The organism is Richelia sinica FACHB-800 (assembly GCF_014698825.1).
Taxonomy (GTDB): Bacteria; Cyanobacteriota; Cyanobacteriia; order Cyanobacteriales; family Nostocaceae; genus FACHB-800.
Genome location: NZ_JACJTT010000002.1, coordinates 230,685 through 288,355, shown reverse-complemented (window position 1 = coordinate 288,355; position 57,671 = coordinate 230,685). Strand labels below are relative to the sequence as shown.

The 57,671-nt window shown below is 38.7% G+C and carries 49 protein-coding genes and 1 tRNA gene (1 of these 50 only partly in view); 20 read left to right on the top strand and 30 right to left on the bottom strand.

Translation table 11 applies throughout. From position 1 onward, the window contains the following. Positions 1-68: 68 nt before the first annotated feature. Positions 69-452 carry a DUF4346 domain-containing protein gene (locus H6G73_RS03075; RefSeq protein WP_190601471.1) on the top strand — a complete coding sequence of 128 codons (384 nt, stop codon included), beginning with the start codon at positions 69-71 and terminating at the stop codon, positions 450-452. Between the two features lie 74 nt (positions 453-526). Here the strand turns inward: H6G73_RS03075 and psb32 are convergent, their stop codons facing one another. After that, positions 527-1,255, bottom strand: coding sequence for a photosystem II repair protein Psb32 (gene psb32, locus H6G73_RS03070; protein WP_190601470.1), 729 nt, complete (start codon positions 1,253-1,255; stop codon positions 527-529). Positions 1,256-1,532: 277 nt separating this feature from the next. Here psb32 and surE point away from each other — a divergent pair, with 277 nt between their 5' ends. Beyond that, on the top strand, positions 1,533-2,213 hold the full coding sequence (gene surE, locus H6G73_RS03065; RefSeq protein ID WP_190601469.1) for a 5'/3'-nucleotidase SurE: 681 nt from the start codon (positions 1,533-1,535) through the stop codon (positions 2,211-2,213). 43 nt (positions 2,214-2,256) lie between these two features. Here the strand turns inward: surE and H6G73_RS03060 are convergent, their stop codons facing one another. Further along, positions 2,257-2,595 (bottom strand): hypothetical protein, encoded by a 339-nt coding sequence (locus tag H6G73_RS03060; RefSeq protein WP_242034101.1) that lies wholly within the window; start codon positions 2,593-2,595, stop codon positions 2,257-2,259. A 568-nt stretch (positions 2,596-3,163) separates the two neighbouring features. On the opposite strand from H6G73_RS03060, the gene H6G73_RS03055 reads away from it, so the two are divergent. After that, positions 3,164-3,841: a sugar transferase gene (locus tag H6G73_RS03055; RefSeq protein WP_190601468.1), complete on the top strand. Its 678-nt coding sequence runs from the start codon at positions 3,164-3,166 to the stop codon at positions 3,839-3,841. 66 nt (positions 3,842-3,907) lie between these two features. Here H6G73_RS03055 and H6G73_RS03050 read toward each other — a convergent pair whose 3' ends face one another. The 3 genes from H6G73_RS03050 to psb34 form a co-directional block, all read right to left on the bottom strand. Continuing rightward, complete coding sequence (locus H6G73_RS03050; protein WP_242034100.1) at positions 3,908-4,579, bottom strand: HupE/UreJ family protein; 672 nt, start codon at positions 4,577-4,579, stop codon at positions 3,908-3,910. 252 nt (positions 4,580-4,831) lie between these two features. Further along, positions 4,832-5,647 (bottom strand): SDR family NAD(P)-dependent oxidoreductase, encoded by an 816-nt coding sequence (locus tag H6G73_RS03045; RefSeq protein ID WP_190601467.1) that lies wholly within the window; start codon positions 5,645-5,647, stop codon positions 4,832-4,834. Positions 5,648-6,147: 500 nt separating this feature from the next. Beyond that, positions 6,148-6,318: a photosystem II assembly protein Psb34 gene (gene psb34 / locus H6G73_RS03040; protein WP_190601466.1), complete on the bottom strand. Its 171-nt coding sequence runs from the start codon at positions 6,316-6,318 to the stop codon at positions 6,148-6,150. A 353-nt stretch (positions 6,319-6,671) separates the two neighbouring features. Here psb34 and H6G73_RS03035 point away from each other — a divergent pair, with 353 nt between their 5' ends. Beyond that, a complete protein-coding gene (locus tag H6G73_RS03035) occupies positions 6,672-8,018 on the top strand; it encodes a peptidoglycan-binding protein (RefSeq protein ID WP_190601465.1) in 1,347 nt (448 codons plus the stop codon). Between the two features lie 63 nt (positions 8,019-8,081). Here the strand turns inward: H6G73_RS03035 and H6G73_RS03030 are convergent, their stop codons facing one another. From H6G73_RS03030 to H6G73_RS02990, 9 genes are all read right to left on the bottom strand, one after another. Then, the gene (locus H6G73_RS03030) at positions 8,082-9,419 is read right to left on the bottom strand and encodes a glycosyl hydrolase family 28-related protein (RefSeq protein WP_190601464.1); all 1,338 of its coding nucleotides are present in this window, start codon (positions 9,417-9,419) and stop codon (positions 8,082-8,084) included. A gap of 12 nt (positions 9,420-9,431) precedes the next feature. After that, positions 9,432-10,280, bottom strand: coding sequence for a hypothetical protein (locus H6G73_RS03025; RefSeq protein ID WP_199317585.1), 849 nt, complete (start codon positions 10,278-10,280; stop codon positions 9,432-9,434). 528 nt (positions 10,281-10,808) lie between these two features. Then, positions 10,809-11,948, bottom strand: a complete 1,140-nt coding sequence (locus tag H6G73_RS03020; RefSeq protein ID WP_190601462.1) for a nucleotidyltransferase domain-containing protein — start codon at positions 11,946-11,948, stop codon at positions 10,809-10,811. A 3-nt stretch (positions 11,949-11,951) separates the two neighbouring features. Beyond that, on the bottom strand, positions 11,952-13,802 hold the full coding sequence (locus H6G73_RS03015; RefSeq protein WP_190601461.1) for an ABC transporter ATP-binding protein: 1,851 nt from the start codon (positions 13,800-13,802) through the stop codon (positions 11,952-11,954). Between the two features lie 4 nt (positions 13,803-13,806). Further along, on the bottom strand, positions 13,807-14,706 hold the full coding sequence (locus tag H6G73_RS03010; protein ID WP_190601460.1) for a hypothetical protein: 900 nt from the start codon (positions 14,704-14,706) through the stop codon (positions 13,807-13,809). A 213-nt stretch (positions 14,707-14,919) separates the two neighbouring features. Further along, complete coding sequence (locus tag H6G73_RS03005) at positions 14,920-15,111, bottom strand: hypothetical protein (RefSeq protein WP_190601459.1); 192 nt, start codon at positions 15,109-15,111, stop codon at positions 14,920-14,922. Positions 15,112-15,230: 119 nt separating this feature from the next. Beyond that, positions 15,231-17,132 carry a lasso peptide isopeptide bond-forming cyclase gene (locus H6G73_RS03000; RefSeq protein WP_190601458.1) on the bottom strand — a complete coding sequence of 634 codons (1,902 nt, stop codon included), beginning with the start codon at positions 17,130-17,132 and terminating at the stop codon, positions 15,231-15,233. Positions 17,133-17,385: 253 nt separating this feature from the next. Continuing rightward, positions 17,386-17,832: a lasso peptide biosynthesis B2 protein gene (locus H6G73_RS02995; protein ID WP_190601457.1), complete on the bottom strand. Its 447-nt coding sequence runs from the start codon at positions 17,830-17,832 to the stop codon at positions 17,386-17,388. Beyond that, positions 17,816-18,130 carry a PqqD family peptide modification chaperone gene (locus H6G73_RS02990; RefSeq protein WP_190601456.1) on the bottom strand — a complete coding sequence of 105 codons (315 nt, stop codon included), beginning with the start codon at positions 18,128-18,130 and terminating at the stop codon, positions 17,816-17,818. The genes H6G73_RS02995 and H6G73_RS02990 overlap by 17 nt, the downstream gene beginning before the upstream one ends. Positions 18,131-18,868: 738 nt before the next feature. Here H6G73_RS02990 and H6G73_RS02985 point away from each other — a divergent pair. Both H6G73_RS02985 and H6G73_RS02980 read left to right on the top strand, forming a co-directional pair. Further along, positions 18,869-18,940: transfer RNA gene (locus H6G73_RS02985), tRNA-Gln, on the top strand. 916 nt (positions 18,941-19,856) lie between these two features. Then, positions 19,857-22,061: a GumC family protein gene (locus tag H6G73_RS02980; RefSeq protein WP_190601455.1), complete on the top strand. Its 2,205-nt coding sequence runs from the start codon at positions 19,857-19,859 to the stop codon at positions 22,059-22,061. Between the two features lie 156 nt (positions 22,062-22,217). Here the strand turns inward: H6G73_RS02980 and H6G73_RS02975 are convergent, their stop codons facing one another. Next, positions 22,218-22,697, bottom strand: a complete 480-nt coding sequence (locus H6G73_RS02975) for a hypothetical protein (RefSeq protein WP_190601454.1) — start codon at positions 22,695-22,697, stop codon at positions 22,218-22,220. Positions 22,698-22,957: 260 nt separating this feature from the next. Between H6G73_RS02975 and H6G73_RS02970 the strand changes: the two genes are divergently transcribed. Further along, positions 22,958-24,229 (top strand): hypothetical protein, encoded by a 1,272-nt coding sequence (locus H6G73_RS02970; protein WP_190601453.1) that lies wholly within the window; start codon positions 22,958-22,960, stop codon positions 24,227-24,229. Positions 24,230-24,269: 40 nt separating this feature from the next. Here the strand turns inward: H6G73_RS02970 and H6G73_RS02965 are convergent, their stop codons facing one another. Continuing rightward, a complete protein-coding gene (locus H6G73_RS02965; RefSeq protein WP_190601452.1) occupies positions 24,270-25,415 on the bottom strand; it encodes a SpoIID/LytB domain-containing protein in 1,146 nt (381 codons plus the stop codon). A 131-nt stretch (positions 25,416-25,546) separates the two neighbouring features. Further along, a complete protein-coding gene (locus H6G73_RS02960; protein ID WP_313946854.1) occupies positions 25,547-27,784 on the bottom strand; it encodes a GumC family protein in 2,238 nt (745 codons plus the stop codon). A 756-nt stretch (positions 27,785-28,540) separates the two neighbouring features. Here H6G73_RS02960 and H6G73_RS02955 point away from each other — a divergent pair. Further along, on the top strand, positions 28,541-29,371 hold the full coding sequence (locus H6G73_RS02955; RefSeq protein WP_190601451.1) for a metallophosphoesterase: 831 nt from the start codon (positions 28,541-28,543) through the stop codon (positions 29,369-29,371). A gap of 90 nt (positions 29,372-29,461) precedes the next feature. Then, complete coding sequence (locus H6G73_RS02950; protein ID WP_190601450.1) at positions 29,462-30,295, top strand: metallophosphoesterase; 834 nt, start codon at positions 29,462-29,464, stop codon at positions 30,293-30,295. A 493-nt stretch (positions 30,296-30,788) separates the two neighbouring features. On the opposite strand, the gene H6G73_RS02945 is transcribed toward H6G73_RS02950, so the two are convergent. Together H6G73_RS02945 and H6G73_RS02940 are read right to left on the bottom strand one after the other, a co-directional pair. Then, positions 30,789-33,191 (bottom strand): 7TM diverse intracellular signaling domain-containing protein, encoded by a 2,403-nt coding sequence (locus tag H6G73_RS02945; protein WP_190601449.1) that lies wholly within the window; start codon positions 33,189-33,191, stop codon positions 30,789-30,791. A 6-nt stretch (positions 33,192-33,197) separates the two neighbouring features. Continuing rightward, positions 33,198-34,409 carry a hybrid sensor histidine kinase/response regulator gene (locus tag H6G73_RS02940; RefSeq protein ID WP_190601448.1) on the bottom strand — a complete coding sequence of 404 codons (1,212 nt, stop codon included), beginning with the start codon at positions 34,407-34,409 and terminating at the stop codon, positions 33,198-33,200. An 846-nt stretch (positions 34,410-35,255) separates the two neighbouring features. Between H6G73_RS02940 and pirA the strand changes: the two genes are divergently transcribed. Continuing rightward, positions 35,256-35,510: an arginine synthesis PII-interacting regulator PirA gene (gene pirA, locus H6G73_RS02935; RefSeq protein ID WP_190601574.1), complete on the top strand. Its 255-nt coding sequence runs from the start codon at positions 35,256-35,258 to the stop codon at positions 35,508-35,510. A 16-nt stretch (positions 35,511-35,526) separates the two neighbouring features. Here the strand turns inward: pirA and H6G73_RS02930 are convergent, their stop codons facing one another. Further along, positions 35,527-37,839, bottom strand: a complete 2,313-nt coding sequence (locus H6G73_RS02930) for an ATP-binding protein (protein WP_190601447.1) — start codon at positions 37,837-37,839, stop codon at positions 35,527-35,529. A 548-nt stretch (positions 37,840-38,387) separates the two neighbouring features. Here H6G73_RS02930 and H6G73_RS02925 point away from each other — a divergent pair. Beyond that, on the top strand, positions 38,388-39,449 hold the full coding sequence (locus H6G73_RS02925; RefSeq protein WP_190601446.1) for an anthranilate phosphoribosyltransferase family protein: 1,062 nt from the start codon (positions 38,388-38,390) through the stop codon (positions 39,447-39,449). A 240-nt stretch (positions 39,450-39,689) separates the two neighbouring features. On the opposite strand, the gene H6G73_RS02920 is transcribed toward H6G73_RS02925, so the two are convergent. Continuing rightward, positions 39,690-42,071: a phosphoketolase family protein gene (locus tag H6G73_RS02920; protein WP_190601445.1), complete on the bottom strand. Its 2,382-nt coding sequence runs from the start codon at positions 42,069-42,071 to the stop codon at positions 39,690-39,692. A gap of 484 nt (positions 42,072-42,555) precedes the next feature. Here H6G73_RS02920 and H6G73_RS24705 point away from each other — a divergent pair, with 484 nt between their 5' ends. Together H6G73_RS24705 and H6G73_RS24700 are read left to right on the top strand one after the other, a co-directional pair. Then, positions 42,556-42,684 carry a hypothetical protein gene (locus H6G73_RS24705; RefSeq protein WP_256443761.1) on the top strand — a complete coding sequence of 43 codons (129 nt, stop codon included), beginning with the start codon at positions 42,556-42,558 and terminating at the stop codon, positions 42,682-42,684. An 84-nt stretch (positions 42,685-42,768) separates the two neighbouring features. Then, positions 42,769-42,894: a hypothetical protein gene (locus tag H6G73_RS24700; protein WP_277925167.1), complete on the top strand. Its 126-nt coding sequence runs from the start codon at positions 42,769-42,771 to the stop codon at positions 42,892-42,894. Positions 42,895-43,031: 137 nt separating this feature from the next. On the opposite strand, the gene H6G73_RS02915 is transcribed toward H6G73_RS24700, so the two are convergent. Together H6G73_RS02915 and H6G73_RS02910 are read right to left on the bottom strand one after the other, a co-directional pair. Further along, a complete protein-coding gene (locus tag H6G73_RS02915) occupies positions 43,032-43,709 on the bottom strand; it encodes a lipoate--protein ligase family protein (RefSeq protein ID WP_190601566.1) in 678 nt (225 codons plus the stop codon). Between the two features lie 75 nt (positions 43,710-43,784). Further along, positions 43,785-44,264, bottom strand: a complete 480-nt coding sequence (locus H6G73_RS02910; protein ID WP_190601444.1) for a YbjN domain-containing protein — start codon at positions 44,262-44,264, stop codon at positions 43,785-43,787. 127 nt (positions 44,265-44,391) lie between these two features. On the opposite strand from H6G73_RS02910, the gene H6G73_RS02905 reads away from it, so the two are divergent. The 7 genes from H6G73_RS02905 to H6G73_RS02875 all read left to right on the top strand — a co-directional run bounded on the left by H6G73_RS02905 (position 44,392) and on the right by H6G73_RS02875 (position 50,347). After that, positions 44,392-45,456, top strand: a complete 1,065-nt coding sequence (locus H6G73_RS02905; RefSeq protein WP_190601443.1) for an aromatic ring-hydroxylating dioxygenase subunit alpha — start codon at positions 44,392-44,394, stop codon at positions 45,454-45,456. Between the two features lie 181 nt (positions 45,457-45,637). Next, entirely contained in the window at positions 45,638-46,018 is a 381-nt protein-coding gene (locus tag H6G73_RS02900) for a hypothetical protein (RefSeq protein ID WP_190601442.1), read from the top strand. A gap of 684 nt (positions 46,019-46,702) precedes the next feature. Further along, a complete protein-coding gene (locus H6G73_RS02895; protein ID WP_190601441.1) occupies positions 46,703-46,948 on the top strand; it encodes a hypothetical protein in 246 nt (81 codons plus the stop codon). An 81-nt stretch (positions 46,949-47,029) separates the two neighbouring features. Next, positions 47,030-47,233 carry a hypothetical protein gene (locus H6G73_RS02890; RefSeq protein ID WP_190601440.1) on the top strand — a complete coding sequence of 68 codons (204 nt, stop codon included), beginning with the start codon at positions 47,030-47,032 and terminating at the stop codon, positions 47,231-47,233. Positions 47,234-47,848: 615 nt separating this feature from the next. Continuing rightward, the gene (locus H6G73_RS02885; protein ID WP_190601439.1) at positions 47,849-48,928 is read left to right on the top strand and encodes a class I fructose-bisphosphate aldolase; all 1,080 of its coding nucleotides are present in this window, start codon (positions 47,849-47,851) and stop codon (positions 48,926-48,928) included. A gap of 429 nt (positions 48,929-49,357) precedes the next feature. Further along, complete coding sequence (locus H6G73_RS02880; protein WP_190601438.1) at positions 49,358-49,840, top strand: hypothetical protein; 483 nt, start codon at positions 49,358-49,360, stop codon at positions 49,838-49,840. Positions 49,841-50,050: 210 nt separating this feature from the next. Continuing rightward, positions 50,051-50,347: a hypothetical protein gene (locus H6G73_RS02875; RefSeq protein ID WP_190601437.1), complete on the top strand. Its 297-nt coding sequence runs from the start codon at positions 50,051-50,053 to the stop codon at positions 50,345-50,347. Here the strand turns inward: H6G73_RS02875 and H6G73_RS02870 are convergent, their stop codons facing one another. The 7 genes from H6G73_RS02870 to H6G73_RS02840 form a co-directional block, all read right to left on the bottom strand. After that, entirely contained in the window at positions 50,348-51,196 is an 849-nt protein-coding gene (locus tag H6G73_RS02870) for a DUF928 domain-containing protein (protein WP_190601436.1), read from the bottom strand. 58 nt (positions 51,197-51,254) lie between these two features. Further along, positions 51,255-52,886: a sensor histidine kinase gene (locus tag H6G73_RS02865; protein ID WP_190601435.1), complete on the bottom strand. Its 1,632-nt coding sequence runs from the start codon at positions 52,884-52,886 to the stop codon at positions 51,255-51,257. Positions 52,887-53,080: 194 nt separating this feature from the next. Further along, positions 53,081-53,983: an MBL fold metallo-hydrolase gene (locus tag H6G73_RS02860; RefSeq protein ID WP_190601434.1), complete on the bottom strand. Its 903-nt coding sequence runs from the start codon at positions 53,981-53,983 to the stop codon at positions 53,081-53,083. A gap of 11 nt (positions 53,984-53,994) precedes the next feature. Beyond that, entirely contained in the window at positions 53,995-54,378 is a 384-nt protein-coding gene (gene panD, locus H6G73_RS02855; protein WP_190601433.1) for an aspartate 1-decarboxylase, read from the bottom strand. Between the two features lie 173 nt (positions 54,379-54,551). After that, positions 54,552-55,064, bottom strand: a complete 513-nt coding sequence (locus H6G73_RS02850; RefSeq protein WP_190601432.1) for an inorganic diphosphatase — start codon at positions 55,062-55,064, stop codon at positions 54,552-54,554. Positions 55,065-55,615: 551 nt separating this feature from the next. Next, positions 55,616-55,804 (bottom strand): hypothetical protein, encoded by a 189-nt coding sequence (locus tag H6G73_RS02845; protein WP_190601431.1) that lies wholly within the window; start codon positions 55,802-55,804, stop codon positions 55,616-55,618. 1,062 nt (positions 55,805-56,866) lie between these two features. Continuing rightward, a protein-coding gene (locus H6G73_RS02840) for a DUF362 domain-containing protein (protein WP_190601430.1) crosses the window boundary here: on the bottom strand, positions 56,867-57,671 show its 3' portion. 167 nt of this gene lie beyond the right edge of the window; 805 of the gene's 972 nt are visible here — the last part of the coding sequence; its start codon lies off the right edge, out of view — the gene reads right to left on this strand; the stop codon is at positions 56,867-56,869.

The window sequence follows — 57,671 nt, the reverse complement described above, 5'->3', positions numbered from 1 at the left end:
GTGATGCAAGCACTACACTGGAGATGTAATCTAAAAACACTATCTAGATAAATTTTTTTAGAATGCCGATGGATTTGCTCATTGATGATTTGACAGCAATTGATAACAAACTTTCTCAGCGTCATATAGACCTTGACCCTTCTGGATATTTCATCATTTATCTTGACCGGAATGAACGGTTAATTTATGCCAAGCATTTCACCAATGTGATTAATGACCAAGGTTTAGCTGTAGACCCAGAAACAGGTAAGGTGATTCCAGCACGGGAAAAGGTGGAACGAACCCACACAACGGTATTTAGTGGACGCACTGCCAAGGAACTGTGTGTGAATATTTTTGAGGAAACTCAACCTTGTCCAGTAAGTTTGTTAGACCATGCTGCTTACTTAGGTCGGGAATTTGTCCGTGCAGAAGTGGCTTTAGTCACAGGTCAAGAATACGTTCAAGATTAAGGTGATAGGTAAGTGAATTTTGGATTGTGGATGTTAATCTCAAATCTAAAATTCAATCACCCATCACCAATTAATTACTGACCATTGGGCTGAATTACTTGATAAACATAGTAAGTGGCCATGGGAATAACGGTAGCAGCAATTAAGAGTCCCACTACCCAAGCTGTAGCGTTACCTTGGTCGGTTTCTTCAGCTTTTTTGAATGTGCCTTCTACTTGAACTGCTTCTGTTACTTGCGGTGGGCCGGGGTCTGGTTGACCAGAGAGCACAGCCACTAAGCGATCGCTCACATCCAAAAATGCCTGATTATATTTATTACCATTGCGTAAAGGAATACCCAAGGTTTCCTCAACTACACTTTGGGCGATAGAATCAGTTAACAATGACTTGGCTTGATTTCCAGCAACAATGGCTGCACCATTGGTCACGTTATCAACTACCAACAGAGTTTCATTAGCTTGTGCCTCTGGGGTAGGAAACCATTGTGCAAACAAGGCTTGAGCGAAACTGTCTGGTGTTTCACCGTAATCTAGACGGTGAATGGTGACGATTCTCACCGCTTGACCCGTTTTCTGGGCTAAATCCTTGAGGATGCCAGTAATCTTACCTTCATTAATGCGGCTGAGAACTTCACCTTGGTCTAAAATCCAGGTATCTGGAGTGAGATTAGGAATTTGATATACACCTGTGGCTAAAGCTGGTGTAGCAAATACAGAGGCAGACATTACCAACGCTAGTAATGGTAATATCAGGCGAATAATGTATGTTTTATGACTGAATAATTGCTGTAATAGCTGTTTCATGGGATGAATCCAAACACAGACTTGCACTCAAAATACTACACATCCCATGTCAAAATCACCTGATTTAGGGATAATTAATGAGAACAGTATCTTGAGACTGAGTATAATTTAAACAAGTATTTATGACTAATCATTGATTAATATAGCCCTAGACAAGGCAGTTAGGACATTAACTATAGCTATAAGATACCCAAAAGCTTTTAGCACTGTCACCTATCACCTGTCACCTGTCACCTGCTATAGTTCCAGCACTCAAATTGAGAGAATTCCACATCGGATGACAATTATCTTAACCAACGACGACGGTATTGACGCACCTGGTATCCAAGCATTACTCAAAGCAGTCAATGGTCAACAGGTGATTATCGCTGCACCCCAAGACCATCAATCTGGCTGTGGTCATCAAGTTACTACTCATCGTCCGATTAATCTCCAACGTCGTTCGGATTTTGAGTATGCGATCGCTGGTACTCCCGCAGATTGTGTGAGAATTGCTCTATCACAAATCTGTAAAGATGTGAAATTTGTCCTGTCAGGTATTAACGCTGGGGGAAATTTGGGAGTAGATGCTTACATCTCTGGGACGGTGGCAGCAGTCAGAGAAGCTGCTATGCATGGCATTCCCGGTGTTGCTATTTCCCACTACCGAAAAGCCAAACTCAATTACAACTGGGATTTAGCAGCGCAATGGACAGGGGATGTGTTAAAGGACTTACTAGAGCGACCTTTAGAACCAGGATGCTTCTGGAATGTCAATTTACCTCATCTTCTGCCAGGAAAACCAGACCCTGAAGTGGTATTTTGCCAACCTTGTACCAAACCTTTACCTGTGAACTATCGCATTGAAGGTGATGATTATTATTATGTGGGTGAATACGGCAAACGCGATCGCACCCCTGGTAGTGATGTAGATATCTGCTTTTCTGGAAAAATCGCCATCACCAAGTTAAAAATTTGATTAAATCAATCTCAAAAATCACAGCGTGTAAAAATATCAAAATTTATCCTTCTTCATCTAATCCCTGTAGCAACAGCACCAGCTGATCTACAGTTTTCGACAAATGATGCAGTTGCTGCAACGAGTCCTTCTGGGAGTCAGCTAGACTTTGTACGGCATCACACAAAGCAAAAATTTGATACCCTTGTTGCTGGACTTGTCTGCCTTGTGCTTCTACTTGATTTGTCAAAGCTTCTACTCTCTCCGCCAGTCGTTCAATTGTATCTGTTGTAGACAATACTGCTTCTCCTATTTGTTCCACAATAGACTCTAATCTGTTGATTTTAACATCTGCTCCTGTGGCAATCATGTCTTGACCGCTCCAATCTTGAGAAATCATCATAGTAATATTCCTAATATTCAACCCATACTTTCATCATCAGTATTACTAGCAAATATTTGCTGCTCTAGCACAAAATCAGGATTTGCGTCTTGGGTATTTTCATATAAATATATAAATCTTGTGTTTAGTTCATTTGTGCCAAAATATCTTGATATAAACTGTATTGATCACTATGGTACTATTTTGGTATTCAATTCTACTCTCTTAATTAGTTGTTAATTCTGTAAAACAAACAGCATGATTCAGATTAAGAGACATAAAACATCTTCCTCACGATATATTTACTTTTGTCAGTTTGAGATTTAGACATTTATACGCAAATATCAAATATTGAAGACTTATGGAAGTTTTACCAAAGTACCAGAAATTTCTATCTTCTTGGGCAATTTATCGGAATTTCTTGATATTTCCAGCCTATTTTTATCAATTAAAGTTGACTGATAGAACTGGACGAAGATGCTATTTGCGGGAATTGCGTATATTCATCATTTAGTGTTAAAACTTTGTGTGGCTATAATCAATAAAAATTACATAAACTTTACGTTTATCACTTTTACGGGCCTTGACAATGTACACAACTTCATTCAAAAACCTTGATCAAGGTAGGACTCCAGCGCATTGGGAATTCAAATTTATACCCCATCCTTCCGTACAGTCTAAATTCAAACGCATTTGCGACATTGCAGGAAGTTTGGTAGGGTTAACGATTTTAGGAATTCTCTTTGTACCGATTGCTATTGCAATTAAACTTGATGATCCGGGTCCAATTTTCTTTACTCAGGAACGCTATGGATTGTTGGGTCGTCCCTTCCAAATTCGGAAATTTCGCACTATGGTGACAAATGCAGAAAAGTTAAAGCACTTAGTTGCCAATGAAGCCGATGGATTCATTTTCAAAAATAAGAATGATTTTCGAGTTACCAGAATAGGCCGCTTTTTAAGAAGTACGAGTTTGGACGAACTACCTCAATTTTGGAATGTGTTATTAGGAGAAATGAGTTTAGTTGGTACTCGTCCACCAACTGCGGATGAAGTAATTAAATACAATCAGTTCCATTGGCAGAGATTGAGAGTAAAACCAGGTTTGACTGGAGAATGGCAAGCTAATGGACGTTCACACATTCAAGAATTTGAACAAGTTGTGAATTTAGATTTGCAATATCAACATAAATGGCATCCTCTCTATGATTTGTGGTTGATTGTCAAAACCATTTACGTGATTTTGGCAAAAGTTGGCGCTTTTTAAGCACAATCAACCAACTATCTTAATCCTCAAGATATAGTGAATAGAAAGGGGCTATAGCCCCTTTTTTCATAGGGAGTTACCCAAACAAACAAAACCAATAGCGGCAAAAACTAACCCAGCTAACCGCAGTTTTCGGGATAAAAGCTGGTTAATTTCTGCACTGATGATGACTCTACCAATTTCCCGTGCAGACAGAAAAATTACGGTTTGAGTGAAGATGACACCGATAAAATAGGTAACTACAGCGATTGGGTCTAGATGATGAATAAACTCAGCACTAGCATAGCCGTGAAATAATCCAGCTGCTACACTCACAAAAGCGATCGCTAAACCGTGAATAGGTTTGGCAGCTAATAGCATCATACCTAAGATAGCTGTAGAAATAGCGATCGCTATTTCCCCACTTGGTAAATGAAACTGCATCAGGTTCATCACTTCCCCACCCAATACAGCCACAGCAAATCCTAATGCTATCCACACACCATGTATCAACCTAGCTGATAGTAAACCCAAACCCACTATCCCAGCTAAACGAGCTAAATCAATTACTGGGTCTGCTATTCCCCAAATCAACCCTTCCCAACTATTAGTAATGGTATGCTCAACAGGTGAGCCACCCGCAGAACTCATCACACTAATTAAAACTAATCCACCAATGGCTATTAAATAACGAAACTGTTTAGAAACGGCAATTTCTGTGGTTTTGGCAGATGATGATAATGAAAATTTGAACATCATTAAATTATGTCAAATTAAGCTTTCCGGTAATTTATAATACTTTACTTAATTGAGGAACAGTGTCAGATTTTATATCTTTTTGTAAATTTACACCGGACTATACGGATATATTGGATGAACAAAAATTGATGTAATTTTATTACACCGTAATTAGTTAATGTAGGGGCGGGTTTATTTGGATGTTGGTTAATGAACGAGGATATATGTGAACCCGCCCTTGAGGTTTATGTGGATGTTGGTAGGGTCTTTGTCCTAATTGGTCATGAATTTAAATCGTTGGTAACGTTTGCGTTGATTTTGGGACATAGGGGCAGACAGGAGTAAAATCTTCTCCAGCACTCTGGGAAGAATGCGACTGCACCACACTGCTAAATGACTTTGCCATCCCACTAAAATTTCTGGTGTTTCTTTGTGTAGTCCAGCTACAAGTGCTTGAGCAACTTTTTTAGGGGTCATAGGCATTACCCAGCGAAACCATTGCAGTTCTCGCACCATATCTGTATCAGTCAAAGAAGGTAGCAAAGCCATAACTCGAATATTATGTGCTGCTAGTTCACCCCGTAAGGCTTGGGTGAAACCTAAAATGGCAAATTTCGTAGCTGAATAGGTAGCCATTGTTGGTGCTGCGACCTTACCCATTAAGCTAGACACATTAACAATAGTTCCTTCTTGTCTAGCAGCCATCCGCCGGGCAACTAAGCGGGTGATGGTATACATACCAACCAGATTAACGTTAATTTCATCCCGCACTTGGGACAATTGGGACTGTAAAAAAGGAACTTGATGAGCGACTCCGGCACAATTAACGAGGAGATGAATAGGCCCATAGTCTCGCCAAGCTTGGGCTAGGGAAATATTTACTTCCACGGGTGAATTCAGATCCAATGCTAAGGTGACAACTTCCACACCTAGCTTTTCAATTTCCAGGGCAACTTGAGCTAGTTTTTCTTGGTTCCGTGCCAGTAATAGCAAGCGTTTCATACCTTGTTGTGCCAATTCTAGCGCGATCGCTCGCCCAATTCCCCGACTGGCACCGGTGACTAAAGCTGTCTTTCCTTGAATGTTCATAACTAAAACCTCTAGAGTTGCAAATCTCAATGGGCTTTGATGTTGTTTAATCAAGAGTTGACAAATGTATCTTGCTCCATTGCTCACTGAGATAAAAAGTGATTTGTGGTTTCACCTGGGTGTAAGTTGAACTTCATCATTGGCAGCAAAACAATTCTCACAAATCTGGACTGAAAACTTGAAGATGCTCAACAACGTCGGAACTTATCGCTGCATGAGATGAAGAATAACTATGTTGTTGATGTAGAGCATGAGCGATAAGTCTCCTCTATACAAGCTGTACACAGAACCTACTACGATTCACACTTTAGCAAGGGGATCAAGTATCTGCAATTTTTCTTAATAAAAACCGAGATTTGTAATATTAATACATGCGTTGTTCATATATAAATAATTAAATACGCTTAGACTCATGAACAATAAAAAACCTCGGCGAAACTAACCGAGGAGAGGAGAAAAATCCGAATGACAATTTAAGACGATTTCAATGTGAAGGAAATTTAGCTGACACCCAAAGCTACCAAAATCAGGGCAGTCACAAACAAAGTAGCGATCGCACCTTGAATCTTGTAGGTGTTTTGTTGCTCTTGGTTAGGATACTCAGCGTAATAAATTTGGGGTTCAGATGCGTAGTTATTTAAAATGCCTTCTTCGTTAATGGTGGTATACATAATTTTTTTCTGTGTTTGTTTAACTTATGTAAACAAATTTAACAATATTGTTACAAAACGTCAAGACCACTTGACATCTTTTCTGAGATAGTATCCATTAGCATTGCTTATATAAAGTAACAGGGATTAAAATTTATGTATAGAAATATACCAAATATCGTGTTTCACCCAGAGAAGAAATCTCAAACCCATATTTTTCGTGGCTTATGGGTAAGTTCTGTATTAGACATCTGGTGAAAATGAATGTAGAGACGTTCCGACGGAACGTCTCTACAAGGGTTTCAAACCAGGCATATTTAATTAACACCAGATGTCCATTATTTATATTGAATTATTGAATACATCTTTGAATCATGGGTTCACTCAATCAAACTAGCAGAAGAAAAATTCTCTATTTCTTAATTACAACTATTAAATTTATTTTTTCTAAAAACGGTATTCGTCCAGCTAGAGGACAATCTTTTAGCATACCGACAGGTAAGGAACCATCAAACTTAAATGCTGCTAACCAAGACCAAATATATCAAGAGTTTTTGCGTCTAGCGGTAGGTGGAAAGGAAAACAAACCAGTGCTTTTATATCAAGGGGTGAAGAATTCACCCTACAAAGACCAAATTAAGCACTACCCCCGGTTGTTAAGACAAAGACCAAACGGCAAAAATTTAGTCAATGGTATTCAAACTGATAGAAATTTCAAATCCTATCCTATCCTTGGAAAAATTCCAGAAATTGATGAGCAAGGTCTTAGTTTTTTGCATAATGATATTAAAGAGGCTTGTATTTGTATTGGCAATTTCTGGGAAAATCAATTCCAGGTTAAATGGTTGGGTAGAAATGCACTCAATAATGTCGAACTTTGGAGTGGCAGTAAAATCATTCCTCTGATCTATACAGCCACACTTATTAATCAAAAATCTCCTTTTGCTAATATTAGTGAATATAATCTTCAAGGGTTAGATCAGGATAACAAAGCTAGAGAAATTCCTTTAATTGAATTAGCCAGTGATTTAATTACTTATGAAAAAATTCTTACTACATCTAATGCTTCAGGAGGAATGTTTAAAAAGTTTGCCTCACAAATAGAAATAGAAAATTGGCTCAAGAATATTACTGGTAATACATCTCTGGTTTTCCGCGGTCGATACGGAGATAAGCCTTTTATGGAATTACCAAATTTAGTAGAACGAAGAACAGGGAAAGTAATCATTAGTGCCAATACAGCTGACCCAAGTTGGGCGTGTAATTCTCTATCGGTTTATGATTTAACTCGGATAATTTCTACTCTTGGCTGGCATAATTATCTTAGTCAGAATTCGCGCTTTCCTTTCGCACATAAACAAAATTTGGATACCATAATCAAAATTTTGGGAACAGACCCAGCCCGCTTAACTGATTTAGCAATTAAAGTTTTAGGCTTAGAAAACAGTATTGATTCTGTAGTAATTATCTCTAAGCTGGGTAATGGAACAAGTATTCCTAGAGAAAGAACAGAGGCTGTTTATGTTGCTTTAGTGCAATTTATTGACCGTCGTCCACAAGCTTTAGGTCAACCAGCTAAATGGATAACATTCAGTCTGGCTTTACGAGGTGCAAGGAGTCTGACTCCTCGTAATATAGACCGTGAGGTGGTAGAACTTGACGCTAGAATGGCAACAGAGGTGACAGAAATTATTCAGAAATTAATCCTGAATTATTCATGATTTGGTACATGTCGATTTCCATTTAAGTTAGGTGCAAGTAGTAATAATTAAAAGCAGATTATCTTAATTTTTAAGACTTTCTTGACGGTATTGCCAAGGATTAAATTTTAAGAAAAAGTTTTTGTTCAAGCCCACTGTAATACCTAATTGCAAGTTCTGAAAATTTTCAGTTAAATTATAAAAGCTGTTATTATGAATTTTTTGATTCTCTGCTTCTCCCTTTTTAAATAAGAACAGGGGATATTTAGAGTGAGATACATAAATAATATTGTTAATGAATTGAAAATTTTCTCTTTTTTGCTCAAATAAACCCACTAAAACAGGGCCTTGTGTCTGTTCAAAAATATTATTGTGAACATGTAAATTACGATATTTGTTACCAAAGGAGGCTATGGGATAAAATCCACCCCGGATATAGTTATGATTAAACTCAATATTATTCGCAGATACCTCACAGGCATAAAAAGGCTTATTTTGTCCGTACCAAAAATTATGGTGGACATGAATTCTGGTTTGATAATCAGGTTGGGAAGTGGGAATGGATGCTAGAGATACTGTACCGTTAAAGATGGAATTATAAATTTCACATTCATAGCATTTATGTTTAAATAATTCTAATGCCATTTGTGGTGTCCAGCCATTCCACCAGGCATTCCATTTATCAACTTGGATATTTAAATTAGCAAATTTCACATTTTTTAAAATACTATCTGGACCCACCCAACTATTACCTTGTGGTTTCCAAGCATCACTCATGGAACCGATACCTTGACCTCCACGGGTGAGGGTGTTAATGGAAATTTCATGGAATGAAACGTTGGTAAGATTTCCTAAGACAATAGCCGCTGATTGTTGACTATGTTTATCAGGGACTCTATTGTTGAATGTACAATCAAATATGGAAAGATTGGCTAATTCGCTATTCTGGGTTCTTTCAATATTAATTGCATGAGATTGATATTGTCTGAAAGCAATGTCACGAAGATTTATTTGACTGGCATCTCTGATATAAACGGCAGTACCATACTTATACTTTTTACCATTGAATTGCATTTTACTTAGAGAAATATTTCTTCCTCCTCGCAGATGTAATTCTCCTTGAATGGTAGTGGCATAGATTCCTGAACCAATAATTTTTACCCCTGAAGGGACTGTGATTTTTCCACCCAAGTCAAAGGAACCACTACCAATTTGAATAGTATGGTCTTGGTCTGCATTAACTGATTTTAAAGCTTTATTTAGTGTACGCCAAGGAGAATCTTTTGTACCTTGTCCTTGATCTGAACCTTTGATATCTACATAGTAAACTTTAGCAGATGCCGACTGGATAGAAATAGCAGAAAAAAATCCCAGTAGTAAAATGCCTTCTATGACCTTGATTACTGTATCTTTTCTGTTCATAGTTTATTGATGTCAATCGAGAATGGTTTTCAAGTATTGTGTATCCATAATATCGTTGTGGTTGCCATAGTTTTTTCCTGCATATTGAATTTGCAAAATCAGTCTATCCTTTTCTAAAGGACGTTCGGCTTTGTGATAGCAAATTGTATCTTCTGCAAAGCCAAAACCTGCTTGACCACAAATAGTAACGATATTTTCCTTGCCATAGGCTTCGGCTATTTCTTCATCAGTTCGTCTTTTAAATGGAAAAATAACATGGGTAATTTTTTTCTGATGATGACTGCCACGGATACATATATGAGGGCCACTGTGGATATCTACATCGGTGAGGTAAAAGAAAAATCTCACACAGCTATAGTCGTCTAAATCGTAATGGTAATAACTGACAGTTTGTCTGGGGTCGTAGTGAATATCATCTACTGCAAAAATCCACCATAAACGACTACCTGTAAATATAGGTTCTGTTTCTAAGTATTGACTAGCTATCTCTAAAAGTATGGGGTCGTCAACTATTTTCTGGATGGTAGGACATAAGTAACTGGTGTTAAAGTATTGAGCCTTATTAAAAACTATATTTATTTTAGCTTCTACTTGCTGTTTTTGAAAAATCTTAAATCCTAAACTGGGGTTAGAATCTCCATAACATTCGTGACTAATGGCAAATTTTAAGATTTCTTTTCTGATGTCTACAGGTAAATTTATTCCTAAAAATAATCCATCTGTTTTTAATGCTTGGACGGCAATGGTAGTATCTAGAGGAGACAAAATAGATTTACTTACATCGTACCTATGGGTTATAGTTTTTTTTCTCAGAGAATTGATGGCAATACGAATAGTAGAAAATCTGCCAAAAATTGACATAATTAGCCATGCAGGACTAATAGTTGCTTTTCTGTAGTACGAGTAGCAGATTGAGATTAATTCCTGCCAAAATCCACGAAAAAATAAACTTTTGTTCTGGCTGTTAAGATTTAGCATGTTAAAGTTTGATTAATAATCAAAAGCAAAGTTGAATCTTATTCAACAAGAGACATAGCTAGTAGGCTTGTAGTTCATGTCCTAACTGCCTTGTCTACAGCCCTAAATACAGTTCAGTTAGAGTCAAAAGCCTAAATTGTAAAAGATAATCACAGCATTGATGATGTTGTGTTGTACTATCGCTTCACCCAACCTACTTTTTATGTTTTTATGAACTTAACTGTATTAGTTCATACTTTCAGCTAGCTGTGAAAAGATTTAGTTCCTGCCTTTTATAACTCAAAATTTCAGAGAAAAATAAATTAGGCAGAATGAAAATCGGAGGTGTAATAGCTTAATTAACCTCTAGTATTTATGACATGAATAATGCACAAATAGCTAAAAATATTCCTGGATAGGCTGTCAAGTTTTTTAAATCAAAGCTGGTAAAATTCCTTTGCTTCTAGCAGCAACTAAAATGGATTGGTAAAAAATATATTGCATCTTATCTTGCCAACGTTCTCTAGTTTTAATATCAAACAATGATTTGATATGTATTGGTTCAAAATCGTCTTTTTGGGAAAAAATGTTTTGTTGGATAGAGGTGACAATGAATTTTATGTTTGGCTCTGATTTGCAGCAGGTTTTAATGGCTTCAGGAAGATTTATTCCTAACAAATCTTGAGCTAAAATCATGCCAAGTAAAAATCTTTTCCAACATCCTAATTTTTGAGACTGTTTAATTACTAAGTCCCAATTTAATTGAGGATTACTGTTGATGACAGCAGTGATATCACTGATTAATTGCAATCGATTCCAACGATCTCTTGCACCATGGACACACAAGTATAAAATATTATCTTCTGGAGCAAGATTTAAGACTGTTTTACCTGCTAAAGATATGTAGGTATGATGTTGCCAAAGTTGTTGATAATTAAGAGGAAAGGAAAGATATTTTTGTAAAAGCTGCCAGTGGAAATCTATATAAATACCAATATCTTTGTGATAATAATTATTGTCTTTACAGTAGGGAGATTTTAAACGAGCAATTTCTTGTTGGCGGGTAAATTTGTATGTATTTTCGTAGCCTTGGTCAATGAGAATGTCTCTGGCAGCGATCGCATCCTCTGGAGAGACTAGAATATCTATATCGTGAAATTGCCGTAGACCAAGGTTTTGATAGGCAGAAACCGCTAAAGTCGCACCTTTGATGGGAATTGCAGATATTCCTGCGGATGCAAACCAATTGAGGATTTTCAGGAGTTCACCAGTCAAGAACAGGTTATGTCTAACGTTAGCCTGGAAGTATTGCTGGAGATAGGCTAAAACTGGTTGGGGTAATAATTCAGGGCAAATATGAGATAGGTTGTGATACAGCAGAGGTGTAACTTTATGTAAGGCTGCTGTAGCTATGATGTAGTTCCAGTTGAGATTTTGTGGAACTATATCTTTGATTTTTTCAATAGTAAATGTGTCTACGTCAGTACGGGCACAACAGAGAATGAGTTGATTTTCCCGTGATGTTATATCTAATTGGTTTTCACAAGTGGGAGGAGAGAGAATTTTGATCATAGTTTAATTAATGCTGCTGAGGGTTAGTTGAGAGTTAGTTTCTGTTTGCGCTTGCCAAGATTGGGCGTATAATCCTCCTAAGGCAATTAATTGGTCATGAGTGCCTGATTCGACTATTTGTCCTGCTTGCATGACGTGAATGATATCTGCACGCATGGCTAAGGTAAAACGATGGGTAATAACCACAGCTGACCGATTTTTAGCCATACTACGAAATCTATCTAACCAGTCATGTTCTGCCCAAGAGTCCATAAAGCTGGTGGGTTCGTCTAAAATCAGAATGGGTGCTTGGCGTAAAAATGCTCTAGCTAAGGCGATACGTTGCCATTCTCCTCCGCTTAAATCTGTACCACTGGCAAATAATTTTCCTAGCTGAGTGTCATATCCTTGGGGTAATTTGGCGATAATTTCCTCAGCACCTGCGTCACGGATAGCTTGCTGAATGGCATCGCAGCTGGGTTGGGAATAAATATCGCTGATGGCAACGTTTTCGGCTACGGTGTTTTGATAGGTGACGGGAAGTTGAAACATGACGGTTAACAACCGACGCAGTTCTTTGACAGCGAACTGTCGAATGTCAATGCCATCTATTTCTATACTGCCCTTTTCTGGGTCATAAAAACGGCAGAGAAGTTTAATTAGAGTGCTTTTTCCTGCACCATTTTCGCCGACAATGGCAACTATCTTACCCGCAGGGATGGTTAAGTTAAAGTTTTGCAAAATTGCTCTTTGACTACCAGGATAGCGGAAGGTGATATTACGCAGATTTATTCCCTGTTGGATGGGTAAAGATAGCGGTTGGGGATAAGGTGGGTCTTGAATTTCTGGTTGGAGTTTGAGAAATTCAAATAGGCTACCTAAAAACAAGCTGTTACTATAGATTTGACCAGCGTTGGATAGGGCGGAACGCATCAAGCTTTGACCACTATTGAATGCTTGATAAAATAAAGCTAGGTCTCCTAGTGTCAAAAAGCCTTGCAACAGTCGCCATAACATCCATGCCATTGTACTACCAGCGATGAGTAGGGCAGAGATACTGCCAGCTAGTTGGGTTAAGCTTTGTTGAGTGGCAAGCTGAATGGTTTCTTGGCGCAAGCGATCGCGTATCTTAGTATAAGCACCTTGGAAATGATCTCCCAAATCAAATAACCGCAACTCTCCGGCACTATAAATTTGGGTCATCAGGAAATCATAATATTCTGCCCTGCGACGTTGGGGTGTGGTTTGTTCCCACCACTGATAATAGTAACGATTGAAGCGTACAACTACATACAAGGCCGGGAGGGAACTGACAACTAACACTAAAGGCAACCATGCACCATAGGGTAACAAGATGGTGGCCATGGTTAGTAAAGTAATGCTGTTCTGCAATAAGCTACCAATATTTTCTAGCAGAGATAGAGAACGTCCACTAGCGTTGCTGCGTGCTTGGTGTAAACGGTCATGATACTCTGGTAGTTCGTAGAAAAATAGGTCAGCAGCAATAGATTTTTCCTGGACTAAAGCTGTGATGCGGTCTTGGATAAGTTCTGACTGAATAGTGCGAACAATTCCTAAGGCAGCGCTGGTGAGTTGAGTCAGTAATAATACGGTTGCCATTAAGGCTGCTGGGAATATTACTAATTTCCAGCTTTCGCTGTTGATGCCAGCTTTCATGGCCACAACCAGATTATCCACTAGCAATTTGGATAAATAAACATTTGCCCCTGGTAACAAACCTTGAATGCAGAGTAACAATGTCCAGGCTGTAGTCCAAACTGGTGCTGTTTGCCATATCAAATGCAAGGTCTGATATATATCGGATGACCTAGCTAAAGATTTACGTAGCTTGCCGCGCAACTTTACCATAGTCATTGTCTCACACTAAAGATGGCTGTAGCTCATCAGCCAAGTGTTTTTCTACCATGTCTGCTAAAGTAGGAAGCGATCGCAAATCATCGGTTCTTTGCAACTGATATATGGGAATATGTTTGACAATGCTAGTACATTGTTGAAATTGAGCCACATTATGGGTTTGATACCAGCGCGTTGGCAAAGAGTGACGCATCAATTCTACAAAGGCTGACCGTGGTGGTAGTGGTTCTATGCCGATGCTGTCACCTTGGGCTAACATGTAAATTTGTTTGATGGGTAAAGCTGTCTGGGAAAATTCGTCAGCGACCCGAAACCCACCCTTATTTAACTCTGGATGTAAAAATAGCAGGTCAGATTTGTTGTGTCCTAATACTTCTGCTACTTTCGGAAAGAGTTTAAGTTGCGGATAACCGGGAAATAAGGTAATTACATCCCCCTCGACTTTAGCTGCCACTACATCATCCGTGATTATGCGGTATCCTTTGGCGTGGAGTGCAGCAGCCATTGTGGACTTACCCCAACCAGATTTACCCACAAACACAACTGCATTATCATGAAAAGCGATCGCACTACCATGCAATATAAATAGGCCCCGTTGATACAGCAGAATTGACATGATAGTACCGATGAGATAAAGACCAATTAATCTTTCATCATCGGTGACAGGAGTAACGATAATTTCTCGACCATGACGAATTACAAATAAAGCTGCATCTCGGTCATATAGTATAGATTCTTCTAAATCTATGTTGATAAATAAATCATGATTACCTGCCACAGCACTGGGAATAGTTTTATGGTGCTCTAAGCGGATAGAAACTTCCCCATTTCCTGGCACAGAAACTAATTCTGGTAATGGTATTTCTGATTTTATATATAAACCGTAGGCTAAGTATGAAAACATAGATTTAAATTTCTTTATTATTCAACATTTTCAGTTCAATCTTTAATCTTGAAAGTTCCTCCTTAACCATTTAAATAATTAAAAAATTAGGGTTGAGTTATTGAATATATTTTTTCATTTTCGCCAAGTATCACTTGGGTCAACTCAACCCCCAATTAATGTAATTACATATTAGCTATGTAATTACCAAAAATAATCTGTACAGCCTCAAGTTTAAAGTCCGCTGACTTTCACTACACCATTACCAGGGACGGAAACGGGAGTGCTAACATTGTTGATAATGAAAACAAATGTGTCTCCACTGCCAACATTTTTGGTGATATTAGGATTGCTTTGCTCTGTTAATTTTTCTACTGAACCATAAACACTTAATTCAGGTTTTTTCCATTCTTTTTGTGCCAACATTTTTATTTCTCCTAACAAAAATCTTGTTTTTTCTAACTTGGCGATATTGCCTCTAATATCTTATTCCTTATTTCTCCAATGATCAAGATAAAATGGCATATTTTTCTAGAAAAATGTAATCAAAAATCTACATTCTCTAACCATTTACCTAAATTCACAGCAGTGTAAACTGTCATCGCATCTTCTTCTGCCATAGGATTAGTTGAATAACGATAATATGCAGCCCTTAATGCCGGAATATCTACATAATCAGCAATTGAATCTGATTGGTCAAAAATGATTTGTTCTAAGGTATCTCGTTCAAATTCCAATAATTTTGGTTTAAAATTCGCCCCTAAATTAGCCTTAGAAACTCTAGCTCTTAATTCTGTGGGTAAAATGTCAGCCATCGCTCTTCTAGCAACTAATCTAGTCCATCCCGCAGAAAATTTTTGTTCGGGAGGTATAGCCACACAAAACTCAATTAAGCGGCGGTCACAAAAAGGAAATGCTAAGGAGATAGAAAAAGCATTAGCTAATTTATCTGCCATTTCTAGGACATATTGAATTAATCCAGAATTTAAACTCTGACAATGCACTTCTCTAGGGGTAACAGCACCAGATAAAAGCTCCATTTGTTGGTCAAGATATTCGGAAAGTTGCAGCCGTTTAGCAAAATGAGGATTAACAGCATTATCCGCCCAAATCGGCTTGGTGGTTGTGTGAATTTTTTGAGAAAGCCGCCACATACAATCAGGAATTAAAGGCTGTATTCCCCATTGCCAAATTACTTGCCCCCAAGGTAAATAAGACCTAGAAGCATAAGCTCGACTTTCTTTGAGAAACCGCTTAAATTGAAAATTGCGAATTAATTCAGGAAGATAAGCATGACCATGGGAAATGGTACTATCACCATCTATGCCATCTAAAACTACACGCACATGGTTAGCTTGAACCTTTTGATAAATGAGCCAATTTAGATATAGGTTAGGAGCGCAAAAGCCCTCATCCATATGCCAAAATACTTGGTCATAATTGGTTAAGGGACTGCTAGAATCAGCTTCGATGTAGTGTGGCTTAATTTTCTCCTGTGCTGTGACTAAATCAACGTAAAATCTTTCATCAATTAATTGTAAATATTCTGATTCTAATCCCGGAAAAATAGCAGAAAATGTGTGTAATTTTTTGTTGTCTTGTCGAGCTAAAATTTCCCTAGCAACACAGGCTATGGAGGAAGAATCTAAGCCTCCACTCAACATAGACCCTACAGGAAAAGCACTGCGTAATCGGCAATTAACTGCTTCTGTAAATATTTCTCGATATGCTTGAGCATACTCTTGATTAGAACTCAAACGTATTTCTCTATAAGGATCTAAAGACCAATAGCGGCGTAATTGATGGGTTTCTACACCAATAGTTAAGCTATGGGCAGCTGGGAGTCGAACAATATCTTCATAAAAGGTAATTTCCCTATCTTCAAAAACTCTCATCAAGTATTGTCCCACACGGAATTCATTCAATTTACGTGGTACTTCCGGTAGACAAAACAGGGCTTTAATTTCTGAAGCAAAGACAAATAAATTATGGGAACGATAATAATATAAGGGTTTCACACCCATAGGATCTCTAGCACAGAACAATATCTGTTGACGACGATCCCAAATTACAAAAGCAAAGTCTCCTAATAGCCTTTCTGGGCAAGATTCACCCCATTTTTCATAGGCAGCTAAAATTAATTGGGTATCAGTAATTTTGCTCGGTGGTTGGTCAGATAACTGCAAGAGGTCTATTAATTCATCTCGGTTATCAATTCGTGCATCGGCTGTAATCACTAAGTTACCTGCACTGTTCTTCAGTGGTAACTTTTCTAATAGAGATTCGGGAGTTGTCCAGAGCATTCTGTGTCCTAAGCCAACAGAATTTTGTCTCCAAATATCTCCACCATCAATACCACGATGATTTAGTATTTCTGCCATTTGGCCCAAATGACTCGCGTCTACGGGCTGACCGTCAAAATAATAAATACCAAAAATTGCGCTCACAAGCCTTTACCTGCTTATAAGTTGTCATTCACTATGAAGCTGTAGAATCTTAGTTTTCAAAAAGCTGCACGACTTTTTTTAATTAGTCCAATTATTTATGTTTGCAGTCACAATCATGCTATTTGCAGGTGTAGGTGTATTGGTTATATATATGAGGACATGAGTGAACAAAAAACCACCCATTAAGTAAGACACACTTTCTTTAAATAAGTTCCCCGTTGCTTCATAAATTTTTTACAATGTGTTTCTCACTTTAAGTGAAACTCTGATGAAGTGAAGACAGGGGAATGAATTTGGCTTGATTTGTTAATTTACCAATGATGATTTTTCCTTGGCTTTCTACCCAAGCGTGGGCTTCTAAATTGCCCTGGGGGTTTTTAGCCACTCCAATACATAACTTAGTGCGATAACCTTGCCATGCTAAAAGAATTTGAGTGACTAAAGCACGAGCCAAGCACTTCGGAGGAGGAAATAAATATCTACTCACAGTTTCTACCGCCCAAACGACCGCACACCATATAGCCTCATCTGCTTCTGGATGGTCGAGGGGTAGTTGGACGATACGATTGACAAGTTTATACAAAATCTTCCAAGGTAATAACCATAACCCTAACCTAATCATAGTCAAGGTTATGGCAGTAGTCAGCAAAAGTTGGCGATCGCTATTCCTTAAGCGTAACCACTTATGCAAATGTTTCATTCTTAACCTCAATTAATTCAGCAGCTTGTAGCTGTTGCAGCAATTCCTGAACCTCGCGATCGCACTGCTCCTGTTCTACCGCATACTCTTGTAATAAAGTGGCCTTCACTTCCTGCACCGTCTTTGCTTCCTGAATTAAACTCCAAATTCTCGCTCCCACTTCATTGAGACCGTGATAAACCCCAGATTTGAGATTGAGAATTACAACTTCACCACCTATATCTGAAGATACCTGCTCACTCACAGCCACTAAGACTGAAGAATCTAAAATTTGGCTTTCCAGTTTTTTTGAATTCATTTTTTCGCGTTTTATCAACTGTTTGGCTAATTTCTGCCCAATATATGCAATATCGCTGCATATATCACTTCATTGTGTCCTACCTAGTAGATGGTTTAGCTCCTTTGGGGCTAAACATTCCCTGCATAATTTGAAGTTCAAGCTCCAAAAGCTTTATGGGGCTTTTTAGCTGTCTAAAACTAGTCATACCAATTTGAGATTTTGGATATCAGGACTGAAAATTGCTTTTCGTTCACACCTTATCCTTGGTGAGGGAAATCTAAAAATTGTCAATTTTCAATCCCTTAGCTACACCCCTAAACAGGGAGCAGTAAATCTAAACATAAACGTCTAAAATCCCCAGTTGATTGACTAGTCTAGGTTCGCACACTCAAGTTTATTTTTAATTTTCCTCAAATCAGCAACTGCAAGAGACTGTGGTTTGAGATTCAGCACACAAAACTAACTCTGACTATGGAGGTGGCGAACTAGCCCCAATAATTTTCAGTCAGTATATACGATTATTTACAGTCTTTTTACTAAAGCTTTATCAAAAAAACATAATTGCTCAGTATTTTTGATAAGGAAAACAGATAACTGAATATATCCCTGAATTCAACTATCCAGACAAATCAGAAAAATAGGACAGATTCCCTTTATCCTTAGTTCTCCAGCCCTAATTTCCGCCCCAAAAAATATTTTTGCTAAGGGCTTGACATAACCCCAAGAGTAACTGCTATATTATTTAAGGTGAAACGTTGGGGCGTAGCCAAGCGGTAAGGCAGCGGGTTTTGGTCCCGCCATCCCTAGGTTCGAATCCTAGCGCCCCAGTAGTAAAAAAGGGTAGGCTGAAAAAGCCGCCCTTTTTTTGTGGCTATAATCTTACAGATGTAGACGAGTTCAGCTTCCTGTAATTAAATCTATCCAAGCTCTCGACTAAATCAGGCTTTTCATAACAATCGTTCGGCTCAACATCAAAAAACACATCGAACAAGTAGCGAAGTAGGGGCGCATTTATTTGGATCTTTGTGAACCTGCCCCTATCAACAATCGTAATGCTATTTTTAAACTAGCAATCACCCAACTCTCGGTGGGAAAAATACATAACAACAGAAGGTGTAATCAGGGTAATTTTAATTTTGATTGGTAGGAAATGCTATATATATGGGGCGCACATATTTCTAGATATAACATAAGCATACGGAAAACCAAGAAACTTGTCAACTGCACTAGCTGAAATAACCGAAAATCGTTCAATTATTGACATAATTATCAAGATTATTGAGAATAAAACCCCCATTATTGCTAAAAATATTTTTTATTGAATTAATCTTTGAATAACTCTCTAGAATTTTTCAAGGCCTTGGTAAATGTCCTATTTATTCGTTTTTCTGCCTTGAAGCTGACTTTTTGTTGAAGGTTAGTCAACATTGCTCAAAAGTCTATTTCTTCAATTTGGGAACTTGACATTTTCCCAAATGTGATAAGGTAGACTACATTGAAAACATGTTTAATCCTAACGTTAGGAACAAATACCAACCTAATGTAGTCTCTCTCAAGAGCCAAAAAGTAACCCATTCATCACTCAGTATTATCCCAGCCAGACCATCTGACTTCAGCACAAGATGCTCCGATTATCAATAAACTAACTTGCTGGATCAAAGCAACGGCAGCAATAAATCATCAGAGAGATTCTGGTATAAACAGCACGACTACTAAATAACATCAAGCTTGATTAATAGATGCCATGCAAAAGCCAAAAAAATATCCTCACTCATTTTCAGCAAATAACTCCCCCCAGTTAAATGTCGATGAGGATGAATTGAATTTAGCTCAAGTTGGTGCAGCTTTACGTCGGCGAATGCTGCTAATTGCTGGAGTCACTGCAACTGTAGCATCGGTAGCTGTTGTCAAGGCACAAACAGAACCGCCAATTTACCAAGGCTCTTTTCAGATTTTAACCAAGCCAATTACTGGTGAAGGTAAGGTCATAGCCAATATTCCCCAAGCTATTAATTCACAGGAAGGTATATCACCACCCGAATCAACCAAGGAGATGGAAACAACGGTCACGGTTTTACAAAGTCCGAGAGTTTTAAATCCTGTGGTGGAAAAATTACAATCTAAATATCCTGACCTGTCCTATAAGGAAATCATTAAAAACTTAAATATTCAAATCCAACAAAACAATATTTTAGAAGTTCAATATATCCATCCAAACCAACAGCAAGTTAAAGAAGTTTCTCAGTTACTATCACAAGCTTATTTAAATTATAGTTTGGCGGAAATTCAATCTGATGTAGAGCAAGCGATTAAGTTTGTTAATCAGCAGCGACAACCCCTCGAAGCCAGAGTTAAGTTTTGGCAAAATAAATTACGAGATTTAAGGGCTGATAATAATTTAATTGACCCAGACCAAAAAGCTCAACAGTTATCTACACAAATTGCTTCATTGCGACAAGAACAACTGGATAACCGAGTCCAGCTAGAGCAAATGGTTTCTAAATATCAGGATTTACAAAGGGAATTAGCGCAAAGTTCAGGAGAGAGAGCAGCTAATTCTGTTTTGAGTGAAAATACTCGTTATCAAAAGATATTAGATCAAATCCAGCAAGCCGATGTGGAAATTACCAAACAGTCAGCAATTATGACTGAAGGTAATCCGATGTTGATCACATTAAAACAAAAGAAAGCTAATTTACTTCCGTTATTATCTCAAGAAGTAGTACGAGTGCAAAAAGACTTTCAAAGTCGCATTCGAGATTTATCAGCCCGTGACCAATCTTTAGAGAATAAAATTCAAGGTTTAAATCAAGAAGTTAGAAATTTAGCCAATACTAGCCGAAATTATAATAATGTCCAACGAGAGCTACAAATTGCCACTGATGCTCTCAGCCAATTTACAGCCAAACAGCAGGCTCTACAAATTGAAAAATCCCAAAAACAGCAACCTTGGCTATTACTCGATCCTAAATTAGCCTTGGTCAATGAACCGGAAGCAGTTTCTAGTGGTGCAATTAGAAACTTATTGGTGGGAGGAGTTTTAGGTTTATTGTTAGGTAGTGGTGCCGCACTAATTGTGGATAAACTCAGCAATATTTTCTACACATCTAAAGAATTAAAAGATGCCACCAGAGTGCCACTATTAGGCATAGTGCCCTTAAGTAAAGAATTGCAGCAAGCAGAAGGGAAACAAAGGGTAGAAACAGGGAAACATAATTCCTTCTTTGATGTTTTTCGCTCTTTGTATACGAACATTATGTTATTAGGTTCGGATACGTCTATTCGCTCTTTAGTTATTAGTTCACCGGGACAAGGTGATGGTAAATCTACTGTGGCTATTCAACTAGCACAAGCTGCTGCGGCTATGGGACAAAGAGTGTTATTAGTAGATGCGAATTTGAGAGTTCCTAGTTTACATCGACAAGTAGGCTTGATGAATATTCAAGGGTTGACAGATGTCATTTCCCAGGATTTAGACTGGAATCATGTGATCGAGCGATCGCCCTACGAAGAAAACTTGTTTGTGATGACAGCAGGCCCCATTCCTCCAGATTCCGTGCGCTTGCTAGCTTCCCGTAAAATGCAGGATTTAATGGCTATTCTGGAAAAAACCTTTGATTTAGTAATCTATGACACACCACCCTTGTTAGGCTTTGCGGATGCCTATCTTTTAGCAGCAAACACCAACGGTATCGTCATGGTGGCTGGGTTGGGTCAGCTAAAACGAACAGAGTTGCGTCAAACTCTAGAAGAAATCCAGATATCTGGAACCCCCATGTTAGGCATGATTGCCAACAAATCAAAAGAAGCCTTACCTGCTTCCTATAACTACTATCAACAGTATTACAAACAAAGTATGCAGGTAGAATTAGCCGCAGAAGATACAACAAATCATACTTCTCAAACCTCTATTCTCTCTTCTCCTTGGAGGAAATTAACAGGACGTTAGAAGTTGATAAAGGTTGATTTAGGGTGTGTTGTCGTCTAGGGCAACGCACCACGAATCACTAAATTACAGAAGTAGTTGTAGAAACTTTCCCCGGAAATATCTCTACAAAATTTATCGGTTCTCACCTCCCATCACCAAGATGATGAGCCAATTACATTACTTCTCAGGAGATTTGAGTGCTTGATCTAAAACTTGTCGAGCTTGTTCAGCTTTAGCTCTTGCTTCCTGATAGCGTAAATTAGCTTGGGCAAAATTTTTAAGAACTTTAAAACCTTCCTTCAAACGAGTAATTTCTTCTTCTGATACTGATTGATCAGAGAAAAGTACATCTACAGCCTTACGAATTTCCAAGGCTTCAGTCCGTGACTCCTGGACTTTGAGCTTTAATGTGGCTAAATTGCTTAAAACTTGCACAGCTTGAGTGATTGCATCCTCTCCACTGTTCGGGTCAGCAACTGGCTCTTTCACTTCAATTAGTTGTTGTGGGCCAAATCCTTCTTCTAATTCCGTAGGTAACTTACCTGCTTCCATCAGTTCCATTAATTGATCCATCGCTTTATCACGAGCTTTCGCTGAATCTTTACCAGGAACAGTGAGTATAATTTCTGGACTTTGAGCAAGAGTATACTGAACCATAGCCAACTTTAAATTAAGATTTAAGAATTAAAAATTGTCGGTAATTGGGAAACTGAAAAGCTAAATGCTTACTTGCAGGTTAACCAAGTCAGGCATTGATTATAGCATTTCCAGCTTGGTCTATTTTTGGGTGCAGCGTAGGGTAATGGGGAGAGTAGATGTTTACTTCCTATCTTGGCGATAGATATCCCAATGCCCAATCATGAATTAGCACTTTATACTTGAATAAATGTAAAGTGAAGGACACAGGAGAAAGAGCAATGGCTCCCAATTCTGCCATCATGCAAGCTGTGGAAAAACTGGGGTATCGGGTCACTGTGGGTGATGTCGCTACTCAAGCGGGGTTGAATGTGGCTGAGGCCAGTCAGGGATTATTGGCTTTAGCATCTGATGCTGGGGGACATTTACAGGTAGCCACTTCTGGTGATATTGTCTACCAATTTCCCAAAGATTTTCGTACTATCTTGCGTAACAAATATTTACAACTGCGCTGGCAAGAATGGTGGCAAAAAATTTGGCGAGTGTTGTTTTACTTGATTCGCATTTCCTTTGGGATTTTTTTAATACTCTCAATTTTGCTCATTACCGTTAGCATTTTTATCATTATTACTGCGGCGAATTCCAATCGCGATGATGATGATAGAAGTAGTGGTTTTGGCGGGATAAATTTTTTCTACTTTCCTGATTTATTTTGGTTTTTTAGTCCTGACTATCAAGAACGCACCCGTTCAAAAGCTGAGAAAAATGAACTGAATTTTTTCGAGGCAGTATTTTCATTTTTATTTGGGGATGGTAATCCCAATGCTAATTTAGAAGAAAGACGTTGGCAAGAAATAGCAGGAGTCATTAGTAATCATCAAGGTGCTGTGATTGCTGAACAAATTGCACCATATTTAGATAACTTAGGGGAAAGATATCAACAGGAGTATGAAGATTATATGCTGCCTGTATTGATTCGTTTCAATGGGCAACCCCAAGTTAGTTCTGAAGGTCAAATTATCTATTACTTTCCTGAATTACAGGTACGTGCTAGTAAACAGAAATTCCTATCAGTACCAGAATATTTACATGAATTTTCTTGGCGATTTAGTGCTGCGACTTCGGGGCAAATTCTCTTAAGTGCTGGTTTAGGAGTTGTCAATTGTGTTGGTGCTTTAGTCCTGGGGAGTTTGCTGAGAGATGGTACGGCTGCTGCTCAATTGGGTGGACTGGTAGCTTTTGTGCAAGGGATTTATGGACTGTTATTAGCCTATGGTATCGGGTTTTTAGCCATACCTTTAGGACGCTATTTCTGGATTCAGTGGCGTAATCAAAAAATTAAAGAGCGTAATACTCAACGGCAGGAAAGAGCAAGATTATTAAATAGTGATAATGGATGTTTACAAAATAAAATTAGCTTTGCTCGTGAATTTGCTGGTGAAAAATTGATTGGAAAAGATGATTCTGTTTATTCGACAGAAACCGATTTATTGACACAAGAATTTGACCGGATAAATGGTCACAATATGTTAGATGCAGGTGATGATTTATAGGTGATGGTAAAAGTTGAGCAATTAACCATCACCAAATTGCCTACTTAGCTTGAATTGGTGTTAAGGCGACACCTTGATAGTAATAACCCAAAATTTGCAGGTGGTTGGCTCCCCGTCGAGCTAAGTTATAGGCTCCCCATTGACTCATACCTAAGCCATGGCCAAAACCTAGTCCTTGGAGAATGAAACTACCATCACCTGCTTTACTAATGCTAAATCGGGTGCTTTTCAGCCTCAGGGCTGTACGTACTTCTTCACCTTCTAGGGTTTTAGTACCTTTATCACCAACAATTTTCAAGACTTTCACGCTGCGGAAAGGTGAAAGCGATTGAGGAATCATATCTTTGATATTACCTACACCAGTAATTCTGGCGCTGAGTTCTGCGGGAGAAAAGGTTTTGACCCAATTACATTCCTTGATGTCTTGGTCAAAGTCGGCAACTGCCCGCAAATATGGTAAGCGATTGCCCCACACATCTTCTACGTTTTCGGTGTGTCCACCAGAACAAGCATGAAAAACGGAGAGGATAATTTGGTTGTTGTAGGTGAGGACTTTACCTGCTGTGGCATCAACTGCGGCGTAAGTGTTGGCTGATTCGCTGCTGACACCTTTGTAAATCTGCCAGCGGTCGGGACTATCTCCTAAATCGAAAACAGGATTGTTGCGTTGTTGTTCTCGCTTATAGAGGGCATAGGTACGGGCCGCGATCGCTTGGGCTTTGAGGGCTTCTTGGGGCCAGCTAGAATTCATTTCTCCACCAATGACGCTATAGAGATATTCTTCTAAATCTACCCAGTTAACAGCAGTAATACCTTTATCTGTAGGCACTAGTAAGACTCTACCGCGAAACCAGCGATCGCCTATATAAACAAATCCCTTACCTGTGGGTTCAATCCAAAATAAACCAGATTGCCAACGATCTAAAGCTACTCCTCCAGGTACGGCTTGGGCTGCAAAGGCACTCATCCCTGGTAATTGTCCTAAAGTCTTGCCGGAACTATCTTTAACTACTGCTGTAGTCGAAGCACCCACTTTAACTTGATTGACTCCCCTCTCAATAGCTACACGCAAAATCACAGATGCTTGAGCAGGGGCAACCAAAACAAACCAAAATAGAACCGCTATCCACCAATGTTTTCCTTTGATTCGAGAAAATAAAGAGCCTAAATACAGTTGTAATTTCATGCTGATGGTTAAAATACGAGCTTCTACAACACAACTGAGACATTGCCCCACAGCTGGAGGTTGCCACCTCTATTCATTATGCAATTTGCTTTGGCTCTTGGCGGAAATTTAGTGAGTGGATTGGTGGTGCATTAGCGAATAATGGCTGTATCTGTGGAATTGGTTTCTAAAATTGACCAAAACTTACCAGCATCGACTACATCATTGGCAATCATGCCGATTAAATTCAACTTACTCAGCACAGCCGTTGCTTCTAGCAGTTGGTTGGGATTTAAATGACCAATTCTACCAATCATCACAATCCCATCGCACAGGGAAGCTAAGATTCTCGCATCCACTGTATTGAGAATAGCTGGAGCATCAATCAGCACCACATCGTACATTTTCTCAAAGGAAACGATTAGTTCCTGCATTCTTCGAGAACTGAGGAGATTGACAGCATCTTCTGGGATGGGGCCAGCAGTTAAAATATCAATGGAAGGGTGAATTGGCTGGATGTAATTTTTAACTTGGGTGTTGATATCATCCACCAGCAGCAAAGATAAACCCCAATCATTGGATAATTCTAGGGTTTTGTGTAAACTAGGCGATCGCAAATTGGCATCAATTAGCAATACCTTTTGGTGCATGTGTGCCGCACTAAAACCCAATCCTAGAGCCAAAGTTGTTTTACCCTCTCCTGGTAATGCAGAAGTCAACATTAAGGACTTCAAGGTCAAAGGATTTTTAAAGATTTGGATATTTTGGTAAATCATATCCAGGCTTTCATGGCTAGGCAACTGGATATTAGCGTCTGGATTAGCTGGGGGCAAACTTTTGGGTTTTTGTCCCATCAACTGCTGAATTTTATTTTTCAGTCCTCCAGAAGATTGGTCTAACTTTGGGACTGAACCCAGTAAAGGCAAATGGGTGAGATTTTGTAAATCCTGTGGTGATAGAATTTTTTGGTTGAAAAGTTCCCAAATCACAGATGCAACCATACCCAAAATCGGGCCAATTAGCACACCCGCTAAAATAATTAACCATTGACGATTACCCATGTAAATACCTAATCCTGGCTCTTCCACCACTTGCCAATCAAAACCACCTTGAGCAATCTTCATGCCTAAAGATTGTTGTAGTTGTAATAATTGATTAAAGGTTTTACGTTGAGTATCTACATCTGAACGCAACCGATTATAATCAGCAATTAAATTAGGATAATTAGTTAATTGTGAGCGAATTCGCTGTTCAGCTTGAGCTAAACTATTTTCTTTATTTTTGAGTGTAGCTAAACTGGTTTGCAGTTGATTGATTTCATTAACTAAATTGGGGTCAATTTCTGCTACTTTGTTCTGAGAATTATTAATTTTTGCAGTTTGTTCAGCTTGTTGAAGTAGAGCTTCTAAAACTTGTCTTTGTTGTTTGAGTTTGACAACAGTGGGATAATTATCTGTATAGAGAATACGTGCTTCTGTTAACTCCTTGTCATTTTTTCTAATTTCGTTCAACAAAGCCTGATATTGACTAGACTGATTTATATTAGGTGATGGTTGTGCATTTCTTTGTTGAGTTGCTAATTTTTGAACTAAACCATCGTAACGCACCTGCTGATCTTGTAACTCAGTCCGATTAGTTTGTATTTGCTTTTGAATATTTGCCAGTGATTCGAGTAATATTTTGCTTTGTAAACCTGGATCAATAAAATTGTTTGTCTTGCGAAATTGCGCTAGTTTTTGTTCTGCTGTTAATAAATCTTTTCTAACTTTGGGAACACGACTGTTGACAAATGCCAATCCTTGGTCTAATCGTTGTTTTTTCTGTTCAAGATTGTAATCTTGATAAACTTTTTGTAATGCTTGTAGCACTCTTTTAGTTTTTAAAGGGTCACGTCCTTTAAAGGAAACTGTAAAGACTTGACTCAGAGATGGATGCTGTTGAGATTTACCTTCAACAATAGCTACTTCTAAAGCCCCAGTTTGTCCCGGTGCATTTTTACCTCTCATCTCTTCCAAGGTCAAACTAGGATAATCAATTTGCAGCAAATCTACTGCCTTCTGGACTAATTTGGTACTGAGCATTAACTTCATTTGCGTAGTATAATCTACAGCCGGAATAATTGCTTTAGTACCTTTTGGTTGAGAATTGATCTGGTTTTTATTTGTTGCTAAACCATCATCAGAATTATAAGTTACCAAAATTTGCATAGTGCTTTGGTAGAGTGGTTTAGCCATTACAGCCAACAGGCTAGTAGCAGATATGACTACACAAGAAAAACCAAAAATCAACCAGCGACGACGATGCAGAATAGTTAATATTTGCTGAATATCTACCCTGTTTGGTTTAGAGGGAGTAACTATTGGTTTTCGACTCATCCCAGGTTTAGCCACTGTCAAACTCCTCTAATTGCTAAAGAATATATTTGTCATCTGATTTTGAGAACATTTTTTGTATCATTTATGCCTAATGTTCCTTGGTGAATCGGTGATAATTATTCCTAGACCAAGTTAGAAACAAATGGCAACAGATAAATGTTTAAAAGCTGCTATTGCCAGTCTTGGACAATATCAAATGTTATTTACCGACATGCCAGAAGTTAGTCAGTTTATTTAAACATGACTCTTCCCTAATGATTTCTTTCAAATATATGGATAATCAGCATGACGATAATAAATTTTCTGGGAATTTTTGTTGAATTTATCGAGAATTTCCCATAAACATGAGCTTATTAGTATCTTTTATTAACTAACAATTATTAGTAAAAACACAGGTAATGTATTATTGAGACGGTTGTCAAATTTTTGATATTTTATACCAAAAATCTCAAATGGTAACCAGATTTAGACCTGCTAAATTATCTATGTAACTTCTTGAATTTCCGAAAAAATGGGTATTTATGGCAATGCCATACTAGGGAAATAGCAATATACTATAGATAGCAAATTTAACAATAACTATATTGAGATGGATAAATAAATTACAAATCTCTAAAGACAAGTGATTTATTCAAAAATGATATAACTGATATTTTGATCACAAACAAGGGAGAAAGTAAAAATGTAGCTGCCGTAAATCAAGTTTTTGCTTAGAGATAAATCCTTAACAATACGTAAAATTTGTTCCCTATTACCTCAACTTGGAAAAATATGCACTGGTTATTATCTGGGCCGTTGACTGTAGAGAAATTGACGGTAAAGATTGCAGACCTACCTAAATCATTACAAGGTAAAATTCTGGTGCAAATGTCTGATTTTCACTACGATGGGTTGTGTTTATCAGACAAAATGTTGACTCAAGCGATCGCACTCAGCAATCAAGTACAACCAGACTTAGTGCTGTTAACTGGTGACTATGTAACTGATGCAACCCAACCAGTTCATAAATTAGCCGCACATCTCCAACATCTTTATAGTCGTTATGGTGTTTGTGCTGTGCTCGGCAATCATGATACATACTACAAAAATTCCCGACCAGATATTACTCAAGCTTTACAACAAGCGGGAATTAATGTGCTGTGGAATCAAATTATTTATCCACTGGGAACAGAATTACCAATTGTGGGACTTGCGGACTTTTATTCATCAGATTTCCAACCAGAAACAGTCATGAATCAACTTGATGCTGATGTTCCCCGGATTGTATTATCTCATAATCCTGATACAGCATCATTATTAACAAAATGGCGGGTGGATTTGCAATTATCTGGTCATACCCATGGTGGCCAAATTGCTATTCCTGGATTTGGTCCAGCATTAACCTACTACCGCAAAATAATTCAGAAAATACCCTATAAAATTAAGCGTTATCTGCCTTTTTTACAAAGAAATTACTCTGGAGTCCGTCACTGTGAATGGTTACAAGGCTTACATCACGTTGGTAATAATCAGTTATATGTCAATCGAGGGTTGGGAACTTATCCCCCAGGACGCTTATTTTGTCCCCCAGAACTAACTATAATTACCCTCGATCATCAATAGCCTGAGTACCAAACCATACCTAATTTTTTGTAACTTGAGAAGCTAATTTGATAAGCTATAAACGCTAGTATCTGGAGCGTCTGTAGACTTATGCACCGCTTGTTTACGGGAAGTTTAAAAGTAGATAAATTAACGGTTAAAATAGCAGATTTACCTGCTGATTTACAGGGCAGAAAGCTAGTGCAACTGTCTGATTTTCACTATGATGGTTTACGATTATCAGAATCACTCTTAGCAGAAGCGATCGCTACTACCAACGACCTGGAACCAGATTTAATTGTCTTGACTGGAGATTACGTCACCGACAACCCCGAACCCATTCATGAACTGGTGCTACGACTTAAACACCTACAAAGCATTCATGGCATTTACGCGGTACTAGGTAACCATGACATCTACTACAACCATTCCAAAACAGAAGTAACCAAAGCTCTCACCAGTATTGGTATCCATGTGCTTTGGAATGAAATAGCCTATCCTTGGGGAGAAAAATTGCCATTGGTTGGTCTTGCGGACTATTGGTCGCGGGAATTCCACCCTGCATCGGTGATGAATCAACTGCACCCTAGTCAACCGCGGATTGTTCTATCCCACAATCCAGATACAGCTAAAGTCTTACAAAAATGGCGTGTAGATTTGCAACTGTCAGGTCATACCCATGGTGGACATATTGTCATTCCTGGACATGGCCCTGCCATCTTTTACTATAAAAAGCTATTGAAACATCTTCCTAAACGACCAAGGCGTTATTTACCATTTTTGTTAGAAGACTGCTCAAAAGTAGTCCAGCATTGGGAATGGGCCCAAGGTTTTCACCAAATTTCACAAAATCAACTATATGTAAATCGCGGTTTAGGTACTTATTTTCCAGGACGCTTATTTTGTCCCCCAGAAGTGACCCTCATTACTTTAATCAATGATTAGTCACAAGTTGAAACCACTGCCAGTTGTGACCGTTAATCATCAACAACCTACAGTGGTTTCTTTAGAAAGTAATAATTCAATAAAACTGGGAGAAACGAAGTAGTAACTACATCGACTAAGGTGGACAATTCGTGCAACCAACTCTTTAGGACTGTGTATCCTTTCTTCCAACTAGGCAGGCATTTCTGGCTGTGCGTTCAAAGACCTCCAATGACAACTCAATACAATAAAGGCAAAAACACATTTACAGGAAGCCACAACCTAACGTCGATTGCCCAATAAACTAGAGCAGGAGGTACAAACTCTAATTTGAAATTTTTCTCTCGAACCGTTAATCTTTCTGTACCTTGTTCTTAATCTACCATGAGTTTTTGGTGGCGTACAGTATTTTTAACAAACTTGATTATCGTTAATTCTTTGCAATAACTTAGTAATATTTCTTCATATATAGGTGATAGGTGAGGAATGCAGAGACTACGTGCAATTTGTGCAATTAATTGTGCTTGGGTAATTCAAGCTTCACATAGGGAATCCTGACTGTAACCGTTGTCCCTTTTCCTAAGTAACTATCCAAGTTAATTTCCCCATGATGTAACTCTAGGTATTTTTTGACGATGGACAACCCTAAACCTGTGCCGGAAATATTACCGACATTAGAACCTCGATGAAAAGCGTCATATATATTACCTTGTTCTGCTGGAGGAATACCGATGCCGCGATCGCTAATTGTAAAAATGAGTTGCTGATTTTCTGTGGTCAAATTCAATTGCACTATCTGGTGATGGGGAGAGTATTTGATGGCATTATTGAGGATATGGGTGAGAATTTGCCGCAGTAAGGTCTCGTCACACTGCACTATCAAAGAACCATCGGACATTTGACTATCTACATCACAGGAAAAATCAATTGTATGGGTGGTTGTTGCTACTTCGGTGCTGAGGCTACGGCAAAAGGCGATAATATCTAATGATTCTGGCTGAAATTCTATATTTTGAGCTTCCACCCGGTTAATCATCAATACATCATCTAGCAGTTGGGTCATCCGCTTGATAGTGTCTTGAATAGTATTTAGATGTCCTTGTTTTTTCTCTGGAGTGAGGCGATCGCTAAAATTTTCTAAAATCCCTGTAGATGAGGAGATAATGGCTAGAGGAGTGCGAATTTCGTGGGAGGCCATGGTAATAAAACGCGATCGCATTTGACTCACAGCCTTTTCGGCTTCTAGAGCTTGCAGTATATTATGTTCAGCTTGTTTGAGTTTAGAGATATCACGACTGACCAATGCTAAAGCCTTTGGTTTCCCTGTTTGCTGATCCTTGATTAAGAAAAAAGAACTGATAGTGTAAATTGCTGCACCACTATTCCCATCACACAGTCTTAATTCTCCCTCCCAACGTCCTTTTGTTTGCACAGTTGTCAAAATATCTGACTGAAATAAATAGCGATCATCTGGATAAAGATAATCCAAAATATTGATATTTTGAAAATTATTTTCTGCTTTTAAACCAATAATTTTCTTGCCAGCATCATTGATAAAAACTGACTGCCCATTTAACTGTGTAATACTAATAAATTCAGAACTATTTTCAACTATCAGGGCTAATTTTTGTTGTTCTGATTCTATTTTTTTGCTTTCTTTTTTAATTAAATTAACATGATCACCTAAGGCTACTGCTATAAAGAATACTAAACCGATGACTCCAAATCGTTGTAACTCTTCAGTCAATACATTGGCAGGTAACCAACCAAAGGATTTAAAACACCAAATACTTGTACCTCCAAATAGACAACTCCATCCCAATAGTGCAAATCGGGCTGGAATAAATCCCTTATGCCAGGTATATAAACAAGCATAACTCATCAAAAAGCAGAGAATAATTGCTAGGTATTGAGCTAATATAATGCTGGGTTGAAAGGGTAAAGACCAAGCAATCAACATAAATCCCACACAAACCCACCGTACCCAATTCATCAATCTGTAGAGTTGATGACTATAACGACGCACTTGTAAAAAAGTGATAAAAAAGCTGGCAGAACTGGCTAGGGCAATACCAATAAATAGGATTACAGCAGTAAAATTCAATTGGGGAGAATCTGGCCACAGGTACTGCAAAGCAAAACCATCTCTGATAAAAGAGTTGGCAGTCATACCAATTAAAGAAAACACATAATATCGATAACTAACATCATCTAATAACAACACTAATAGCAAGTTGATGAAGGCAAGAGTTAGTAAGATTCCATAAAAACCACCTAGCAAAAATTGTGATGTGAAATTATTGTTATAGTACGTAGCAGGTTGCCAAGCAATGACTTTCATTGCTACTGTACCCTGACTAATAAAGCGCAGGTAAATCGTCTTTTCTTCTCCCAATCCTATTGGTAGGAAAAAAACTAGATTACGGTCTTTGATTTCTCGTTGAGAAAAAGGCAGTTTGCGGCCAATTTGCTTTTTAATCCAGCTATTACCTTGGGGAATATATAACTCGACTTGATCCACATTACTAGGTGCACCTTGCAGATACCATTGTGAGGTAATATCGCTGTGATTGCGTAAAGTTACCCTAGCCCAATAAGCAGACTGAGAAAAGCCCATATTCGGCACATCAACATAACTGGGGGTAAATTTTTGCTGGGGTTGAGTGACATCGGTAATGGTTAATTGTTGGGTGGGATCTACAAAAATTTCTAAATTTTTCCCTAGTGGATATTTTCCCTGTTGGTCATGGAGAATTACGGTATTTGTTGCTGCTAATGGGTCGTGATGGTTAACTGGTAAGGATATCTGAGATGATGGGAGCGATCGCATCCCCAAGAGCAACAACACCCCTATCAGCAATGCTAACAGCCATGACAGCATGGGAACATATTTAGAGGGTTGCAAAATTTTATACATTTTTATTTATCTAGCAATTTCAATATAGGGAATAATGACCTTGACTGTAGTGCCTTCTCCAACTTGACTATGAAGTGTAATTTTCCCTTGGTGTAAATCAACACATTTTTTCACAATGGACAACCCCAATCCTGTGCCGGAAATATTACCGACATTAGACCCTCTCTGAAAAGCTTCAAATAAGTTACTTTTTTCTGATTCGGCAATACCAATACCGCTATCGCTAATTGTAAAAATGAGTTGTTGATTGTCTTTGGTCAAGCTAAAGGTCACTAAATTCTGATGAGGAGAATATTTGATGGCATTAGTGAGGATATTGGTGAGAATTTGCCGTAGTAGCTTCTGATCGCACTGAACCATAAAAGTACCATCAGATTTTTGACCATCCAAATCGCAGTAAAAATCTATGGTATGTTTGGTGGCAGTAGTAGCTATTTCTGCGTTAAGACTACGACAGAAGTCGATGATATCTAGTGATTCTGGCTTAAATTCTATCTTTTGAGCTTCTGCACGGTTAATCATCAACACATCATCAAGTAGTTGGGTTATATGCTTGATGGTTTTTTGGATGGTGGTTAAGTGTTCCTGTTTTGCCTCCTCAGTCAGGCGATCGCTAAATTTTTGTAAAATACTGGATGATGAGGAAATAATGGCTAAAGGAGTACGAAACTCATGGGATGCCATGGTAATAAAACGTGATTTTAATTCACTTAATTCTTTTTCTTTCTCCAAAGCTTTTCTTAATTCTGCTGTTCTTTCGGCAACTCGATGTTCTAACTCTTCTGTTAGTTGTATGAGTTGTTGATTTTGTAACTCTAAAGCTTTACTTAACTGCCGTAACTGCAAATGGGTACGGACACGCGCTAATAATTCTTCTGCTTGAAATGGCTTCGTAATATAGTCTACTGCACCTAAACTTAAGCCTTTAATTTTATCGACTGTATCGGATAGAGCAGTCATAAAAATTACGGGAATTGAATGAGTTAATGGATCTGCCTTCAATTGACGGCAAACTTCAAACCCATTGATATCCGGCAGCATAATATCTAATAGAATTAAATCAGGAAGATTGATATGGACTTGTTTCATCACATGGCAACCTTCAACCTCAAATCGCAGATTGTAGCCTGCACTACTCAAGGCATGATCAATAATTTCTAAATTAGTAGGATTATCATCAACTACTAGAATTGTGGCACAGTTAGGTAAGGTGTACAAAATTTTTTCCTTATGATCTAGTATATTTTCTATATTATTTTACCCATTAATTTACATCAGCTATTTACCTGATCATTCCTAGTGATTGCCAATATTCAATTGGACTCATTCGCAAAGGGCAAATGCTTACATTGATTTTTCAAGGTGTGCATTTTTTTGAGACGTTTAGCTTCATGAAGATGCAATTCAATTCTTGCCAGAGGACTTGTCATATTCTCTACACATAATTTTTATTCCGGCTTTTTATTGTCTCATGCTATTTATATTAAGGATAAGTCTACTGAGCAATTTAAAAACTCTTGAATCAATCATTGTTGTCCTCATTTTATTCTAACCAAGAAATGATATTTTTTACTTAAATGTCACTATAAATTTTATTTATTGTTTTCCTTTGTGTAACTCTCGCCAGCCTCAATATATTTATCTTGGTTATTACGGATTTTTTCATCGATTATATCTAAGAGTTCTTACTGAAAAATATATTTAAAAATACCGTAGTTATAACAATATATTTTTCATATAATTTTAGTTATAAATTAAACAGTATTCCCTTGATTCAAATTGTCTAATTGAGATTAAAAAGTAGAACTTGAAAGTCATCATTTAGAAATTCAAACCCCCTTAATGGTTGAGTTTTGATTTTGTTACTTTCTTACTTTGGGTTCTTGCGTAGATTTTATGGTAATTGAGGCTTGATTACCACCAAACCCTTACAGGGCAAGGCTTTTGAACTGGGTTCTCCATAAAAAGTACCAAAGAACCTGACTTTGCCATCTACTATTATTTTCATCTCTTACCTTTGTTTCTTCTCCCTTCAGACTTCATTCAGAAAAATTGTCATCAAATATGAAAACACATAATAATAGAACTCAAGCTGCTAACCAAGCTGCAAAAAAACATCAAGAAAATATGCAAAAAAGCTTAGAACATCGCTTGCAGATAGCGAGAATTAAAGGCGATGAAAATTTATTGCGCCAATTAGAAATGGAGATGAGCCAATATCAAGATAATTTCAGAACACCTGAATCTAAAATTTTGTTTTTCGAGTTTTTCAATCCAATCAAGGCTCTTTTTCCTCAAAAAGAGAAAGTTTGTAGATAGTCATATCAAGAGACAACTAGAATTGTATTTCCTGAGAAATTGCAGTATCTGTTGACTTATCCTTAATAATTTTTTCTAGGAAATCACGCACTTGAGCTATTCTATAGCTGCGGATCATTAGCGATATTTTATCAACGAAAGGATGATATTTATCGCTAATTTCCGTTAATTTTTCTAACTCTCTCTGAATTTCTTTAATTTGTCCTTGAATCGCAAATTCTCCTAACTTTAATAAATCCTTAACTGGAGGAATTAGCATTTCCGTATCGCTAATCTCCTCTGATGATTTAGGAAGATTATCTTCCAATTTTGTATAAATCCAATCAATGTGAAGATGCTGGGCTAACATCCGATAAAGTTCCTCAGCTTGCACTGGTTTTGGTAAGAAATCATTGCCACCGACAGCCAAACTTTTTTGACGGTCAGCATCAAATACACTAGCGGAAGAGATAATAACAATAGTGTTATTCAACTCCTCTAATTGACGTAATTTCTTCAACATTTCCCAGCCATCCATAACTGGCATTTTCAAGTCAGAAATAATCGCATCAGGAGGATGAGATAATGCTTGTTGTAAAGCTTCTTCACCATTTTTTGACTCTACCACATTAAAGCCCAAGGGAGTCAGTAAACTCACCAAAACAGAACGATTTTCCCAACGGTCATCAACCACCAAAATTTGCCGACGCTGACCAGAATAGCCAATAATCCTGCCTAAATCAGTGATGGTATTGTATTTAGCCCAATCATCAGCTAGAGGGCAATCAATGGCAAATGTAAAGACACTGCCAACCCCCAACTGACTGCGAACTTCTAAGGTACTATTCATCATTTCCACAAAACTTTTACTGATGGCTAAACCTAAACCAGTTCCTTCAGTTTTGCGTTTATTTTCTCCTACTTGTTCAAAGGGTAAAAATATCTTTTCTAATTGGTCGCTGCTCATCCCCACACCTGTATCTTCAACATGAAAATGAAGCTCGACTGTAGATGCTGGTGATTCTGATTGTGGGACAATAGCTGCTACCCTCAAAATTACTTTTCCTTGGTCGGTAAACTTGACGGCATTATTTAAAAGATTCAGTAAAATTTGTCTGAGCCGTTTTTCATCTAAAATTACTCCTGAGGGCAGGTTATCTGGGACTTGGTAAATAAAATTTATATTCTTTTGTTCAGCTTTAACTCTGGCTACTTCTGCCACACCTTGCAATACAGATGGTAAATAGGAAGGTGCAGGATTAAGTACCATTTTTCGCGCTTCAATTTTTGCTAAATCGAGAACGTCGTTAATTAAAGTCAGTAGGTAAACACCGCATTGATAAATTACCCCTACTCCTCGCTGCTGTTCCTCACTTAATGGTGTGCGGGTGAGGATTTGAGCATAGCCTAACACCCCATTGAGAGGTGTACGCAATTCGTGACTCATATTCGCAAGAAACTCGCTTTTAGCTTGATTGGCTATATCCGCTGATTCCTTAGCTGCTTCTAATTGCTGGGTATATTCTTGCTGTTCTTCTAGTAGTTTTTGAACTCGTTGAATCAGTTGATTTAAAGAACTAGCTAATATCCCTGTTTCATCTGGAATATTTGTTGGCAATTGCAGGTGAAAATTAGACTCGCGGGTGACTCGTTGCGCTATCTCCGTTACAGATTGAATAGGAATAGCGATCGCTCGACTGGTGTAGATAGCTAAAATAATGGCAATAGCAATTGATAAGCCTAAGCCAATAAAAATAATTTGAGTGCGTAATTGTTCAGCTTGTAAAAGTGCTAAATCTGCTGCTGCTTCTCGCTTTTCTGCTTGCTCATAAAAGCTGCGTAACTTATCTGGAAACTCAATAAAGGGGACAAATTCCGGACTTTTCACAATAGCAACTACGAGCTTTTCTGCTTGTGCTGCTCCCGCTTTTGTCGTTGTCAATGGTTGCACTTGTTTGGCAAAATCTCGTGCTTTTTGCTCAAATCTACTGACAGTGACTTCGTACTGGTCTAGTAAAGGTTGTAATCCTGGTAAGGTGACTGGTTTGCCAGAATTATTATGATGATGCAGAAGTAATCTGATTTTTTCGACCCGATGAATTAACTTATGACTTTCACGCTGGAAAGCAGAGGGATTTTGCAGATATGGTGATAGTTGCTTTGCTGGTCGATTGTATAAAACCTCAACCTGTAATGTACTGAGCAATTTACGTTCGTTGGAAGCTATTTGACTAGCTTGTAAAGCTCTTTGCTGGTAATAGTTACCAACACTTACACCAATAATACTTCCTCCCAGAGCAATGCCTAAAGCTACACCATATCCATAAATAATTTTGTTTCTAATACTCATATCTGATTTAAGAATATTTAGTCATTTTGCTTTTCAACTATGACCATCGTTACTGATCAACGCTGTTTTGCTTCACTATATCCTGAAATCTATTTAATTTTGAAGTGAGATAATACACAACATAAATATCAGTGATTTGATGTAAGCGGTTAATTACTATTAAGTAGTAATACTGAAGTCATCCAGAGCCTAGTCTATAGTATTTGCAGAGTCTGTAAGATTTATTGCTGTTATAATTAACGCAAAAGCACTGACATTTGCAGGTAATGGCTAAGAACAACACAAATGATTGTGGTGATGATTAACAGTCTGATTTAGACAGAATTAATTCAATAAAATAAGGGAAAACCGATTATTTTCATCCTTAGTTGACAAATAATTTAGCGAATTGAGATCAATGATTGAAGACTGCACACAAATCAAGGGTAAATTAACGTAAAAATTTTTGATTTAGGCTGTATAGTGAGAAATTTTCCATATAATTGCCTATTGTCAATGAATCACGAATTAATATTCCTAACCCTTTGCACTTATAAAAATTTACAACTATGAGTAATTTATTTCGACAACTATTACAAAAAGTAGGTAGTGGTAGCCATACAACAGAAAATCTCGCCCGTGAGGAAGCTGCTACAGCTACAAAAATGATGTTGTTAGCTGAAGCGAAACCAGCCCAGATAGGTGCTTTTTTAATTGCTCACCGCATTAAACGTCCTACCGGGGAAGAATTAGCCGGGATGTTGGATGCTTATGAGGAATTGGGACCAAAACTACAACCCAGAGATAGTGAACAACCAGTCATAGTATTAGGTGTACCCTACGATGGTAGAGTCCGTACTTCTCCCATTACACCGATCATCGCATTATTACTGACAACTGTGGGAAAAACCGTAATTATGCACGGAGGCGATCGCCTACCCACCAAATATGGTTTACCCTTAATAGAAGTATGGCAAGGTTTGGGAGTTGATTGGTCTGGTTATTCACTGCCCCAAATTCAGCAGATATTTGAGCAAACAGACATTGGTTTTATTTACACACCAAAGCACTTTCCCCTGACTCAAACCCTGTGGGAATACCGAGACCAACTAGGTAAACGTCCACCCTTAGCCACAATGGAGTTAATTTGGAGTCCCTATGGTGGAAATGCTCATGTTATGGCTGGGTTTGTCCATCCTCCCACAGAAGCTATGTTTCATACAGCCTTGGGTTTACGAGGGATAAAGCAATTCACTTTTATCAAGGGTTTAGAAGGTAGTTGTGACTTACCACGCGATCGCACAGCTATTATTGGTTTATCTTCACCTACCACACCTCAACAACTAGAACGTTTACACCTAGCACCCCGTGACTATGGCATCACATCTAAAAATGTGCCATTAGTTTCTCCACAGCAAGTTATCCAAGACCTCAAAGCTGTTGTAGCAGGAGAAGCGGGAGAAATGATGCAAACAGCCCTATGGAATGGAGGATTTTATCTGTGGCGTAGCGGTGTTTGTGCAGATATGATATCCGGTATGACCACAGCCACAGAATTATTCAAGAGTGGTGCAGTCGCGCAGAAATTACAGCAGTTGATATCCTGCTTGGCAAATCATTCATCAGCATAATCTGATGCAAATAGGCATCTGGTGGTAATTAAATGTGCTGGGTTTGAAACCCTTGTAGAGACGTTCCGACGGAACGTCTCTACATTCATTTTCACCAGAGGCCTAATACCAAATCGAAAAATGTCGGCAACAGATGATTACCCCACCCGCGCTATCGCGCACCCTCCCCGCAAGCGGGGAGGGTTGGGGAGGGGCTTTATCAATGTGTTGGTTGTGCTTTTGGCGAATTGGGATACTACATTAATAAGGCCATTTCCAGTCCCGAATTTCCGGCATATCTTCACCGTACTGGGTAATGTACTGCTTATGTTCAATCAATTTATCTTGCAGTTTCTGCTTCACATAAGCCGCTTTATAACCTAATTTTGGTACACGGTCGATGACATCCATCACCAAATGGAAGCGGTCAAGGTCATTCATTACCACCATATCAAAAGGTGTAGTTGTCGTTCCCTCTTCCTTATAACCACGCACATGCAAGTTTTTATGATTTGTATGGCGATAGGTTAAACGATGAATCAACCAAGGATAGCCATGAAAAGCAAAGATGATGGGTTTATCAGTAGTGAAAATCGTATCGAAGTCTTTGCTACTTAAACCATGAGGATGTTCACTTTGTGGCTGTAATTTCATCAAATTCACCACATTCACCACCCTCACCTTTAAATCAGGGAAATTTTGCCGCAGAATGTCTACTGCTGCTAGGGTTTCTAAGGTGGGAATATCCCCAGCACAAGCCATCACCACATCTGGTTCACTATCCAAATCACTGCTAGCCCATTCCCAAATACCTAAACCCTTGGTGCAGTGTTTAATGGCTGCATCCATATCTAAATATTGTAATGCTGGTTGTTTTCCAGCCACAATTACATTGATATAGTGACGGCTTCTTAAACAGTGGTCAGTTACTGACAGCAACGTGTTGGCATCTGGTGGTAAATAGACGCGAATAATTTCGGCTTTTTTGTTAATTACATGGTCAATAAAACCAGGGTCTTGGTGAGAAAAACCATTATGGTCTTGTCGCCACACATGGGAAGTCAGCAGATAATTTAAAGAAGCAATTGGTCTTCTCCAAGGAATATGCCTGGTGGTTTTCAACCATTTTGCATGTTGGTTGAACATGGAATCAATGATATGAATAAACGCCTCATAGCAAGAGAAGAAACCATGACGACCAGTAAGTAGATAACCTTCTAACCAGCCTTGACAGTTGGTTTCGCTGAGAATTTCCATCACCCGACCATTGGGTGATAAATGGTCGTCTTCGGGGAGAATTTGAGCAGCCCAAGTACGGTCTGTGACTTCTAATACGGGGTCAATGCGGTTGGATGCGGTTTCATCAGGGCCAAAGATGCGGAAGTTGCGACTCTCCAAATTTTGTTTCATCACATCCCGCAAAAATTTACCTGTGACTTTCGTTGCTTCGGCAATCGCTTTCCCTGGTGTGGGAACATCCACAGCGTAATTTTGGAAATCTGGCATGATTAAGTCACGCAGCAACACACCACCGTTGGCGTGGGGATTGTCGCCCATCCGGCGTTGTCCTGTGGGGGCAAGTTCTGCCAATTCAGGAATAAGTTTACCGTTAGCGTCGAAGAGTTCCTCTGGTTTGTAACTCCGCATCCAGTCTTCTAGCAATTTCAGGTGTTCTGGTTTACCTGCAACATCGCCAAAGGGGACTTGGTGCGATCGCCAATAATCTTCTGTTTTCTTCCCGTCTACTTCCTTTGGCCCAGTCCAACCTTTAGGAGTCCGCAAAATAATCATTGGCCATTGGGGTCGTTCTTTGAAGCCATGTACCCGCGCTTCTCTTTGAATCCCCTGAATTTCCCCTATGATTGTATCTAAAGTAGCCGCCATTTTTTGGTGTACTTCAGTGGGGTCTGAACCTTCCACAAAGTAAGGTTTATAGCCATAGCCGATAAATAAGCTTTCCAGTTCTCTATGGCTTAATCGTGCTAAGACGGTAGGATTGGCAATTTTATAGCCGTTTAAATGCAAAATTGGTAAAACTGCCCCATCATTGACAGGGTTAAGGAATTTATTAGAGTGCCAGCTAGTAGCTAATGCCCCTGTTTCCGCTTCTCCATCACCCACTACCGCTGCAACTATCAAGTCTGGGTTATCATAGGCGGCACCATAGGCATGAACAAGGGCATAACCTAGTTCTCCCCCCTCATGGATAGAACCAGGGGTTTCTGGTGCCACGTGGCTGGGTATACCACCAGGAAAAGAGAATTGTTTAAACAGTTTTTTCATTCCCTCTGCATCTTGGGAAATGTGGGGATAATATTCGCTGTAAGTTCCTTCTAAGTAAGTATTAGCGACTAGTCCGGGGCCGCCATGACCGGGGCCAGCAATGTAAATTGTGTTGAGATCGTATTTTTTAATGACTCGGTTGAGATGGACATAGATAAAGTTCAGTCCTGGTGTAGTTCCCCAATGTCCCAACAATCTAGGTTTAACATGCTCTTGTTTGAGTGGTTCTCGCAGCAGGGGGTTGTCGAGGAGATATATTTGCCCAACGGAGAGATAATTGGCGGCACGCCAATAAGCGTTAATTTTTTGTAATTCTGCTTCTGTTAACGGCTTAGTTTGTGGAGTGCTGGCTAAGGTCATTTTTAACTCCAGTTAAAAGTATTTGCACCAGTGCGTTTAGTGTCAGTTTAGTTTTTTTGCAAACTCACAGTCATCATACCTGTGATAAATTTTTCTGGTATTAAGTTAAATATTCTCTTTATCTCAGACATAGCGCAGTTACTAAAGTGTCACTATCTCTAGTTGCCACAGTAGGATTCCAGTGATATGGTTAACTAGTGTGTGAGGAGCAATGTTGAACTTAAAAAGCGCTTGGGGTGGAAACACGGCAACACTCCCAGGCGTTTTTTATTTGGGCGAATATTTAGGGATTGAGGAGTTCAGAAGTTCAGAAGTTCAGAAGTCAGGAGTTCAGAAGTTCAGAAGTTCAGGAGTCAGGAGTTCAGAAGTTCAGAAGTTCAGAAGTCAGGAGTTCAGAAGTTCAGAAGTTCAGGAGTCAGGAGTTCAGAAGTTCAGAAGTTCAGGAGTCAGGAGTTCAGAAGTCAGAAGTTCAGGAGTCAGGAGTATGCCTTCGGCACGCTGCGCGAACAGAAGTTCAGGAGTTGCAGAAGTATGCCTACGGCACGCTACGCGAACAGGAGTCAGTAGGGGCGGGTTTACAGATATCATCAACTATGAACGAGAATTTTGGTAAACCCGCCCGTACAGAAGTATGCCTCCGGCACGCTACGCGAACAGGAGTATTCCTAAGGCACACTGGGAGAATAGGAGTTTAAAAATGCAAGAATTCAGCAGCAATCACATTAATTATTCTGTAACTCCTGCAACTTCTGTAACTTCTGTCTTCTTCTTTCTGCGCCACGGTGCACGAACAGAAGTTCAAGAGATTTATGTCTTTTTGTAAAAATGTTAGCTAAAATACTTTTCTTTTAGAAAAAACGGTGTTAATATCGTCTCGTGTGTGAGGAGCAAGTTTAAGAAAGGCGCTTGGGGTGGAAACACGGCAACACTCCCAGGCGCTTTTCCAATTTTGGGTGATATTTAGTCGGACTCAGAAATTCCTGTCATAATTGCTTGCCATTCTCCTTCAGTCAGAGGTTGCAACTTTAGTTGGATATCAAAACATTCACAGGCAGCAGCAATTAAAGCATTAATGATGATTTCCTGGTTGAGATTTTGGGGTAACTGGACTGGGTGAAAAGATTCAGTGTTAAATACTTGCCGAAACAAATCTGCATCTGGCTGTAGTCGCATAGACCCATGTTGAAGAATTGCTTCACCCCGTCGCAGTTGGGCGCTACCAATGAGTTTACAACCGTCTGCGGTCACTAAATCTGCACCTGTGGCTGTACCAAAACAATTAGGGTTGTGGATATAACCCCGCCCGGCTGTACCATAATCCAACTCTACACCAAGCGATCGCCAGCCTTGAATTAAAAACTCACATATTTTTGCATATGCTTGTAGTCGAGTTCCTGTTAGTCCAGAGGTAATGACAGCATAGGTTAAGTCACCTTGGTGTAAAACAGCCCGACCACCTGTAGGACGCTGAACTAAATCCAGTTTTTGACCTTGCCAAGTTAAATTTCGCCAAAATTCCGGGTATTGGCGTTGATGATAACCAAGGGAAATGGCTGCTGGCCACCAAGTATAAAACCGCAAACAAGGAGGATGTTTTCCTGACTGGTGCTGTTCTAATAACCATTTATCAACTGCCATGTGTACATTTCCAGCAGCTGTGAGTAAAGGAATTAATCGCCAAACCTGTTTCAAGAATGAAAAATCTCAAATTCTCTAGGCTACACCAAACTCAGCTTGTAAAGCCTCATCATTATTATCTGCTATGGTAGCGACGATGGTAATTAGTCGGGAAACTTCACCAGGAGACAACTCTGCTAAAGTGCGTGTGGAAATCACCACTACTTGATTTTCAATGATGCCAAATCTCGCTTCAAAGGTGCTGGAACAGTTCAACTCCAATAAATAACGCATTAACCTTGTTTCATCCTTAGCAGGCAATTTCAGCACGGCTGACCAAATGGTAATAGTATCTTCATCGCTGGTTCCCGTCAGCTGGACAAACACTTCCACACTGCCATATTTAAATTTCCACAGAGAACCACCCCCAGTCCCATGACTGACCATGGCACTGTTTTCTTGGTCAAGGGTGCTGATTACATTTTCAATGATTTCTACATGGTTAATACTGGCAGTTTCTATACTCAATTCATCTCCCAATGGGTTAGTAGTTAAGGTTTCTTGGTAGCTAGTCATACAGATTTTTGCCTCAATATAGGTATTACGTGAATCTAAACATAGTGTATCGCTGATGCCAAAGAAGTGTGAGAAAGGAAGTATTGTAATTTATTTGTATGTATTGTTTAAATTTTCTCCACCGCAGATGCCTGAATCTATTTCCTCAATTTATCCAGTTGTACAAAGTCGTGATGTCCGGCAATTGGGTATTAATCCCAATCACTGGTATGTAGTGGCACAGAGTAATGAAGTGACAAATAAACCTTTAGGAGTGACGATTTGGAAACAAGCGATCGCTCTTTATCGAGATAGTACAGGAAAAGTTCACGCTTTAGAAGACCGTTGTCCTCACCGTCAAGTTAAACTCAGTCATGGCCAAGTGATTGATAATGAATTAGAATGTACCTATCACGGTTGGCGTTTTAACAACCATGGTGAATGCTCCACAGTTCCTTATCTAGCCGCTAATCAAAAATTACCCAGTTGTAAAATTCGTCGCTATCCTGTCCAAGAACAAGACGGTTTTATTTGGTTATTTCCTGGTGATGGTGAACCGACCATCGCACCTTTGTCTTTACCAGAATGGGATCACCTCAATTATATTGCTACCGTCTCCACCATTAATTGTCAGGCCCATTATTCCTATTTAATCGAAAATCTGATGGATATGTATCACGGACATTTACATCAAGATTTACAAGCATGGGCAGAAGCTTCATTACAAGATATAGAAGAAGACAGTCACCGTGTTGACGCTCATTATTCAGCCCAAAGCTATTATAAAATCGATAAAATCTGGTCTATATCCCAACTATTCTTTCCAGCTTTACGACGGTTACACCCTGAACCATTGGATGTAAGTTATGTTTACCCTCATTGGGTATCTTCCTTGGGAAAAGACTTTAAAATTTACTGTCTATTATGTCCCATCAACGAAACCCAAACCAAAGCCTATTTAATTCACTTCACCTCACTCAACGCCTTTTGGCGACTGCACAAATTACCAATATGGTTTCGGCGTTTCGTCAAAGATAGCTTATTTGGTGCAGCACAAAAACTACTAGATGGCTTAGTTATTCAAGATGTGAAAATGATAGAAGAGGAACAACAGGCATATTTGCAAAATCCTGAAGTTCGTAATTACGAGTTAAATCGCGCACTCATGAGCGTGCAGAAACTGATGCGGAGTCAAGAAGCAGCAAATAGATAAAGCATCAGGAAACCCAAAAAAGAGAATTACTGTCACCTATCACCTATCACCTGTCACCTGTCACCTATCACCTGTCACCTGTCACCTGTTCCCCTACCCAACAAGTCCAAAAATTTCTCTTGTTTTATCCGGATCAGCTAAAAATTCTGCGTTTATTGTTACACCGAATTATAAAATATTTATGAATATGAAACTTGACAATCAAACCCCTGCCTATCTGGCATCTCTATTCATCTCGCTGATGAAAGAGCAAGTTACCCCCAATCAAATTATGGCGGGGATAGTACATCTAGCCACGGCCAATCATGAATTAGATGGCATGATTGTCTCTGTAGATTGTTTTCGATTTTTATTAGCCACAATGCCCATGGACACCAGTGCTAGTGGTGTAACTTCCTTTGTTATCTCTTTATCTAAGGAAGGGGTTACTACCTTAATGCTGTTGGATGCCTTAAGCATTGCTTGTTATGTGTGCGGTTGGTTAGATGCGGCTAATCAGATTCGGTTAACTTACAAAAGATTACAAGCAGATGCTGTAATTTCGCAAATGTTAGGGAATTGAACATCATTTACTGCCAAGTTAATGTTCAGATTTTTCCCTGTTAGTGTTTGCTAAATTATTCCCATAGATGGAGTTTAGTTCACAACTAAGTTGATGCTGTTGGTTATGAAATTGTTCTCCCTGTTATGAGAGTGCTGCCTTTTGGGATATTTGACAGCCCTCCATTACAACTGGCTATGGGGTGGTTTGCCTGAGATATGGGATCATTCCATCCCTCTGACTGCTTCTTAACTGTCCCATGTCTCCTGTTGATATATTTATTAAACCTGGAACGAAAAAAATTTGTCTGCCAAATTGCCAAGTCTTGTGCATCTACTTTTACGTTGAGTTTCCGTAAGCTGGTAATGCAGATAGGAATTTTCGGGTATGGGTGTGGTAGGGGGTGGGCAAAGGCTTTGCAGACTTCTATCTGCACGTAATTAACAATATATCGTGGTTGGTCAGTAGGCATCTTGCATAAATATTTTTTTCACGCAGAGGCGCGGAGGCGCAGAGAAGAGAACGCAAAGAAGGACTTTTGCAAGATGTCTAGTCAATTGAGATTTTAAATACTGCTGATGAACTTGGGTATTGGGATAGATAGTACGGCAATTAGGAGTAGAAAAATGCAGATAACCGTACACAGATAGATTACGTGTTATCTAAAGTAGAGAAAGTAAAAATCGCATAACGAGCAGTAAGTATATGATGAAAATCCATTTTGCTACGGATAATTACAGAAATGTAAGAATCGAAATATACAAAGAAATGATTGGCAGTAACTTGCGTCTAACATACGAACTTATAAACGCTAATGGTCAAACTATCAAGGATTATTATATAAGTGGTTTGACAGATATGAATTATCCACTAGATCGTCAAAGAGAACTGATCAGAGATGCTCGGATGGTTATTGACTCCCTCATTAACGCTGAAAAACCTGCCGTTTAAGCTATTTTGGCATCAATCAGCAATTGAGTATCAAAAGTTCATTATATTAACAACCCCATCTATAGGATTAAAAATAAAAAAATGAAAACTTGTGTTGTTCTAGGAGATTTATTGTCTGATTTATCGAGTGATAACTATCCTACCGTACCTGTATGTGATGATTGTTTTGCAGAGTCTAGTGACAGCGAAAACACAATACTGAGTGGCGATTTTGACACATTGTTTGGAAATAATTGCTACTATTGTGGGAAGTCCAAACAAGAAGAAGAAAATGAACAGTCTTGAAACTCTGTGTAAGTTTATACCAAAGTCTTGATTAATTTTTGGTGAAATTGATACCCCGATATTTCTTTAGTATCGGGGTATTTTTAAGGTATTTTTTATATTAATCTTTGATCATCTTTATCTGTTTTCTTAAATTATTTTCCGATAATTAGTTAAATCTTTTTTTTCGCATCGGTGGCAAATAGATGAGATTTTTGTAGGAATTACGCACAAGTTACGAAAGAATAAACCACGAAGAAACGAAGGAAACGAAGGAAAGAGAGTTTCAGAGATATCGTGTGTAAGTCCTGTTTTTCTAAATTTTTACTTAAAATACCTAAATAAAACAGTATTTTAAACCAACAGATACAACCACCTGAATTTTTGCGGTATTGATTGATATCTATCAAGAGATAGTAGGCGAAAGTGTCCATGCACAGCCCTAAATAGTAATAGTTTTAAACATGGACACTGGCAATTCTCGTCAAGTTATAGCCGTAGACAAGGTAGTTAGGACATTAACTACAGCTAAAACTAAGATACCCAAAGGCTTTTAGCACTGTCACCTGTCACCTGTTACCTGTCACCTGCTATACAATTCTCACTTTCCCAATACAACCAGGTGAAAATAAATATATGGCATCTGTTGCAGAATCTAGTTATATTGAGTCTTTGCTGGGAAAAGAAGCAGAAGATTTACTGACTTACAAAGCTAAGGTTGGGGCTGATTTATTACATTTACCAGGGCCTGATTTTATAGATAGAGTATGGTTAAATAGCGATCGCTCTCCTCAAGTATTACGCAATCTCCAGCATATTTACTCTAGTGGGTCTTTAGCTAACACTGGTTATCTCTCCATTCTGCCTGTAGACCAAGGGGTGGAACATTCCGCTGGTGCATCCTTTGCCCCTAACCCCATCTACTTTGACCCAGACAACATAGTTAAGCTAGCAATTGAAGGGGGTTGTAATGCTGTCGCGACCACTTTAGGTGTTTTAGGCAGTGTTTCCCGCAAGTATGCCCATAAAATCCCCTTTATTGTCAAAATCAACCATAACGAGTTGTTAACTTACCCCAACCAATATGACCAAGTGATGTTTGCTGATGTTGAACAAGCTTGGAATTTAGGTGCAGTTGCAGTAGGTGCGACAATTTATTTTGGCTCAGAACAGTCTACTAGACAAATTCAAGAAGTGAGTCAAGCTTTTAAATATGCCCATGAATTGGGTTTAGTGACGATTTTGTGGTGCTATCTTCGCAACGACACCTTCAAACAAGACCAAGATTATCATCTCGCTGCGGACTTAACTGGACAGGCTAATCACCTGGGTGTCACCATTGAAGCTGATATCATCAAACAAAAGCTACCAGAATGTAATGGTGGTTATCGTGCGATCGCTCAAGCTACAGGTCACAGTTACGGCAAAACCAATGAGCGCATCTACACAGACTTAACTACTAATCATCCTATAGATTTAACTCGTTATCAAGTCCTCAATTGTTACTCTGGCAGAATAGGATTAATTAATTCTGGTGGGGCATCTGGTAAAAATGATTTTGCTGAAGCTATCCGCACTGCGGTAATTAATAAACGTGCTGGTGGTACAGGTTTAATTTCTGGCAGAAAAACTTTTCAACGTCCATTTGCTGAAGGGGTAAAGTTATTTCATGCAATTCAAGATGTTTATTTATCGTCAATGATTACAATCGCTTGATTAGGTAAAAACTCAACTGATACCAATTTTCTGTGAATCTGCACATCAGCCATAAATGTATTAGACCTCTGGTGAAATGAATTTAGAGACGTTCCGATGAAACTTCTCTATAAGGGTTTCAAACCACGCATATTTACAGAATATTGTAAGTATATGAGGTGCAAACATGAACAATCTAACTCTTGTGGTGCGGGCATCTTGCCCGCTATAGTTGTACTTCACTTAAATGAAATTTGCGGTAATTACCACCAGATGTCCATTGATTGTTAATCTTTATCTGCTTGCAATTATAGAGGTAACTAAGTCAGTTGGTATTAATCCCATCAGCTATTTATCTCTGCCATAACCAACCTTGGGGAAGACGCTAGACTGATGCCTTTTTACTAATATTCAGGCATTTGAATAAAAGCTAGCCAAGGAATTTTGCTGATGTTAAAAATAAAATTTATATGGCAGAGATTTTGTCACCAAACAGCCATCATCATGTTGACCTGTTTAGTTTGTGTATTGAGTATGCCTATGGCTGCTGTGCAAGCTGCCGGTTATTATGTTGAGAAAACCCACCATTTAGACACAAGCAAACCTTACTATTCAACAAAAATTCACCCCAGAAATAGAACCGAAAATTTCTTACCCTACTATTCAAAGCAAGACCGCAGAAAAGAAAAAAATTATCTCACACCATCCAGCGGTGATGATTATATCGAAAGTGGGAAACGGGCAGGAGAGGTAATTCCTAAAGACTTGGGAACTGGAGTCAGACAAAAAAATCCTGTGAATATGTTGAAACGTGCAGGAGAAGAATTAGGTAATGACCAAATTCCTAGAGCATTTGGTGCTAAAGATTATGAACGTAGTGAAATTGAACAAGAACTAGCTCGAAATAAAGCGGCACGAGGAGATAGAAACTAATTTTATTTTTGACTTGTTAATTGAATATTTGGTGTAAATCCAGATACACACAAGATAACCCTCTATCTATAGTCATGGGGGTTATTTTGTTGTGGTTTTTTCCCTAAAAAGGGTATAACTGCTGTAATTTGTCCTGTCCAGAAATTTTCTTTTTAAATTTTCTGTTTACCCCTCTTCTGTCACCTGTTCCCTGTCCCCTGTTCCCTTCTTATGAGAGCGAGAATCGAAAATAAAGTCCTATTTATTCACCATGAGGATTTACCAGAATTTAAAAAAGGTGGTTCTGTAGTCAGGAATTCCTACTTTTGGGCCCTGCGTTCTATTGCTGGCCGCGCTAGACGCTATCAAGATTGGGAATACGAGTCAGAAGTATGGATAGCACTAGTGCGGATGTTGTTATCCTTTGCGGAATCTGGCTATTTAGGCGATCGCGAAACTATATTAGAATTTCCCTTATCCCAAGGGGAAATTCCTGAGATGTTGCGGGATGTGTCAACTTGGGAATAATCACCGTTGCGGTGCTAAGGGGTCTAGAATCGGTTCTTTAGCGATCGCACCTAAACCTACAGATGTTAATAATTCCTCCCATTCCTGGGCTTTTTCACCCCGAATCCGAGCAATACTATCAAGGGCATCATACCAAATGTAATTTTTCGCATAAATTTCTGCCCGTTTGATTAACGATGCTTGTTCAAGATGATTTTCTAAAACATTCCCTAAATGAGTGAACTCAATTAACCCATTAGTAAGCTCATCCTCAGCCCTATCTTCAGAATTACAAACTAAGTTGAAATACCATCGATAAGTTTGACCTAATTTCAGACCAGCATTAGCAGGTATAGTCAGTTTGATAATTCCCCCACTCTTAGGTAGTAGAAAACTACGTTTGTAAATAATCTTGTTTGCCTCATCCATAACTACCAACTCTCCAGACTCTGCCGTTGTTGGTGGTACATACCAATACAGGGTTGGGTTATCGACAACTGTTTTTCCTACATTTTCCCTGGTTGGCATTAAAGCAGTCAGTGGTAGTTTCCCAGGTTCAACATTGGAACAGGAACTGACTCCAGTTCTATTGATTGGTGATGGAGGACGTAATAGTGTGTCGGGAGCAGACTCAGGTTCTGGAGAGATTTGCTCAGGTGGCCGGCCAGGAGTAAATCTTGCACCTCCTCCAACTGTTCTCTCTGGTGCACCTCTGTCCACAGGTTGGGGAAATTTGAGACTAATTGTCATTGGTGACAGTTGTGCCAATGATTGTGAAGGTAAGATAAAGAACCCTAACAATGCCGGAGAAAGTTGGACAGTCAGTCTCAATAAGGACTGTAGCCACTGCTGCAATTTCATAAAAGTCATGTTTGACTGCTGACTTTATTAAAATTCATCTTCCCGTCAGTATATTCCGTATCAATACTTAATTCATATTTTCAGCTGTTTGAGTTACGGGAATTTCGATGCTAAATTCTGTGCCTTGTTCTGGTGTCGATTGAAAAGACAAACGACCATGATGTTTTTCCACGATGATTTGATATGTAATAGATAATCCTAGCCCTGTTCCTTTACCTACAGGCTTAGTCGTAAAGAAAGGATCAAACAGCTTAGAGGCAATTTCTTCAGGAATACCACTAGCGTTATCACTAATCATAATTTTGACAAAATTTTCATCTGACAACTCTGTAGTAATGCGAATATAACTACCGTCATACTGTTGATTTTGATTTGCTAAAGCCGCGTGACGTTCTTCTAAGGCATCAATTGCATTAGCCAAAAGATTCATAAATACTTGATTTAGCTGACTAGGATAACATTCCACTAAAGGCAATGCCCCATATTCTTTAATCACCTTAATTTCTGGGCGTTTATCTGTAGGTTTTAATCGGTGATATAAAATCATTAATGTACTATCAATTCCTTCATGTATATCAACGGCTGTGGTGAAGGAACTATCTATACGTGAAAAATTGCGTAGGGAGTTAACGATGGTCTGAATTCTTTCTGTTCCTACCACCATTGATTGGAGAAGTTGTGTAAAATCTTGATATAAAAAATCTAGTTCTATGGCATCAATTTCTGCTTGAATTACATCGGCAGGATGAGGATAGTTTTCTTGATAAAGAGATACTAATTTTAATAAATCTTGAGCATATTCTTGAGCATAAGTCAGATTTCCATATATAAAATTAACTGGATTGTTAATTTCATGGGCAATGCCAGCCAGCATTTGCCCCAAGGATGACATTTTTTCTGTTTGGATCAGTTGTAATTGTGTGGCTTGTAGTTCATCTAGAGTTTGTTGCAGTTGATTGTTTTTATTTTTTAGTTCTTGAGTCCTTTCTTCAATCCGCACTTCTAAGGATTGATTAATCTTTTCTAATGCAGTTTGAGCTTTTTTCCTTTCTTGTAAATATTTTTCTAGTATTCTCAAAACAGCAAACCATGCTGGTATTAACATCATCACACTAGTAATAGATACAAAAATTGACCACCATAATTGATGACGATACTCTGTAATTTTTTTATTGATTTGTAAGGCAATAACTTGATTTCTTTCTGCCACACCAGCAGCATATTTTTTCTTTTCTAGTTCATATTCTCGACTAGATAGTAGTGCTTGTGCCGCTTTTTTATCACCTTTAGTTACTAACTGAAAAGATTTATACTCCATTTCTACTAGGCGCTGATTAGCTGCATCTGTTTTTTTCGCATCTTCGCCAGTATAAGCTTGGGGTGCAAGTTGAATAGATTCCTTAATGGCTGCATCTAATTGAGGTTCAAACAGTTTATATCTTAGTTCCCAAAATGAATTACCTGTAGCAGCATTCATCCTGGCTGACATTGTTAAGACTTCATCAAGGTAAGTAATATTACTACTTAAAGTTTTTAGCCGGACTTCATTATCAATAATACTGTTGAAGTTGCGGGATGCCTGCCAGGCTGTCCATGCTTGAGGCACAAATAGCATTAAGGTTAACAAGACTGTTGCATTTATAACCTGAGCAGGACTTAATGCCAGTTTACAAGTAACCCTTTTGAACCAGCGATTCATACTGGTTGGATAGAAGTTAGTTTTTAGAAACATTGCGCCACAGCACCAAAGCCTGAGTGAAAACTCTTATCTTTAAAAATTATACTTTGGTTGTATTGACAAGCGCAAAAACATTTATTGTTGGACAATGTTTAAACTGTACACTACCTGTCCTACAAAGTAGGAGATTATAGTTACTATAAAAGATGTTTTGATTACTTGTTTACTGCTAGAGTCATTCCTTCTGAGGCCAGGATAGTATTGTGAAAAGCAGATTTAACTTGCTCTTGGATATGATCTAAAAATTCATCATGGTCGTCGGGGTGATGATGGGATATCACCAATCTTTTCACATTAGCGGTATGGGATAACTGCACAGGTATTTCCCACAAAAATTCTGCACATTCATGATTATTGGCTGTGGGTGGAGTGTAGGTAGCATTGGCAATTAATAGATCCACATCTTTAATGATGTGTAAAATCCTTTCTTTATCTTCTGCATCGATAGTTTGATGCAAGTCAGTAACGTAAGCAACACTGTATTTATTCCAGTTGATACGATACCCAATAGAACGTTGAGCTTTATTAATTAAGGCAGTTTGCACTGTCACATCTTTTAATTCTATTTCCTTCCCTGGTGTCAAATTATAAAACTGTAAATCTGACTGCATCACCTGTAGGGGGTAAGGAAAATGCGGCTGAAGCATTTGGTCACATAGACACTGTTTAATAGAAGCCCCATTAGATGCTGCATTGCCGTAGATATGGAAGCAGTTCTCAGCCATAAATGCTGGGGCGAAAAATGGAAACCCCTGAATACGATTGGACTGGGAGTTAGTAAAAAATAAATGCGCTTCTAAATTTTTATGTAGCTCTTGCCAATTTTTCCCTAAAATGCGTAAGCCAGTACCCCCGTCAAAAATCAAGCTTTGTCCGGCTACATACATCTCGACACAAGCAGTGTTGCCACCATAGCGCCTGGTGTTGCTGGTGGGGGTTGGAATCAGACCACGTACACCCCAAAATTTCACTGTGAAATCCTCACCAAGGATACTAGGCATAGGAGATGACTCTTGAGGGAGGTAGCTTTGGGAATCAGACAGCTCAAAATTTGACATGTTCTTTGAAATCAGAGCTTACTGAGCAGGTCATCATAGCTTCGCACTTCCAAACAATGGTTGTTTTCGTCCACAATTACAACTGTGGGCGAGTAATGTTTTATCTCTTCTAGATTCAACTGCCCGTAAGTCATTATAATCAGGCGATCGCCTTTCATGCCTAGACGTGCTGCTGCTCCATTCAATTCAATCACACCTGAGTTAGGTGGGGCTGGGATAGCATAAGTGATAAAACGCTCACCATTAGCACTATTCACTACTTGCACCTGCTCATATGGTAAGATACCAGCTTTTTCTAGCAGAATTTCATCAATGCTGATACTGCCCACATAGTTAATATTTGTGGACGTGAGTGTACAATTATGAATTTTTGCCAACAGGAGAGTGCGCTGCATTTGAGTCTCAGTTTTTCTCTACTAGCGAGAATGGTGAAAGTTTTGTCAGCTAATTTGAGGGCGTTTTTTTGCCCTGGCTGACCATGGTAGTAATTTTACAGTTGGTGATGGGTGATTAGGAATATAAATACACTCCTATTCATAACCCATTACCCAATTACCTACCTAGTTTTTTAACCTTTAGCAGCTTTAACTGACTTTTCTACTAAGGGCAGGACTCTGTCCACATCTTGCCAGCCAAGTATTTCCGTAACTTTCTTTTCCAAGTTTTTGTAACTACGGAAAAATTCGGCAATTTCATCTAAGCGGTGTGGAGCTACGTCTTTTAAGGATTTTACATTAACGTAGCGAGGATCTTTGTCGGGAACACAAAGAATTTTTTCATCGCGATCGCCACCATCGATCATTTCCAGAAAACCTATCGGTCTTGCGGCAATGACACAACCAGGGAATGTTGGCTCATCCATTATTACCATACCATCTAATGGATCGCCATCATCAGCTAAAGTATTGGGGATAAAACCGTAGTCATAGGGATATTTCACCGAAGAATACAGAACTCGGTCGAGAGCAAATGCCTGTAAATCCTTATCAAATTCGTATTTATTTTTACTCCCGCCAGGAATTTCAATCAGGACGTTGATCAAACCCGGTTTAGGTTGGGCAGGAATAAGGGATAAATCCACAACAAAACTCCTCCGCTAAAAGTTAACTTAGGTAGCACACTATTTGCTCCCCGTGTAGCATTTTAGGGCAATTAGGTATCTCTGCCCATGTTTACGAGAGAATTTGCCCAGATGGGAGGTTGCAAATTTGGTTAGTGCTACACCCAAAATGTCCCTTCCCTAGCAAAATTCGGGTTTTAGGAGCAGAATCATCTGCTCATCCTGATTGGTAACACATAAGGTGGTCTGGATATCCAAAACCCCGGTCAGTTTGGAGATGGACTAGCCAAAGTCTCTCAGCCTTAACCCAAATGGGAGCAGCAGATTGAATATAAACAAAAAATTAAATTATTTAATCTTTAAACTTATCCTAGCATTCTCTTTGTTATTACTAGCATCAATTAAAAAAGCGTTGCTGACACTTTTCTGCAACGCTGGAAATATCAAAATTTGCTTTTTTATGTCTTGTGCGTGAGATTAGCCTACTAAGTTTTTGGGTAGTTCACCCATTGAGGACTACCCTGGAGATAGTAGTGAAAGGAAATTGAGTTAAACTTCAACGGTGGATTGATTCAAACTTGGCTTTTAGATAGGTGATAACTGAGGGATGACGGATTTTCCTGAGCATTTTGTGATGAATAGTGAGCAATGATAAATACAGGTAAAGTCAGGGTTAAGAGAGCGATCGCTGTTCCCACAATGTCTGCCCAACGATGGGAATATGTATCGGGAGAATTGGCAGACTGGCTATTTGAATTCATACAAAATTTTTATTGGTCAGAGCACTTATCGTTTGACTCTCTCAAAAAGAGTCTCAATACTATTTTAGCGATTTTTTTGTTGGTCAGTCATGTATCAGGAAAAAATCTACTCCAGTTTCACAACTGGCATAATCGGTGGTGATACATGATATTTTGGTGACAAAGGTCTTCATAAACATATAATCCTGGTTTTTTGAATTTATTTTTGCCGATGATCACCGTATTTATTTCAGGACGATTGGCGAGATATTTATGGGAGCAAGCATTAATTATCACTTTTTATAGACCATGAAAATTGTGAAAATAACTATCTTTTATTAATTGTTAAGAATTATAACATTCTCATATTCTTGCCTCAAGCCTGTTTATGTTCATCTCTCACTGTTCTCCGGTAAATTAAAAAATTTAAAACCACTGAGGAAATTTAGGTAAGGTTCATGGCTTAAAAGAAGATACAGCGTCAGCATAACCAATTCCGCAGATTTTTTTGTTCTCTAATATGTTTCACAGTAGAATCTAGGAGATATATGGGCGATAGTTCTGTCTTATAGGTAAAAAATCGATCTTTTGCCCTCTAGTTTTCACCTGAGTATTTTTGCTTAATTATTGTCAATCTGCACATAGGTAGATTTTGGACAGGAAAGGATAACAATAATGTTTTTAACACACATTTATCGACTCAAAAAAATGTATCCTATCTAACAAAAATTCTATGATTTTATTCCTTGATGACAAATTAATGTTGTGATTTGAGTGATTGGATGGGAAAAAATTATGTCTATTGGCTCTTTTTTCTGTAGGGATTTTTTGCAGGAATCATTTAAGAGGTCTATGTCTAGTAAGAAGATGATTTTTACCAGATTATTTTCTCTTTGAGTATCAACATGGCAAAATATTTAATATTTAACCCATGAAAAAAACCGCCGCTAAATTAGGGCGGTCTGGTTAAGCAATCGGAGGGTATTTACAGCTTACTTGGTGAATATCAAAGTCGCTGTAACTAAATTGGCATTTGATTAAATGCCGATTATCCTGTAATTAACAAAAGGTTAAAAAACCTATTTATCCTTTGCCATAGGCCCGCATTGGTTCTTTAATAAATCTGATGTAGAGATGTCTAAATGTGGATTTAATGACGCGGGGGAGGGCAAAATCTATGGGCATAAGTTTATCTGGTAGTTGCCAATCTGCTATTTGCAATAAATCTGGTGACAACAAAGGAAAATCAATGTTCTTAATTTCTGGACAAATGCCCAGTCTTTGAGATGCAGCCACGGTGGGAACTTGCTGGGGTGACACTTGGAGAATTTCCAACATAGCCCGGTCTAAAGCAAATACATCTGCTGATGCAGCTAAAACCCCTAAATGACGAGGTTCACCACCACTGGGGCCGTTGCCCTCATGACCGATGATGCCATCTAAGATGGTGAGATTAGGATTAATAGCCCTAGCGGTTTCTACTAACATTTCCCCAAAGCGACTAGCATCTTTACCTGCTTCCATGTGCCACCATGCTTTCATTTTGCCGGGGACGCAACCAAACAGGTTTTTTACACCCAAGGTTAAGGTCAGTTGCATGTGAGATTTAACTTTGGGAAGATTGATCACTACATCTGCTTCCATTGCTTCTTTGCACAGTAGCAGATGGTTAAAGTTATCGTTGACTGTTTGATAACGTTGTCCGTGGAATTCAACTATGGGTAAATTGAGTTTTTCAGCTATGGGGAGATAACCGTTAGCAGTTGCTACTCCTTTAGCACTACCAAAAGCGGGACTATCGCCTAAAAATGGTTTACCACCAACTGCTATCACCATTTCCGCCACCACTGCTACTAATTCAGGGCGGGTAGTACATTCTTTAGTAGGG

Bases quoted from the DNA above. Each gene is read 5' to 3' on its own strand.
- H6G73_RS03075 (WP_190601471.1), top strand. From the start codon at position 69: ATGGATTTGCTCATTGATGATTTGACAGCAATTGATAACAAACTTTCT.
- psb32 (WP_190601470.1), bottom strand. From the start codon at position 1,255: ATGAAACAGCTATTACAGCAATTATTCAGTCATAAAACATACATTATT.
- surE (WP_190601469.1), top strand. From the start codon at position 1,533: ATGACAATTATCTTAACCAACGACGACGGTATTGACGCACCTGGTATC.
- H6G73_RS03060 (WP_242034101.1), bottom strand. From the start codon at position 2,595: ATGATGATTTCTCAAGATTGGAGCGGTCAAGACATGATTGCCACAGGA.
- H6G73_RS03055 (WP_190601468.1), top strand. From the start codon at position 3,164: ATGTACACAACTTCATTCAAAAACCTTGATCAAGGTAGGACTCCAGCG.
- H6G73_RS03050 (WP_242034100.1), bottom strand. From the start codon at position 4,579: ATGATGTTCAAATTTTCATTATCATCATCTGCCAAAACCACAGAAATT.
- H6G73_RS03045 (WP_190601467.1), bottom strand. From the start codon at position 5,647: ATGAACATTCAAGGAAAGACAGCTTTAGTCACCGGTGCCAGTCGGGGA.
- psb34 (WP_190601466.1), bottom strand. From the start codon at position 6,318: ATGTATACCACCATTAACGAAGAAGGCATTTTAAATAACTACGCATCT.
- H6G73_RS03035 (WP_190601465.1), top strand. From the start codon at position 6,672: ATGGGTTCACTCAATCAAACTAGCAGAAGAAAAATTCTCTATTTCTTA.
- H6G73_RS03030 (WP_190601464.1), bottom strand. From the start codon at position 9,419: ATGAACAGAAAAGATACAGTAATCAAGGTCATAGAAGGCATTTTACTA.
- H6G73_RS03025 (WP_199317585.1), bottom strand. From the start codon at position 10,280: ATGTCAATTTTTGGCAGATTTTCTACTATTCGTATTGCCATCAATTCT.
- H6G73_RS03020 (WP_190601462.1), bottom strand. From the start codon at position 11,948: ATGATCAAAATTCTCTCTCCTCCCACTTGTGAAAACCAATTAGATATA.
- H6G73_RS03015 (WP_190601461.1), bottom strand. From the start codon at position 13,802: ATGACTATGGTAAAGTTGCGCGGCAAGCTACGTAAATCTTTAGCTAGG.
- H6G73_RS03010 (WP_190601460.1), bottom strand. From the start codon at position 14,706: ATGTTTTCATACTTAGCCTACGGTTTATATATAAAATCAGAAATACCA.
- H6G73_RS03005 (WP_190601459.1), bottom strand. From the start codon at position 15,111: ATGTTGGCACAAAAAGAATGGAAAAAACCTGAATTAAGTGTTTATGGT.
- H6G73_RS02995 (WP_190601457.1), bottom strand. From the start codon at position 17,832: ATGAAACATTTGCATAAGTGGTTACGCTTAAGGAATAGCGATCGCCAA.
- H6G73_RS02990 (WP_190601456.1), bottom strand. From the start codon at position 18,130: ATGAATTCAAAAAAACTGGAAAGCCAAATTTTAGATTCTTCAGTCTTA.
- H6G73_RS02980 (WP_190601455.1), top strand. From the start codon at position 19,857: ATGCAAAAGCCAAAAAAATATCCTCACTCATTTTCAGCAAATAACTCC.
- H6G73_RS02975 (WP_190601454.1), bottom strand. From the start codon at position 22,697: ATGGTTCAGTATACTCTTGCTCAAAGTCCAGAAATTATACTCACTGTT.
- H6G73_RS02970 (WP_190601453.1), top strand. From the start codon at position 22,958: ATGGCTCCCAATTCTGCCATCATGCAAGCTGTGGAAAAACTGGGGTAT.
- H6G73_RS02965 (WP_190601452.1), bottom strand. From the start codon at position 25,415: ATGAAATTACAACTGTATTTAGGCTCTTTATTTTCTCGAATCAAAGGA.
- H6G73_RS02955 (WP_190601451.1), top strand. From the start codon at position 28,541: ATGCACTGGTTATTATCTGGGCCGTTGACTGTAGAGAAATTGACGGTA.
- H6G73_RS02950 (WP_190601450.1), top strand. From the start codon at position 29,462: ATGCACCGCTTGTTTACGGGAAGTTTAAAAGTAGATAAATTAACGGTT.
- H6G73_RS02945 (WP_190601449.1), bottom strand. From the start codon at position 33,191: ATGTATAAAATTTTGCAACCCTCTAAATATGTTCCCATGCTGTCATGG.
- pirA (WP_190601574.1), top strand. From the start codon at position 35,256: ATGAAAACACATAATAATAGAACTCAAGCTGCTAACCAAGCTGCAAAA.
- H6G73_RS02930 (WP_190601447.1), bottom strand. From the start codon at position 37,839: ATGAGTATTAGAAACAAAATTATTTATGGATATGGTGTAGCTTTAGGC.
- H6G73_RS02925 (WP_190601446.1), top strand. From the start codon at position 38,388: ATGAGTAATTTATTTCGACAACTATTACAAAAAGTAGGTAGTGGTAGC.
- H6G73_RS02920 (WP_190601445.1), bottom strand. From the start codon at position 42,071: ATGACCTTAGCCAGCACTCCACAAACTAAGCCGTTAACAGAAGCAGAA.
- H6G73_RS24705 (WP_256443761.1), top strand. From the start codon at position 42,556: ATGCCTTCGGCACGCTGCGCGAACAGAAGTTCAGGAGTTGCAGAAGTA.
- H6G73_RS24700 (WP_277925167.1), top strand. From the start codon at position 42,769: ATGCAAGAATTCAGCAGCAATCACATTAATTATTCTGTAACTCCTGCA.
- H6G73_RS02915 (WP_190601566.1), bottom strand. From the start codon at position 43,709: ATGGCAGTTGATAAATGGTTATTAGAACAGCACCAGTCAGGAAAACAT.
- H6G73_RS02910 (WP_190601444.1), bottom strand. From the start codon at position 44,264: ATGACTAGCTACCAAGAAACCTTAACTACTAACCCATTGGGAGATGAA.
- H6G73_RS02905 (WP_190601443.1), top strand. From the start codon at position 44,392: ATGCCTGAATCTATTTCCTCAATTTATCCAGTTGTACAAAGTCGTGAT.
- H6G73_RS02900 (WP_190601442.1), top strand. From the start codon at position 45,638: ATGAATATGAAACTTGACAATCAAACCCCTGCCTATCTGGCATCTCTA.
- H6G73_RS02895 (WP_190601441.1), top strand. From the start codon at position 46,703: ATGATGAAAATCCATTTTGCTACGGATAATTACAGAAATGTAAGAATC.
- H6G73_RS02890 (WP_190601440.1), top strand. From the start codon at position 47,030: ATGAAAACTTGTGTTGTTCTAGGAGATTTATTGTCTGATTTATCGAGT.
- H6G73_RS02885 (WP_190601439.1), top strand. From the start codon at position 47,849: ATGGCATCTGTTGCAGAATCTAGTTATATTGAGTCTTTGCTGGGAAAA.
- H6G73_RS02880 (WP_190601438.1), top strand. From the start codon at position 49,358: ATGTTAAAAATAAAATTTATATGGCAGAGATTTTGTCACCAAACAGCC.
- H6G73_RS02875 (WP_190601437.1), top strand. From the start codon at position 50,051: ATGAGAGCGAGAATCGAAAATAAAGTCCTATTTATTCACCATGAGGAT.
- H6G73_RS02870 (WP_190601436.1), bottom strand. From the start codon at position 51,196: ATGACTTTTATGAAATTGCAGCAGTGGCTACAGTCCTTATTGAGACTG.
- H6G73_RS02865 (WP_190601435.1), bottom strand. From the start codon at position 52,886: ATGAATCGCTGGTTCAAAAGGGTTACTTGTAAACTGGCATTAAGTCCT.
- H6G73_RS02860 (WP_190601434.1), bottom strand. From the start codon at position 53,983: ATGTCAAATTTTGAGCTGTCTGATTCCCAAAGCTACCTCCCTCAAGAG.
- panD (WP_190601433.1), bottom strand. From the start codon at position 54,378: ATGCAGCGCACTCTCCTGTTGGCAAAAATTCATAATTGTACACTCACG.
- H6G73_RS02845 (WP_190601431.1), bottom strand. From the start codon at position 55,804: ATGAATTCAAATAGCCAGTCTGCCAATTCTCCCGATACATATTCCCAT.